A 43,671-nucleotide genomic window follows, 5' to 3' on the forward strand; every position below is an offset into this window, starting at 1 on the left:
CCCACATTGGAATGCATACCCCTGTGGGAGCGAGCCTGCTCGCGAAAGCGATCTAGAGAACGACGGTTCTGTTGGCGTTCAGGAACACCCTTCTTTCGATGTGATACCCGACCGCCCGCGCCAAGGTCAGGCCTTCGATATCCCGGCCCTTGGCAATCAGGTCCTCGGGATAATGACTGTGATCCACCGCCTCAACGCCCTGGGCGATGATCGGCCCTTCATCGAGATCGTTGTTGATGTAATGCGCCGTCGCGCCCACCAGTTTCACGCCCTTGTTGTAGGCCTGGTGATACGGCTTGGCGCCCTTGAAGCCCGGCAGCAGGGAGTGATGAATGTTGATCGCCTTGCCGTCGAGCTTGCGGCACAGCTCCGGCGACAGCACCTGCATGTAGCGGGCGAGGATCACCAGTTCGGCACCGGCCTCTTCGATCACCTGCCAGACCTGACGCTCCTGCGCCGGTTTGTCATTGGGGTCGAGAGGGAAATGGTAGTAGGGAATCTGGTGCCAGTCGGCCAACGGCTTGAGATCCGGATGGTTGGACACCACCGCGGCCACGTCCATCGACAACTGGCCGATGCGCTGGCGGTAGAGCAAGTCGTTGAGGCAGTGATCGGCCTTGGAAACCATGATCACCACTTTCGGCCGGTAGTTGGGCGCGGTCAGCTCGAAGAGCATGCCGAACGCCTGTCCGCGCTCGGCCAAACCTGCGCGGAAAGATTGTTCGTCGAAACCATCAGGCTGACGGAATTCCACGCGAATGAAGAAGCGCCCCGAGAGGCGGTCATCGAACGAGTGGTGCTCGGTGACATAACAGCCCTGCTCGAACAGAAAACGCGTGACCGCGTCCACCGTGCCGAGGACGCTGGGGCAGTCGGCGGTCAGAATCCATGTGTCTGGGGCGCGGCTCATATTTTTTCCTCTGATCGTTCCTACGCTCTGCGTGGGAATGCCGCCATGGACGCTCTGCGTCCGCTCTTGGGACGCGGAGCGTCCCGGGATGCATTCCCACGCGGAGCGTGGGAACGATCATCTATCTGCTCCCTTTCCCCTCTCCCCCTTGGGGGAGAGGGCTGGGGTGAGGGGGTAGCTTTTGATCTTTCAGGCCTGAACGCTGAGGCCGTACTCGGCCGAAGCATCCTGCAACCACAACCACCAGTAATCCGAGAAGCTGCGACGGATCAGCAGTTCCCAGGTGTCTTCGGCGGTATGACGAATCATCAGCTGCGATTTGGCGAACACCGTGCCCACCGCTTTGCCGACCGGGAAGTTGTTCGGGTGCACGTCATAGCTGGTGGATTTCATTAGCACCTGGCGCACGTTCGGCCCGCTCAGTTCGAGGATCTGCTGGCCGCCGCTGACGTTGACGATGGCAATGTGCAGATCGCCCAGCGCTTCACGCAGTTTCTGCTCGGCGGCGAATTCTTCGCCGCTTGGCACGATCAGCAGCCACTCGTCCGGGCCCATCCATTGCAGGCTGGTTTCGCCTTTGACGATCACGCTCAGCGCGCCGGGCAATTCAATGCCAAGCGCCTTGTGCACACCGGCCGCGAAGGCTGCATCGTGGCCATCGCCACGAATGGTCAGGTGGCCGAGGAGTTTTTTCTCACGCACGATCACGCCGGCGTTCTTGCGGCCCTTGCCGACCAGGCTGGCGAGGTCGGCATGGTGCAGCGACGACTCGGCACGGGCGCCGGTGGTCGGGCGTTGCTGGTAAACATTGGCTGTGGTCATAAAGCACCTTCTTGTATTGATCGTTCCCACGCTCTGCGTGGGAATGCCGCCATGGACGCTCTGCGTCCGCTCTTGGGACGCGGAGCGTCCCGGGATGCATTCCCACGCGGAGCGTGGGAACGATCAGTGTCAGATGTTCTGCCGCTCACCCTTCGGATCGAAGAACACCGAAGAAACGATTTCCGCCTCGATCACGCTGCCATCGGCCAGCGGTGCGAACACCCGCTCGCCCATGCGCTTGAGACCGCCCTTGACCACGCCCATGGCAAACGAATAACCGAGGGAGTTGTGCGCGTAACTCGAGGTGACGTGGCCGACCATGGTCATCGGGATCGCCTGCTTGGTGTTGAACACCAGTTGCGCGCCTTCCGGCAGCCATTTGGTCGGATCGATCGGCTTGAGACCCACCAATTGTTTGCGCTGATCTTTCACGCAATCTTCACGGTTCATGCCGCGCTGGCCGATCCACGAGAACGGTTTGGTGCGACCGACACACCAGCCCATGTTCAGGTCGTCCGGGGTCATCGAGCCGTCGGTGTCCTGGCCGACGATGATGAAGCCCTTCTCGGCCCGCAGCACGTGCATGGTTTCGGTGCCGTACGGCGTCAGGTTGTACTGCTTGCCGGCCTCGACGATTTTCTCCAGTACGCCCATCGCATAATCGGCCTGCACGTTGACTTCGTACGACAGCTCACCGGTGAACGAGATACGGAACACCCGCGCCGGCACATCGCCGACCAGACCTTCTTTCCAGGTCATGAACGGGAAGGCTTCGTTGCTCAGATCGATGTCGGTCACGGCGCTGAGCAGCTTGCGGCTGTTCGGCCCGGAGAGGGTCATGGTCGCCCAGTGGTCGGTGACCGACGTGAAGTACACCTTCAGTTCCGGCCATTCGGTCTGGTGGTACAGCTCCAGCCACTGCAGTACGCGCGCGGCGCCGCCGGTGGTGGTGGTCATGACGAAATGGTTGTCGGCCAGACACGCGGTCACACCGTCGTCGAAGACCATGCCGTCTTCCTTGCACATCAGACCGTAGCGCGCCTTGCCCACGTCGAGCTTGGTCCAGGCGTTGGTGTACACGCGGTTGAGGAACTCGCGGGCATCCTGGCCTTGGATGTCGATCTTGCCGAGGGTCGAGGCATCGAGCAGGCCGACGCTGTCGCGCACGGCTTTGCATTCGCGCTTGACCGCCGCGTGCAGGTCTTCACCGTTTTTCGGGAAGTACCATGGACGCTTCCACTGACCGACGTCTTCAAACTCGGCGCCGTTCTTCACGTGCCAGGCATGCAGCGCGGTGTAGCGCACCGGTTCGAAGATGTGCCCGCAATGCCGACCGGCCACGGCGCCGAAGGTCACCGGCGTGTAGTTCGGACGGAACATGGTGGTGCCCATCTGCGGGATGGTCACGTTCAGCGACCGGGCGGCAATGGCCAGACCGTTGACGTTGCCGAGCTTGCCCTGATCGGTGCCGAAGCCTAGCGCGGTATAGCGTTTGACGTGCTCGACCGACTCGAAACCTTCGCGGGTCGCCAGTTCGATGCCACCGGCGGTGACGTCGTTCTGGAAGTCGACGAATTGCTTCGGTGCACGCGCCGAGTTTTTCTCGTGCGGCACCTGGAACAGCGCCAGGGTCGGCTCTTCGAGACGGCTCAGGGCTTTCGGCAACACGCCTTCGACGGTCTGGAAACCGGCTTCGGCAGCAGCGCGCACGCCACCTTCAAAACCGTCGGCCAGCGAATCGCCGAGCGCGTAGACGCCATTGATGCCACCGACGCACACGCGCTTCTGCGGTGCTTCGCCCGGTACGAAACCGAGAATGTCTTCACGCCAGACCGGTTTGCCACCGAGGTGCGAAGCCAGGTGAACCACCGGGCTGTAACCGCCGGAGCTGGCAACCAGATCGCAGTCGAGCCATTCGCCCGGACTGGTCACGGCGTGGGCCTTTACGTCAATCGCGGCGACGCGTGCAGCGGTCACGCGCTTGCTGCCACGCACTTCAATGACCGCGCTGCCGGTGAGGATGCGAATGCCTTTGGCGCGCGCTTCTTCGACCAATGCACCGCGCGGATTGCTGCGTGCATCAGCGATCGCTACCACTTGCAGACTGGCATCGAGCCAATCCAGAGCGACGCGATAGGCGTGATCGTTGTTGGTCGACAGCACCAGTTTCTTGCCTGGCGCTACGCCATAACGACGCACGTAAGTCGACACCGCACCGGCGAGCATGTTGCCCGGCACGTCGTTGTTGCCGTAGACCAGCGGACGCTCGTGGGCGCCGGTCGCCAGTACCACACGCTTGGCGCGGACACGGTGGATGCGCTGCCGCACCTGTCCGATCGGCGCGCGGTCACCGAGGTGATCGGTGAGGCGTTCGTGAATGGTCAGGAAGTTGTGGTCGTGGTAACCGTTGACCGTGGCGCGCGGCAACAGCAGCACGTCCGGGGTGTTCTTCAATTCAGCGATGACGCTGGCAACCCATTCCATCGCCGGTTTGCCGTCGAGGCTTTCGCGGGAATCAAGCAGGCTGCCGCCGAACTCTTCCTGCTCATCGGCCAGAATCACACGGGCACCGCTGCGCGCAGCGGCCAGGGCAGCGGCGAGACCGGCCGGGCCGGCACCGACGATCAGCACGTCGCAGTGCTGATTCATGTAGTCGTAGGTGTCCGGATCGTTCTCGGTCGGCGAACGGCCGAGGCCGGCAGCCTTACGGATGTACTTCTCGTAAGTCATCCAGAACGATTGCGGGTACATGAAGGTTTTGTAGTAGAAACCCGGCGGCATCAGCTTGCCGCCGACCTTGCCGAGAATCCCCATCATGTCGTTGTTGACGCTCGGCCAGCCATTGGTGCTGGTGGCGACCAGGCCCTGATACAACGCCTGTTGCGTGGCGCGCACGTTGGGAATCTGCGTGGCTTCGGTAGCACCGATCTGCAGCACCGCGTTCGGCTCTTCGGAACCAGCCGCGAAGATGCCGCGAGGGCGCGAATACTTGAAGCTGCGGCCGATGATGTCGACGCCGTTGGCGATCAGGGCAGCGGCCAGCGAGTCGCCTTCATAGCCTTTGTAGGTCTGGCCGTTGAAGGTGAAGCTCAGCACTTTGTTGCGGTCGATCCGTCCACCGTTGGACAGGCGATTGGTCTGGCTCATACCTTCTCTCCCAGCGCCGTCGTGGCTGTTTTCGCAGCGCCAGCCTTGTCGGTGAATTGCGGCTTCTCGCCGATCTTGTAGCTCTCGAGAATCTCGTAGGTGACGGTATCGCGAGTGACGTTGAAGTACTGGCGGCAACCGGCAACGTGGTCCCACAACTCATGGTGCAGACCGCGCGGGTTATCGCGAAAGAACATGTAGTCGCCCCACTCTTCATCGGTGCAGGCGTTCGGATCCAGCGGACGCGGGATGTGCGCCTGACCGGATGCGTGGAATTCCTCTTCGGAGCGCAGTTCGCCGCAGTGAGGACAGAAGATGTGCAACATAGGGATTTCTCCTGTTAGTGGGCGACGGCAGCAGCGCCGTGTTCGTCGATGAGCGCGCCGTTGTGGAAACGGTCAATGGAAAACGGTGCGGCCAGCGGGTGCATTTCACCCTTGGCCAGACTCGCGGCAAACACGTTGCCCGAGCCGGGTGTAGCCTTGAAGCCACCGGTGCCCCAACCGCAGTTGAAGAACATGTTTGGTACCGGCGTTTTCGAGATGATCGGGCACGCGTCCGGGGTGGTGTCGACGATGCCGCCCCACTGGCGGTTCATGCGTACGCGGGACAACACCGGGAACATCTCGACGATGGCCTGGATGGTGTGTTCGATTACCGGGTACGAACCACGCTGGCCGTAGCCGTTGTAGCCGTCGATACCGGCGCCGATCACCAGGTCGCCCTTGTCGGACTGGCTGATGTAACCGTGCACGGCGTTGGACATGATCACGCTGTCGATAATCGGTTTGATCGGCTCGGACACCAGCGCCTGCAGCGGGTGGGATTCGATCGGCAGGCGGAAACCGGCAAGCTTGGCCATGTGCCCGGAGTTACCGGCCGTCACCACGCCGACGCGTTTGGCGCCGATGAAACCCTTGTTGGTTTCAACGCCGATGCACACGCCGTTTTCCTTGCGGAAACCGATCACTTCGGTCTGCTGGATCAGGTCCACGCCCAAGGCATCGGCGGCACGGGCGAAGCCCCACGCCACGGCATCGTGACGGGCGACGCCGCCGCGACGCTGCACGGTCGCGCCCATGATCGGGTAGCGGGTGTTTTTCGAGCAGTCCAGGTACGGAATCTCGTCCGCAACCTGCTTGGCGTCGAGCAATTCGCCGTCGACGCCGTTGAGGCGGTTGGCACTGACCCGACGCTCGGAATCACGGATGTCCTGCAGGGTGTGGCACAGGTTGTAGACGCCACGCTGGGAGAACATCACGTTGTAGTTGAGATCCTGCGACAGGCCTTCCCACAATTTCATCGCGTGTTCGTAGAGGTGCGCCGACTCGTCCCACAGGTAGTTGGAACGCACGATGGTGGTGTTGCGCGCGGTGTTACCGCCGCCCAGCCAGCCTTTCTCGACCACGGCGACATTGGTGATGCCGTGCTCCTTGGCCAGATAGTAGGCCGTCGCCAGGCCGTGCCCGCCGCCGCCGACGATGACCACGTCGTAGACTTTTTTCGGGGTGGGCGTGCGCCACATGCGCTGCCAGTTCTCGTGGTGGCTGAGCGAGTGTTTGAACAGGCCGAAGCCGGAATAGCGTTGCATAGTCATTACTCCAAAACCGACTCAGCGATAAACCGGGAAGTCTGCGCACAGGGCCGAGACCTGCTGGGCGACATTGGCCTCGACATCGGCGTCGCCGAGGTTGTCGAGGATGTCGCAGATCCAGCCGGCGAGGGTTTCGCACTGGCTGACCTTGAAGCCGCGCGTGGTCACCGCCGGGGTGCCGATGCGCAGGCCCGAGGTCACGAACGGCGACTGCGGGTCGTTCGGCACGGCGTTCTTGTTCACCGTGATGTGCGCGCGGCCCAGCGCGGCGTCGGCGTCCTTGCCGGTCAGGCCCTGACGGATCAGGCTGACCAGGAACAGATGGTTGTCGGTGCCGCCGGAGACCACATCGTAGCCACGCTTGATGAACACGCTGGCCATCGCCTGGGCGTTGTCGATCACTTGTTGCTGATAAGCCTTGAAGCCAGGCTCCAGCGCTTCCTTGAAGCACACCGCTTTACCGGCGATGACGTGCATCAGCGGGCCGCCCTGGGCGCCGGGGAAAACGGCGGCGTTGAGCTTCTTCTCGATCTCTTCGTTGGACTTGGCCAGGATCAACCCACCACGCGGACCGCGCAGGGTCTTGTGCGTGGTGGTGGTGACCACGTCGGCGTACGGCAGCGGATTCGGATACAGGCCAGCAGCGACCAGACCGGCGACGTGCGCCATGTCGACAAACAGCAGCGCACCGACCTTGTCGGCGATCTGACGGAAGCGCGGGAAGTCCAGAGTCTTCGAGTAAGCGGAGAAACCGGCAACGACCATTTTCGGTTTGCACTCGACCGCCAGACGCTCGACTTCGTCGTAGTCGATCAGCCCGGTGTCGGTGTTGATGCCGTACTGCACGGCGTTGTAGAGCTTGCCCGAGGACGACACTTTCGCGCCGTGGGTCAGGTGACCGCCGTGGGCCAGGCTCATGCCGAGGATGGTGTCACCCGGCTGGATCAGCGCCAGGTACACGGCGCTGTTGGCCGAGGAGCCGGAGTGCGGCTGGACGTTGGCATAGTCGGCACCGAACAGTTGCTTGGCGCGTTCGATGGCCAGCGCTTCGACTTTATCCACATGCTCGCAGCCGCCGTAGTAGCGCTTGCCCGGATAGCCTTCGGCGTATTTGTTGGTCAGGCCGCTGCCTTGCGCCTGCATGACGCGCTTGCTGGTGTAGTTCTCCGACGCGATCAGCTCGATGTGATCTTCCTGACGTTGCTCCTCGGCATTCATCGCCGCCAGCAGTGCATCGTCGTAACCCTGGATCTGGTCTTGCTTGCTGAACATCGCGTCTCTCCCAGCGGCATCTGTGCGCCATTCGTCTCGGTAAGGCACTGGCAATGATGGCAGTGCCCTTTGATGCGATGGTATGACCGGCACAGACAGCTCAAATGCCTGCGGACGCCACGCAAAGGTGCGTTTACGACATGGCTGGAAATGACCTTGTGGGAGCTGGCTTGCCAGCGATGGCGGCGGCACATCTGGCATGGATGGTGGCTGAACCACCGCTATCGCTGGCAAGCCAGCTCCCACAGGGTTAAGCGGCGAGCTGGCGGATAAGTAGCAGCAGGAGGAAATGCGCGGGATACAGCGCATACGCCCAGCGCCGCATCGGTGGTGGCTGCAGATGTCGCCCATGTCGCAACAAGAACATTCCCAGCATCGGCGCAAACAGACATGTCGCCAGGCCGAGAATCGCCACGCTGTTGCCGAAACGCGCCGATTCGAGCAGCACCTGCCATTGGTTCGCCGCCAGACACACCAGCCCCGGCAACGGGCTGAAATACCAGGGTCGGCGGAACACCAGCAGCATCGCCAACGGCAACAATACGCCGAAGAAACCGAACATCAGTCGTTCTGAAAAAACCGCCGCAACCACCAGCGCGGCCAGTGCGAGCAATCGCGCCACCAATGCTGAATCCTGCCAGCCACGCGCCACCAGCAAGCCCAGCGCCAGCGTCGGCATCACGTTGAACGTGTCAGGGTTGGGGATATAAAAGCGATAAGGGACTTCGCTGATTGCACTGAACAGCAACAGCCAGCCCAGATAGCGCCATTCCATCTTGCGCGAACCCTCCCGAGCCAGATTCGCCGCCATCGCCAGGCAAAACCATGGAAACGCCAATCGCCCGGGCACATACAACCAATCGGCGGAGAAGCCGACATATCGCAGGTGATCGAGCAACATGCTCAGCAACGCCAGCCATTTGAGCAGATCCAGGGCGCCGTCGCGTTGGCTCAGGTGCATAATCGGCCCATAAACTGGTAATTTTCCCCACCCGACATCGCATGTGCTCCCCGGAAGATCTTCGGTAAAGTGCGCATCCTCATTGACCACGAGCCTTCACAAGAGTCTCGATTACGGAAGCCGGCCATGACCGACAAGAGCCAACAATTCGCCAGCGACAACTATTCCGGTATCTGCCCGGAAGCCTGGGCTGCCATGGAACAGGCCAACCACGGCCACCAGCGCGCTTACGGCGACGATGAATGGACCGCCCGCGCGGCGGATCATTTCCGCAAACTGTTCGAAACCGACTGCGAAGTGTTCTTCGCCTTCAACGGCACCGCCGCCAACTCGCTGGCCCTGTCGTCGCTGTGCCAGAGTTACCACAGCGTGATCTGCTCGGAAACCGCCCACGTCGAAACCGACGAATGCGGCGCTCCGGAATTCTTCTCCAATGGCTCCAAGCTGCTGATCGCCGGCACTGAAAATGGCAAGATCACCCCGCAATCGATCCGCGAAGTCGCGCTCAAGCGTCAGGACATCCACTACCCGAAACCGCGCGTGGTGACCCTGACTCAAGCCACTGAAGTCGGCAGCGTCTATACCCCGGAAGAAGTCCGCGCCATCAGCGCAACCTGCAAGGAGCTGGGCCTGCATCTGCACATGGACGGCGCGCGGTTCTCCAACGCCTGCGCATTCCTCGGCTGCTCGCCCGCCGACCTGACCTGGAAAGCCGGCGTCGACGTGCTGTGCTTCGGCGGCACGAAAAACGGCATGGCGGTGGGTGAAGCGATCCTGTTCTTCAACCACAAACTGGCCGAAGACTTCGACTACCGCTGCAAGCAGGCCGGGCAACTGGCGTCGAAAATGCGCTTTTTGTCGGCACCGTGGGTCGGCATTCTGGAAAACGACGCTTGGCTCAAATACGCCCGCCACGCCAACCACTGCGCGCAACTGCTGGCAGAACTGGTCAGCGACATTCCCGGCGTCGAACTGATGTTCCCGGTGCAGGCCAACGGCGTGTTCCTGCAACTCTCGGAGCCGGCCATCGCTGCGTTGACTGCAAAGAACTGGCGCTTCTACACCTTCATCGGCAAGGGCGGCGCACGTTTCATGTGCTCCTGGGACACCGACGAAGAGCGCGTACGCGAACTGGCGCGCGATATTCGCGAGGTCATGTCGCCCTGATTCCCACCGCATTGATCGTCCCCACGCGCAGCAAAGGAATGCCTCCCGGGACGCTCCGCGTTCCAGCTTCACCCTTGGCGACAGGCTGAAAACCGCTATGACGCAGAGCGTCAGTGGCTGCATTCCCACGCAGAGCGTGGGAACGATCTTTATCTCCACATCTGCCCCACCCTGATCGTTCCCACGCTCCGCGTGGGAATGCCTCCAGGGACGCTCCGCGTTCCAGCTTCACCCTTGGCGACAAGCTGAAAACCGCTATGACGCAGAGCGTCAGTGGCTGCATTCCCACGCAGAGCGTGGGAACGATCTTCGGTCGGGAATGACTTTTCCCACTGTAGTTGCAGACGTCTCTTCTAGCACGTTCCCTACTCCGGCCTCACCCTGATCGTTCCCACGCTCTGCGTGGTAACGCATCCCGGGACGCTCCGCGTTCCATCTCATTCGCACCGCAAGATTCAAGGAAGAATCCCATGGGCCGCAGCCGCTACACGATTACCGAAACCGACAAACCGCATTTCCTGACCTGCACCGTAATGGAGTGGTTGCCGTTATTCATTCGCCCGTACATCGTTGAGCACCTGCTCAACTGCTGGCGATATCAACAGGCTCATCATGACTTGAAGCTATACGGCTACGTGATTCTGGAAAACCACCTGCACTTCGTCGCCCAAGCACCCGATCTGAGCAAATGCCTCAGCCAGTTCAAGTCCTTCACCGCGCGACAAATCATCAATGACTTGCAAACAAAAGGCGCCGACAAAGCCTTGCAGCGCCTGCGCTTCAGCAAACGCGCGCATAAGCAGGACCGGGTGTATCAACTGTGGCAAGAAGGCACGCACGCGGAAATGGTCTACAGCGAATCTGTGATGCGCCAGAAACTTGAATACATCCACAACAACCCGGTGAAACGCGGATATGTGGATTTACCGGAGCATTGGCGTTATTCGAGTGCCAGGGACTACGCGGGAATCGAGGGTATGATCGAGGTTCAGCGCTGGTATTGAAATGGGACGCGGAGCGTCCCGGGCGGCATTCCCACGCGGAGCGTGGGAACGATCATAAAAGCCTCAGAACTCAATCCGCACATCCCCCTTCGGCACGCTGCAGCACGACAAGATAAACCCTTCCGCCTCATCGTCCTCGGTAATCCCGCCGTTGTGCTCCATCTCCACTTCGCCGCCCAGTTTCATCACCTTGCATGTCCCGCAAATGCCCATGCCGCAGGCCTTAGGGATCATCAGGCCGAGTTTGGCGGCTGCCGCGTGGACGGTTTCGCCCGGGCCGACGCGGATGCTCTTGCCGGACGCGGTGAATTCGACCTGGTGCAGATCCGCGGCGTCGATTTCCGGCGCATCGGCGGCTTGTTCGGCCTGTTCCACCGCGTCGGCGCGGGCCTCGGGTGGCGTGGCGCCGAAGGATTCTTCGTGGTAGCGCGACATGTCGTAGCCGGCCGCTTCCAGCAGGCGTTTGACCGCAGTCATGTATGGCGTCGGGCCGCAGCAGAACACTTCGCGTTCGAGGAAGTCCGGAACCATAAGTTCGAGCATCTTGTGGTTCAGGTAACCGCGATAACCGGCCCATGGCTCACCGAGGCCGTGTTTTTCGCAGATCAGGTGCAGGCTGAAGTTGTCGATCCGCGACGCCATGTGCTCGAGTTCGCGGTGGTAAATGATGTCTTTCGGCGACCGCGCGCTGTGCACGAAAGTCATGTCGACGTTGGCGTTGGTGTCGTAGAACCAGCGCGCCATCGACATGCACGGGGTGATGCCGACGCCACCGCTCAGATACAGGACCTTCGGGCTCGGGAAGTCGATCGCGTTGAACAGCCCGACCGGGCCGTGCACCGCCAGCTCCTGACCTTCATGCAAAGTGTCGTGCAACCAGTTCGAGACCTTGCCGCCCGGCACGCGTTTGATCGTCACCGAAAAGCTGTACGGCACCGACGGCGAGCTGGAAATCGTGTACGAGCGCATGATCGGCTGGCCTTCGATTTCCAGCTCCAGGGTGACGAACTGCCCCGGCTTGAAGAAGAACAGGATCGGCTGGTCGGCCATAAAGCAGAAGGTGCGCACATCCCAGGTTTCCTGGATGACTTTGACGCAACGGACAATGTGTCGGCCATTGGCCCAGGTCTGGGTGGTGACCGGATTCAGGAAGCTGTTGGACATGCTGTTCTCCACGGCCGACTGTCGGCCTCTTGTCGGCGATTCTGCGTATAGCGCAGACCGCGCGTTTACCTATCCGCGACATTGACATACTTATCGCGACCAGCCCTTGAACACCGGGGCTTGCGCGTCGGGAACAGATTGCGCCATGTCGCGCATGGATAAGGTTCCCCCCAGCGCCGGCCCCACACTCGCCCAACACAAGACGACTTCTTTACACCTTGCGTAGCAACCGTTTTGCAGCACACCTGATCAGCCACTTTCGCCGGCCACGCAGAGGGCCATGAGGATTACATCGATGGACGTCACCGCAAAAATCAGCCTGGGCGATCCGCTGGAACCCGCACGCAAGGCCACCGCACAAATGCTTCAGGAGCGCGAGCGCACTTTTTCGCTGCCACAGCCGTTCTACAGCGATGAACGTCTGTTCGATATCGATATGCAGGAGATCTTCCAGAAGGAATGGTTGATCGCCGGCATGACCTGCGAGATCCCGGCCAAGGGCAACTATCTGACCCTGCAGGTCGGCAAGAACCCGATCATCGTCATTCGCGGCGCCGAGGGCGTGGTGCACGCGTTCCACAACGTCTGCCGTCACCGTGGCTCGCGCCTGTGCACCAGTGATAAAGGCAAAGTCGCCAAACTGGTCTGCCATTACCACCAGTGGACTTACGAACTGGACGGTCGCCTGCTGTTCGCCGGCACCGAGATGGGCGCCGACTTCGACATGAAGCAATACGGCCTGAAACCGGTGAACGTGAAAACCGCTGGCGGCTACATCTTCATCAGCCTGGCGGAGAACCCGCCGGCCATCGATGACTTCCTGTCGACGCTCAACCATTACATGGAACCGTACGACATGGAGAACACCAAGGTGGCGATTACCACCACCTTGATGGAGAAAGCCAACTGGAAACTGGTGCTGGAAAACAACCGCGAGTGCTACCACTGCAACGCGTCGCACCCGGAACTGTTGAAAACCCTGCTGGAGTGGGACGACGTCACCGACCCGCGCGCCGATCAGGCGTTCAAGGATCACGTCGCCGCCTCCGCCGCTGCCTGGGAAGCGGAAAAGATCCCTTACGCCCACGCCAGTTTCGGCTTGCGCAACCGTATCGTGCGCATGCCGCTGCTCAAGGGCACCGTGTCGATGACGCTCGACGGCAAACAGGGCTGCGCCAAACTGATGGGCCGCATCAAGAACCCCGATCTGGGCTCGATGCGCATCCTGCACCTGCCGCACTCGTGGAACCACTGCATGGGCGACCACATCATAGTCTTCACCGTGTGGCCAATCAGTGCCCAGGAAACCATGGTCACCACCAAGTGGCTGGTGCACAAGGATGCGGTGGAAGGTGTCGATTACGACGTCGAGCGCATGCGCCAGGTGTGGGACGCGACCAACGATCAGGACCGCCGTCTGGCTGAGGAAAACCAGCGCGGGATCAACTCCACCGCTTACCAGCCTGGGCCTTACTCCAAAACCTATGAATTCGGCGTGGTCAACTTCGTCGATTGGTACAGCGAGCGCATGTTGAACAACCTCGGGGCCGAGCCTGCGCCTTACCTCAAAGGCGTTCCGGTTCAGGGCTGATCAAGAGCAAAAGATCGCAGCCTGCGGCAGCTCCTACAGGTGGAATGCATTCCCCTGTGGGAGCGAGCTTGCTCGCGAAGGCGTCCTGACCCACGCTACATCTTTCAGTTGATCAATTTCCGACCAATCACCCCCGCCCCCATACCCATCAAGCCCTCCAGCCTTCCGCAAACAAGTTATCCACATACCCGCCCACAGCAAATGGGGGTAACTGCGGATGAGTCAAAAAATATCTTGCTGATTTGCAAAGAAAAACCGTGACTTATTCTGAATCACAGTTTCTGAAAACGATCGGTCGTTTTTTGATCAACGCCATGCAGACCACGTTTTCCAAGGCCTCCAGCGGGTAGCGAACACGTTATCCACAGAAGCGCCAACAGAGATCGGGGACAACTTTCAATCTTCTGTGGAAAACACCTACGGCTGGGGAAAACACCTTCGTCTTAACAGCTCTCGGCGCCCGGGAAGCACATTTGATCAATAATTAATCAAACCCATGTAAGCCCTGCTCCATATGGCCTACAGCTGAGAGCGAACATCTTATCCACAGAAGCGCCAACAGAGATTGGGGGCAACTTGTCGATTTATACGGAGGGAAAAGCCCGAGAAATCCGTGAGTTACGCTGATCGTTTTTTGATCTTATGGCTGGAAGGCTTGAATGGCGTGGGGTACGAGCAAGGGCGAACACGTTATCCACAGCTTGGCCAACAGGGATTGTGGGTAAGCTGTTTGCCCTCTCCCCAGCCCTCTCCCAGAGGGAGAGGGGGTCGACCGCGTCGACTGAAGAGTTTGCATCGACCTGAAACATTGTATTGATCTCAGGCTTGGCCAGACCAAGGCCACCGCCATGTCGCAGGTCGGTGTACTTGGCCAATTCGCCGCGGTAGGTCCCCTCTCCCTCAGGGAGAGGGCTAGGGTGAGGGGCTTTTCAGCGGACAACGCCCTCTTCAATCAGCAGCTTCAGAATCGCCTCCGCCCCAGCCTGTGCGGTGACGCCTTTAAGCACCTGCCCCCCGCCGCCACTGGCCTTGGCCGTCGCGGCCTTCATCCGGTCGGCGCCGCTCTTGGCCTTGATCACCTTCAAGCGCTTGGGCCGTGGCTTGGCCGGCTGCAGTGTGGCGACGGCCAACAATTGGTCCTCCACCACTTCAACGTCATCGGCGGCCAATTCGCCCCGTCGTGCCGGGCCATACGCGCTCTGCCGAGGCTTCGGCGCGGCGTTATCCACAGTGGCCAGAAACGGCAGTTTGACCTTCAAGCGCCGTCGCTGGCCGCGCGGCAACGCTTGCAGGACCAGCGCTGAACCATCATTGATCGATTCGACCTGCGCCAGGCCCACCACCAGCGGCCAGCCCAGACCTTCGGCCAGCAGGAACGGCAACATTCCTGAACCTTCGCCGGTTTCCGCCTGGCTACCGGTCAGCACCACTTGCGCTCCGGCATCGCGCAGGTATGCGGTCAGCGCCGGCAAGGCGTCGGCGCCAGCGGGTTGTTCCAGCACATGCAGCTGTTCCAGGCCCATGCCCAAATAGGCGCGCAGGGCCGGTTCGGCTACATCACCGGCGTGCAGCACTTGCAGGTTATCCCCAGCCAGTTGCAGGCCCAGTTCCACCGCGCGCGCATCCTGATCGGCGCGCCGTGGCCGACCCGAGGTCGGGTGAGCGCCGATTGAAACCAGACTGATAACGTTCGTGTTCATAGGGTTTCCTTAAGCCGCATCGCGCTTGGCTTCGTTGCGGTACGCAGCGACCGCTTCGATCAACGCTTGCAGAATCTCTGCGCTTTCGCCGATCACCGAAAGGTCGGCACGCTTGATCATGTCGCAACCCGGATCGAGGTTGATCGCCACCACTTTGTCGCAGGCGCCAATGCCTTGCAGGTGCTGAATCGCGCCAGAGATACCCACAGCCACATAGACCCGCGCAGTGACCCAGGTGCCGGACGCGCCCACCTGGCGATCCCGGGCCATGAAGCCGTCGTCCACCGCAACCCGCGAAGCGCCTTCGGTGGCGCCGAGGGCTGCGGCGGTTTCGTGGAACAACTGCCAGTCCTTGACGCCGTTACCGCCGGAGAAGATGAACTCGGCTTCGGCCATCGGAATCGCCGCCGGATCTACCGCCACTGCGCCGAGATCTTCGATGCGCGACAAGCTGCGCGCGACGCTTGTGGATAACTCCACTGGCAACGCTTCGTGACGGGTTTCGCTGACCGGCTCCGCGCATTCGGCAGCGGCGAGAATCAACCGCGCCACTGGACGCGCCAAGTCTTGCAATCCGGCCCCGGCGCGGCCGATGCATTCCTGATCCTTGACCTGCCAGACCCGCGTGGCCGGGCGCTCGCCCAAGGCTGCAGCAAAGCGCCGGCCGAGTTCGCCGCCACCGCTGCGGCTGTCCGGCAGCAACCAGTGATGCGGATTGAATTGGTTATCCACAGCGCGCAAACCCTGCACCCGTTGTTCCGGTGCATAACCGCTGAATTCCTCGCCTTCAAGCACCAGCAAGCGATCAACGCCCGCGGTTTCGAAAGCGCTTTCCTTGTGTTCGCCGAACACCACAGCAAGCACCGCACCATCGCTGCCGGCCAGTTGGTGAGCGAGGCCGAGCAGATCGCGGTCGTGGCTGCTCAGGCGACCGCCGACCATATCCGGCACCACGCTGATGTAGAACGCCGGAGCCGATACCTGATGCAGCGGCAACTGCACTTCAACAGCAGCCGAGCGTTTGACCGCCCCACCCTGCTGCGCGCCGCTGCGGTCAATGCGTTTGATGCCGTTGGGGCCGATAAAACCCATGCCGTGCAGATTCTTGCGGATGACGCCATTGGGCCCCATCCAGCTGTGCTGCGCCGGTTGCATCGCCGCGTGCAGCGGATGCAGGCGGTTGCGCGCAATCCATTCGGCGCGCGGGTCGCGGCGGATAATGTCGCTCATCAGTGCACCTCCGCAGGTTCACGTTTGGCCGGGGTGGCAGGCTTGCTTGGCGCGGCGTCCTCAAGCAACGCGTCGGCCACCAGTTCGGCGATGTCCTTGATCAGCGGACGCGGTTCGACCACGCCTTCGAGCATCGCCGTGCACTGTGGACAACCCACCGCCACCAGCTCGGCGCCGGTTTCGCGAATGTCTTCCATGCGCATGTCGGGGATGCGCTGCTTGCCCGGAATGTCAGTGATCGGCGCGCCGCCACCGCCGCCGCAGCAGCGTGAGCGGAAGCCGGACCGTTGCATCTCTTTGACTTCGATGCCGAGGGCACGCAGCACTTCGCGCGGCGCTTCGTACTCGCCGTTGTAGCGGCCCAGGTAGCACGGATCGTGATAGGTCACGCTGTTGCCTTTGTGCTGACCGAGGTTGAGCGCGCCGGCCTGAATGATCTCGGCCATGTAGGTGCTGTGGTGCTGCACTAGATAGTTGCCGTCGAAGGCGCCGTACTCGTTTTTCAGCACATGGAAACTGTGCGGATCGCAGGTGACGATGCGGTTGAAGCTGTATTTGGCCAACGTCTGGATGTTGCGCTTGGCCAGCAACTGGAACGTCGCTTCGTCGCCGAGACGCCGCGCCACATCGCCGCTGTCGCGCTCTTCGAGGCCGAGCACGGCGAAGTCGATGTTGGCCGCTTTCAGCACTTTGACGAACGCGCGCAGGGTGCGCTGGTTGCGCATGTCGAAGGCGCCGTCGCCGACCCAGAACAGCACGTCGGTGGATTTCTTCTCACTGAGCAGATTGAGGTTCAGATCCGCCGCCCAGTTCATCCGCCCGCCCGGGGCGAAACCGCCAGGGTTGTCGGTTGCAATAAGGTTCTCGAGAACTTCGGCACCCTTGTTCGGCGTCGCGCCTTTTTCCAGGGTCAGGTGCCGGCGCAGGTCGACGATCGCGTCGACGTGCTCGATCATCATCGGGCATTCCTCGACGCAGGCGCGGCAGGTGGTGCACGACCACAGGGTTTCGGCATCGACCAGACCGTTGACGATCGGTTGGTGCGGATTGCCGCCATGCTCGCCGATTGGTTTGCCTGGATACGGGCTGCCGGCGAACTTCGCGTCAGTGCCGCCGGCGAGGCCGACGACCATGTCCTGAATCAGTTTTTTCGGGTTCAGCGGCTGGCCGGCGGCGAAGGCCGGGCACGCTGCTTCGCACTTGCCGCACTGCACGCAGGCGTCGAAACCGAGCAACTGGTTCCAGGTGAAATCCTTGGGTTTTTCCACGCCCAGCGGCGCATCGGGATTGTTCAGATCCAGTGGCTTCAAACCGGTCGAGCGCCCGCCGCCGAAACGTTCCGGGCGACGGTGCCAGGCCAGGTGCAGCGCACCGGCAAAGGCGTGCTTCATCGGCCCGCCCCAGGTCATGCCGAAGAACAGTTCCGACACGCCCCACAGCACGCCAACACCGAGGATGGCGGCGAGCACCCAGCCGCCGAAGTTTTCCGGCAGGATCCCCGCCACCGGCAGGGTCACCAGGAAAAACGACGCGGAGAAGGCCAGCAGGCTTTTCGGCAGGCGCATCCACGGGCCTTTCGACAGACGCGCAGGCGGATTGACCCGGCGCAGATACATGAAGATCGCGCCGACAAACATCACCGCCGACATCAGCAGCAAGGCGTAGCCAAGGATGCGGTTATGCAGGCCGAAACCGTGCACCAGAATGGCCAGCACAATCGACGCCACCGCACCGCCCGCCGTGGCGACGTGGGTGTTGGCAATGTATTTGTCCCGCGCGACGACGTGGTGCAGATCGACCATGTAGCGCTTGGGCATGGCCAGCAGACCGCCGAGCAGATCGACCTTCGCCGCCCGCCCCCGGCGCCACATGTTCATCCGCCGCAACGCGCCGAGGACCGCAAGGCCCAGGGAGGCGAACAACAGGATTGGAAGAAGGGTGTTCAACATGGTGAAGCTCCCACCAGACAGCCTGGAGAAACACGGCGTTCGATGATCGTTCCCACGCTCTGCGTGGGAATGAATCCCGTGACGCTCTGCGTCACAAAGGACGCAGAGCGTCCCTGGTTGCATTCCCACGCGGAGCGTGGGAACGATCAGTTAACGTGTCTTAGAAATCCTTGCAGAGTCGCAGGGCGTCATAGATCGCGGCGTGGGTATTACGCTGCGCCACACAGTCGCCGATGCGGAACAGCAAGTAGCCGTCGCCCGCTTCGCTCAGCGAAGGTTGCGGCTGGATCGCGAACAGCGCTTCGACGTCGATCTGGCCCTTGTTGCGCGAGCCGTCCTTGAGGGCGTAGTAGATTTCCTCGTCCGGGCGCACGCCGTTTTCGACGACCACCTGATCGACCACCCGTTCCTCTTTCGCGCCGGTGTATTCGTTCTCCAGCACCGCGATCAGCTTGTCGCCTTCGCGGTAGACCTTCTCCAGCATCATGTCGCCGGTCATGATCACTTCTTTCGGATACATGCTGCGGTAGTAGGTCGGGAACGATGTGCCGCCGATGGCCACCCCCGGTTTGATGTCGTCGGTGACGATCTCGACCTGGCTGCCCTTGTCGGCGAGGAAGTCGGCGACCGACATGCCGGTGAACTCGCAAATGGTGTCGTAGACCAGCACGTTCTTGCCCGGCGCAACCTTGCCGTCGAGCACGTCCCAGCTGCTGACCACCAGCCCTTCGGCCGCGCCCCAGTGCTCGTTCTGCTCAAGGTACGGATGACCGCCGACCGCCAGCACCACCACGTCCGGACGCAGGTCCATGATGGTGTCGGCATCCGCCGCCGTGCCCAGGCGCAGATCGACTTTCAGCCGCGCCAGTTCCAGCTGGAACCAGCGGGTGATGCCGGCGATCTGGTCACGCTGCGGTGCTTTCGATGCGGTGGTGATCTGCCCGCCGATGAAGTCTTTTTTCTCGAACAGCGTGACGTCGTGGCCACGCTCGGCAGCCACGCGTGCGGCTTCCATCCCGGCCGGGCCGGCACCAACGATCACCACCTTGCGTTTCGGCCCGGTGGATTTCTCGATGATGTGCGGCACGCCCATGTATTCACGGGAGGTCGCGGCGTTCTGAATGCACAGCACGTCCAGACCCTGATACTGACGGTCGATGCAATAGTTGGCGCCGACGCACTGCTTGATCTGGTCGATCTGGCCCATCTTGATCTTGGCGATCAGGTGCGGGTCAGCGATGTGCGCGCGGGTCATGCCGACCATGTCGACGTAACCGCCTTCAAGGATGCGCGTGGCCTGGTTCGGGTCCTTGATGTTCTGCGCGTGCAACACCGGCACCTTGACCACTTCCTTGATGCCGGCGGCCAGGTGCAGGAACGGCTCCGGTGGATAACTCATGTTCGGAATAACGTTGGCCAAGGTGTTGTGGGTATCGCAACCCGAGCCGACCACGCCGATGAAATCGAGCATGCCGGTGTCGTCGTAATACTTGGCGATCTGCTTCATGTCCTCGTGGGACAAGCCGTCCGGGTGGAACTCGTCACCGCACAGGCGCATGCCCACGCAGAAGTCGTCACCGACCTCGGCGCGCACGGCTTTCAGGACTTCCAGGCCGAACTTCATCCGCCCTTCGAAGGTGCCGCCCCATTCATCGGTACGCTTGTTGACGCGCGGGCTCCAGAACTGGTCGATCATGTGCTGGTGCACTGCCGACAGTTCGACGCCATCGAGGCCACCAGCCTTGGCCCGGCGCGCAGCCTGGGCGTAGTTGCCGATCACCCGCCAGATTTCTTCCGGCTCGATGGTTTTGCAAGTGGCGCGGTGCACCGGTTCACGGATGCCCGAGGGCGACATCAAGGTCGGCCAGTTGAAACCGTCCCAGCGCGAGCGCCGGCCCATGTGGGTAATCTGGATCATGATCTTGGCGCCATGCTTGTGCATGGCGTCGGCCAGATTCTGGAAGTGCGGAATGATCCGGTCGGTGGACAGATTGACCGAGCTCCACCATTCCTGCGGGCTGTCGATCGCCACCACGGACGAACCGCCACAGATCGCCAAGCCGATGCCGCCCTTGGCTTTCTCTTCGTAGTATTTGACGTAGCGGTCGGTGGTCATGCCACCGTCAGTCGCGTAGACCTCGGCGTGCGCGGTGCTGAGCACGCGGTTGCGGATGGTCAGTTTGCCGATCTGGATCGGCTGGAACATTGCTTCGAAAGCCATGGCACGGTCCTCGGCTTACAACGGCTTGACGATGAACAAGCCGTCATCGTGGCCCTCTTCGGAGCCTCCGTAGACTTGTTCGGCGACAGTACGGATCTTGCTGCCACGGGCTTCGAGAATCTGGTCCATGGCGCCGGCGAACCAGCCGGTGAACATGTAATCGACCTTGCGCCCGACCTTGCCGTAGACATAGACGAATGCCGAGTGCTCGAGCTTGACGCTGGCGGTGCCCTTGTCGAGGTCGATGTCCTGGATCTTGAACAGGCCCCAGCCGCGCTGCGACAGGCGCTTCATGTAGTGTTCGAACACCGCGACGCCCTCCAGGCCGTGGCATTCGGCTTCCTTTTCACACCAGTGCCAGGCGGATTTGTAGCCGGCCTTGTAGAGGATCTCGGCATAGGCTTCAGCGCCGAGCACTTCCTCGATGCCCATGTGGTTGTTGACGAAAAAGTGACGCGGCACATACAGCATTGGCAGGGCGTCGGAGGTCCAGACACCGGTCTCGCTGTCGACTTCGATAGGCAATTGCGGGGCGATCTTGGCCATGGAAACTTAACTCCAGAAAAATGATGGTTCAGTGTTGGCCGCGGCCCTCACCCCAACCCTCTCCCGCAGGAGAGGGGGCAGATCGGCGGCGGTCTTGAGAAAGCGTTATTCGCCCCAGACGTTCTTAAGAACGCTTACCCAGTTCTCGCCCATGATCTTGCGCACCACGCGCTCGGAATGGCCGCGCTTGAGCAGGGTTTCGGTGAGGTTGGGGAATTCGCCGACGGTGCGGATGCCCAGGGGGTTGATGATCTTGCCGAAGCTGGTCAGGCGGCGGGCGTAACCCTTGTCGTGGGTCAGGTATTCGAAGAAGTCCTGGCCGTGACCCTGAGTGAAATCGGTGCCGATACCGATGGCGTCTTCGCCAACGATGTTCATGGTGTATTCGATCGCTTCGGCGTAATCGTCGATGGTCGAATCGATGCCCTTGGCGAGGAACGGCGCGAACATGGTCACGCCGACAAACCCGCCGTGGTCGGCAATGAACTTCAGCTCGGCATCGGACTTGTTGCGCGGGTGCTCTTTGAGACCCGACGGCAGGCAGTGCGAGTAGCAGACCGGTTTTTTCGATTCGAGAATGACTTCTTCAGATGTCTTGGAACCGACGTGGGACAGGTCGCACATGACGCCGACGCGGTTCATCTCGGCAACGATCTCGCGACCGAAACCTGACAGGCCGCCATCACGCTCGTAGCACCCGGTGCCGACCAGATTCTGGGTGTTGTAGCACATCTGCACGATGCCAACGCCGAGCTGCTTGAACACCTCGACATAGCCGATCTGGTCTTCGAAAGCGTGGGCATTCTGGAAGCCGAAGAGAATGCCGGTCTTGCCCTGCTCCTTGGCCCGACGGATGTCGGCGGTGGTGCGCACCGGCATCACCAGATCGCTGTTCTCACGGATCAGTTTCTGGCTGGCAGCAATGTTGTTCACGGTCGCCTGAAAGCCTTCCCACACCGACACAGTGCAGTTGGCCGCCGTCAGACCGCCCTTGCGCATGTCTTCGAACAGCTCGCGGTTCCATTTGGCAATGATCAGACCGTCGATAACGATGCTGTCGGCGTGTAATTCGGCTGGGCTCATCAGGCGTCCCCTTATTGGCGATTCATGCGCCGAATCGTCTGCCGGCGCTTTGGGGCCAGCATATGCCTCGGTGCCGGGGCGACCGGGTGCAAAAACGACAGGGGAATTGCCGAAAGCGTCAATCCGCGACAAAGGGTCGTCAGCCGCCCTCCTCGGCTGGCTGTTCAAGCCCGCGCGCTTGCGCCAGAATCTGCCGCAGCCTGCACCTACCAACGGATTAGAGCGACCCCAATGAAATCGATCTTCCTCGCCCTGGCACTGATTGCGACCGGCGCCCACGCCGCCGAAGAATCCGAGAACAACCCGTGCGACGCGGTGGAAAACGACATCCAGACCCTGGAATGCTCCGCCTACAGCCGCAGCACCGCCGAAGACCTGCTCAAGGACAACTACGCCAGCCTCAACGAACGCATGCAGGCCGCCTACGGCAAGAACCCGACGCAACTGGCCGACATCACCGCCAAACTGAAAACCGCCCAGCAACAATGGTTGAAGACGCGGGATGCGGATTGCGCGGTGGAAGCGTTCCCGGCAACGGCGGGGAGCAAGGCTTTCACCATTGCGCAGAATGATTGTGTCGCGCGGATGAGTGATGAACGGTCGGAGTTTTTGGAGTCGATCGGGCAGGAGTGAGTGTTTGAGCTGTAAGCTGAACCTCTTAAGCCAGTCTAAGGATTCCCATGAACATCTGCGGCATTGAAATCAAAGGCAGCGAAGCGATCATCGCCGTGGCGGCGCTCGACGGTTCGACGTTGAGCCACGTCCCTCTCGCCACGAAGAAGATTGCTCTGGATGACGATGACGAGGCGGCGAACGTGCGGCGGTTTGCGGCGCAGGTGGCGTCGTTTGTGCGGGAAAACTCGGTGGACCGGATCGCGATCAAAAAGCGCAGCAAAAAGGGCGAGTTTGCCGGTGGGCCGACGACGTTCAAGATCGAGGGCGTGTTTCAGTTGCTTGATGGTTGTGAGGTGACACTGCTGTCGCCGCAGACGATCAATGCCCAGGCCAAGAAGCACAATTTCGAGCTGCCGGGGACGTTGAACAAATATCAGCATGAGGCTTACAAGGCGGCGTGTTCGGCGTTGGTGAAGAAATAACCCGAATCCCGAAATCACCTTGGAACCTGTGGGAGCGGGCTTGCCCGCGATGGCGGTGTGTCCGGCAATAACAATGTTGGATGTGCTGGCCTCATCGCGGGCAAGCCCGCTCCCACAGGGTTCTAGGGTGTCGCTGAAACCATTCACGCCTGCGCGGTACGCCGGTCTTCCCGGGGGCAGCGGGCGAAACGCGCGCGATAACTGCGGGTGAAATACGACGGTGATTCAAAACCACAGGCAATGCTGACTTCGAGCACGCTCATATCGGTCTGGCGCAGCAATTGCCGCGCCTTCTCAAGCCTTAACCGCAGATAGAAATTGCTCGGCGTATCGTTCAGGTGCAGCCGGAATAACCTCTCCAGTTGCCGCCGGGTCACCTTGATCGACTCCGCCAGTTGCAGCGTGGTCAGCGGCGGTTCGCTGTGCTGTTCCATCTCGCCGATCACCTGCACCAGTTTCTTGTTGTTGATCCCGTAACGCGTGGCGACTTCCATGCGCTGGTGATCCTTGCGCGGGCGGATGCGCCCGAGCACAAACTGCTCGCTGACCTGAATCGCCAGTTGCGCGCCGTGGGCCTGGGCGATCAGGTCGAGCATCAGATCAATCGAGGCCGTACCTCCCGCCGAGGTGATCCGCCGCCGGTCGATCTCAAACAGTTCCTGGGTCACGCTGAGCTGTGGATAAGACTCCTTGAACGCATCGATCGCCTCCCAGTGCAGGGTCAGGCGATGGCCATCGAGCAGGCCCGCTTCGGCGAGGACGAAGCTGCCGGTGTCGATGGCGCCGAGGGTTACGCCGTCCTTGTCCAGCCTGCGCAACCAGTGCTCCAGCGTCGGCGTGATGAACTTCAGCGGTTCGAAGCCGGCCACCACCAGCAAGGTCGCGCCTTTCTTCAGCGGCTCCAGTGCCGCATCGGCGTTGACCGACATGCCGTTGCTCGCCAGTACCGCGCCGCCATCGGCGCTGAGCACATGCCAGCGGTACAACTCGCCGCGAAAGCGGTTGGCCACGCGCAACGGTTCGATCGCGGAAATAAAGCCGATGGCGGAGAACCCCGGCATCAGCAAAAAGTAGTAATCCTGGGACATGGGCGCACTCGGTTGGCGGGTCGCGTGGCTCGTTGATACGCCGATTATCGGCGGCGTTCAAGCGTGCAGGTCGCTACAGTGCAAATGCCAGTCGCCGCAGTGCGCTTTCACGGGTGCATAGCTGCGTAACTTGGCCTCACCGGCGCGCAGATGCCGGGAACCACAATAATCGAACTGCCGAGGAACCCGACATGAAACGACTGATCAGCAGCTGCGTTCTTGCACTCAGCGGTACCGCTTTCTTCAGCACCGGCGTGATGGCGGCCGAACCGGCCTCCTGCAAGAACGTACGCATGGGCGTGGTCAACTGGACTGACGTGATCGCCACCAGTGCCATGACCCAGGTCCTGCTCGACGGCCTCGGCTACAGCACCAAACAGACCAGCGCCTCGCAGCAAATCATCTTCGCCGGGATCCGCGATCAGCGCCTGGACCTGTTCCTCGGCTACTGGAACCCGCTGATGACCCAGACCATCACGCCATTCGTCGAGGCCAATCAGGTCAAAGTGCTCGAAGCACCGAGCCTGAAAGACGCCCGCGCCACCCTCGCCGTGCCGACCTATCTGGCTGACAAGGGCCTGAAAACCTTCGCTGACATCGCCAAATTCGAGAAGGAATTGGGCGGCAAGATCTACGGCATCGAACCAGGCTCGGGCGCCAACACGCAGATCAAAGCGATGATCGCCAAGAACCAGTTTGGTCTGGGCAAATTCCAGCTGGTCGAATCGAGCGAGGCCGGCATGCTCGCCGCCGTCGACCGCGCCGTGCGGCGCAAGGAAGCCGTGGTGTTCTTCGGCTGGGCGCCGCACCCGATGAACGTCAACATTCAGATGACCTACCTGACCGGCAGCGAAGACGCCCTCGGCCCGAACGAAGGCATGGCCACGGTGTGGACGGTCACGTCACCGAAGTACGCCGAGCAATGTCCGAACATCGGCCGCCTGCTGACCAACCTGACGTTCACCGCCGAATCCGAGAGCCGGATGATGCAGCCGCTGCTCGATCACAAGGATGCCTTCGAGTCGGCGAAGCAGTGGCTCAAGGATCACCCCGAAGACAAGCAGCGCTGGCTTGAAGGTGTGACGACTTTCGATGGCAAACCGGCTGCTGAAAACCTCCAGCTGACCAGCAAATAACCTTTATTGACCCCCCCTCTCCCAGATGGGAGAGGCCACTGAACCACGCTTCGCAGCCCGGTAGCGGGCTGCGGACAGACCCATCACGCCTGAAGGAAACGCACCATGAACCACGACGTCATCATCACCTGCGCACTCACCGGTGCTGGCGACACGACCGCCAAAAGTCCACACGTGCCGGTCACCCCGAAACAGATTGCTGCTGCCGCGGTGGAAGCGGCCAAGGCTGGCGCCACTGTGGTGCACTGCCATGTGCGCGATCCGCAGACCGGCAAGTTCAGCCGTGACGTGGCGCTGTACCGCGAAGTGATGGAGCGCATCCGCGAGGCGGACGTCGACATCATCGTCAACCTCACCGCCGGGATGGGCGGCGACCTGGAAATCGGCGCTGGCGAGAAGCCGATGGAGTTCGGCCCGAACACCGATCTGGTCGGTCCGCTGACCCGTCTCGCCCATGTTGAAGAACTGCTACCGGAAATCTGCACCCTCGATTGCGGCACGCTGAACTTCGGCGACGGCGACACCATTTACGTCTCTACCCCGGCGCAACTGCGCGCCGGCGCCAAGCGCATCACCGAACTGGGGGTGAAGGCCGAACTGGAGATTTTCGACACCGGGCATCTGTGGTTCGCCAAGCAGATGATCAAGGAAGGCTTGCTCGACAACCCGCTGTTCCAGCTCTGCCTGGGCATCCCGTGGGGCGCGCCGGCCGACACCACCACGATGAAAGCCATGGTCGACAACCTGCCCGCCGACGCGGTCTGGGCCGGCTTCGGCATCGGCCGCATGCAGATGCCGATGGCGGCGCAAGCGGTGCTGCTGGGCGGCAACGTGCGGGTCGGCCTCGAAGACAACCTGTGGCTGGACAAAGGCGTGCTGGCGACCAATGGCCAACTGGTCGAACGCGCCACGGAAATCCTCAGCCGCCTCGGTGCCCGGGTGCTCACACCGGCAGAAGGTCGCAAAAAAATGGGCCTGATTCAGCGCGGCTGAACCTCACCCTTTCTCCCTGTGAACATAAATTTTGTGGTGAGGGGATTTATCCCCGATGGGTGGCGAAGCCGCCCCAAAACCTGACAACCCGGGGCATCAGATAGACCGAGAGCACTGGTTTTACGACTGCTTCGCAGCCGATCGGGGATAAATCCCCTCGCCACGAGAACAGAGTTTCCACAGGAATCACCGAACTCTTCAGGACATCACCATGCGCTTTATCACCGAAATCAAAACCTTCGCCGCTCTGGGCAGCGGTGTCATCGGCAGTGGCTGGGTCGCCCGCGCCCTCGCCCACGGCCTCGACGTGGTGGCTTGGGACCCGGCGCCCGGCGCCGAAGCGGCATTGCGCAAACGCGTGGCCAATGCGTGGGGCGCGCTGGAGAAGAACGGCCTGGCGCCCGGCGCTTCGCAGGACCGTCTGCGTTTTGTCGCAACCATCGAGGAATGTGTGCGTGACGCCGATTTCATCCAGGAAAGCGCCCCGGAACGGCTGGAACTGAAGCTCGATCTGCACAGCAAGATCAGCGCCGCCGCCAAACCCAACGCACTGATCGGTTCGAGTACCTCGGGCCTGTTGCCGAGCGAGTTTTACGAGAGTTCGACACACCCTGAACGCTGCGTGGTCGGGCACCCGTTCAACCCGGTTTATCTGTTGCCGCTGGTCGAAGTCGTCGGCGGCAGAAACACCGCGCCAGAGGCGGTGCAAGCGGCGATGCAAGTCTACGAATTCCTCGGCATGCGCCCGTTGCATGTGCGCAAGGAAGTGCCGGGCTTCATTGCCGATCGCTTGCTTGAAGCGCTGTGGCGCGAGGCGTTGCACCTGGTCAACGACGGTGTGGCGACGACCGGCGAGATCGACGATGCAATCCGTTTTGGCGCTGGTCTGCGCTGGTCGTTCATGGGCACGTTCCTGACCTACACCCTGGCCGGCGGCGATGCCGGCATGCGCCACTTCATGTCGCAATTCGGTCCGGCGTTGCAGTTGCCGTGGACATATCTGCCAGCACCGGAGCTGACCGACAAGCTGATCAATGATGTGGTCGATGGCACCACTGATCAGCTCGGTCGGCACAGCATTTCGGCGCTGGAGCGCTATCGTGATGATTGTTTGCTGGCGGTGCTCGAGGCAGTGAAGACCACCAAGGAAAAGCATGGAATGAGTTTCAGCGAGTAATCGGCCACCTGATCGTTCCCACGCTCTGCGTGGGAATGCAGCCCGGGAACGCTCCGCGTCCCAGAAGCGTGACGCAGAGCGTCACAAGAGGCGTTACCACGCAGAGCGTGGGAACGATCGCCGCCAGGAGAAACCATGCCCCACCTCACCACCTACCAAACCACCATCATCCCCGACTGGGTCGACTACAACGGCCACCTGCGCGACGCCTTTTACTTGCTGATCTTCAGCTACGCCACCGATGCCCTGATGGACCGCCTCGGCATGGACAGCAGCAACCGCGAGGCCAGCGGCCACACGCTGTTCACCCTCGAACTGCACCTCAATTATCTGCACGAAGTGAAACTCGACACCGAGGTGGAAGTGCGCACGCAAATCATCGGCTATGACAGCAAGCGCCTGCACCTCTACCACAGCCTGCACAAGGTCGGCGATGAGCAAGCGCTGGCCGGCAATGAACAGATGCTTTTGCACGTCGACCTCGCCGGCCCGCGCTCGGCGCCGTTCAGCCCTGATACGTTGCATCGGTTGCAAGCCATCGTCGCCGATCAGACCGACCTGCCCGCTCCCGCTTACATCGGCCGCGTGATCGCGCTGCCACCCGCTCGGTAAATCCCCCACTGCCAAGGAGCCGCCATGAACACCGCCGTCGCTGTTGCCGATTTTCGTACTTATCCGTTGATCAGCGCGCTCGGTGGCGTGCAGGGTCTGGCGGATCGCGTTGTCATCGAATGGGCTGACGGTCGTGTCAGCCCGTTTCACCACCTATGGCTGCGCGACAATTGCCCGTGTGATCAATGTGTCTACAGCGTCACTCGCGAGCAGGTTTTCGAGAGCGTCGATGCCGCAGAGGATTTGCGACCGCTGGCCACGCGCATCGACAGCGATGGTTGCCTGCGCATCGACTGGCAGGATGGTCACCTGAGCCGCTTCGATCCGGGCTGGTTGCGCGCACATGCCTATGACGATGAATCCCGCGCCGAACGCCTGGCCGGCAAACCGCAGCCGCGTTTGTGGCACAGCGATCTGCAGTTGCCGGTGTTCGACTATATCGCGCTGATGAACGACAACGCCGCGCTGCTGCAATGGTTGCTCGCCGTGCGCGACATCGGCCTGACCCAAGTGCGCGGCGTGCCCACCGAGCCGGGCTCGCTGAAGCTCATCGCGCAACGGATTTCCTTCATCCGCGAAAGCAATTTCGGCGTGCTGTTCAATGTGCAATCCAAAGCCGACGCCGACAGCAACGCCTACACCGCCTTCAACCTGCCATTGCACACGGATCTGCCGACTCGCGAGCTGCAACCGGGGCTGCAATTTCTGCATTGCCTGGTCAATGATGCCGAGGGTGGCGAGAGCATTTTCGTCGATGGTTTTGCTATCGCCGACGCCCTGCGTCAGGAGGAGCCGCAGCTGTTTGAGGCTCTGTGCGAAATCCCTGTGGAATTTCGCAACAAGGACCGGCACAGCGACTATCGCTGCCTGGCGCCGATCATCGCTGTGGATGCGCTGGGCCGGGTGGCGGAGATTCGCATGGCCAACTTTCTGCGCGGGGCGTTCGATACGTCGGTGGCGCAGATGCCGTTGCTGTATCGAGCCTATCGGCGCTTTATTGCGATGACCCGCGAGCCGCGGTTTCGGCTGATGCAGCGGCTCAAGCCGGGCGAGTTGTGGTGCTTTGACAACCGCCGCACGCTGCATGCGCGCAATGCCTTTGACCCAGCGACCGGGGCGCGGCATTTTCAGGGCTGCTATGTCGACCGGGATGAGTTGTTGTCGCGGATTCTGGTGTTGCAGCGTTGAACCTGTGGGAGCTGGCTTGCCAGCGATGGCGTCAGCTCGATCAACATCCCAGCCCCTGATTCACCGACCAAAAAAAACTCCGATCAAGCCGTGACAGGATCGGAGCTGAGGAGGGTACTGTTGAGGAGCTGCCAGGCGAGGGTGACCAAACCTTCGTGAAGCGAGCTGGAGCCAGTGTGCCTAGTCGCCCATCCAGTCGGTTAGCCGAAAACGACCTGTTCATAGTCGTCCCGGCCACCGCGACAAAACGCCCTTGCCGCGTCCGGTCGGGGCCACCAGAATCGAGCCAAGACCTCCGTTGCCACAGAAGGATTTGCGTAATGATGTACGCCGATTTGATTGACCAGGAAGATCTGTTGGGCCAGCTCAAGGCCTTGGGTATTCAGGTGCCGAGCGGTACCACCGCCGAGCAGGCCTGCGAGTGTGCGGTGCGTGGCCTGGACAATGTTCGCGCATTCGAACTGCGCAAGATGGTCAAGGACATGTACACCAGCGGCGCCAGCATTCAGCCGGCGGTGCGTCAGGCGATCGACAAGCAATTGTTGCCGGCCCTCTCGGATTACCAGCAGTCCCATAGCGCCTGAGAAACCCCTTCGCGAGCAGGCTCGCTCCCACCTGATCGTTCCCACGCTCTGCGTGGGAATGCCTCAACGGACGCTCCGCGTTCGGCCTTTTGGGACGCAGAGCGTCCCGGGCTGCATTCCCACGCAGAGCGTGGGAACGATCAGACTCGGTCTACAGCCTTACGCTGGCAAAAGTCGACTCATTGCGCGCCTGACTCAGCGCTGACATCGGCCCCGAGAGCGGCGACATCACGATGGCCTGCGGCAGCGGCAGCATCGCTACCTGCTGGGTGGTGTTGGAGCCGACGCGCTCGTCACGCGGCGGGATGCCGAAGTATTCGCGGTAGCACTTGGAGAAGTGCGGCGTGGAGACGAAACCACACACCGACGCCACTTCGATGATCGACATCGGCGTCTGTTTGAGCAGTTGCCGGGCGCGGATCAGGCGCAGCTTCAGGTAATAGCGTGACGGCGAGCAGTGCAGGTATTTCTGGAACAACCGCTCCAGCTGTCGACGCGACACCGCGACATACACCGCCAGTTCATCCAGATCGATCGGCTCTTCCAGATTGGCCTCCATCAACGCGACGATTTCCTGCAGCTTCGGCTGATTGGTGCCGAGCATGTGCTTGAGCGGCACGCGCTGATGATCCTGTTCGTTGCGGATGCGCTCGTAGACGAACATTTCCGAGATCGCTGCCGACAGTTCACGACCGTGATCGCGACTGATCAGGTGCAGCATCATGTCCAGCGGCGCGGTGCCGCCGGAGCTGGTGAAGCGGTTACGGTCGAGGGTGAACAGACGTGTGCTCATGGCCACGCGCGGGAAAGCTTCCTGCATCGCCGCCAGACATTCCCAGTGCACGCTGCAATCGAAGCCGTCGAGCAGACCGGCGCAGGCCAGTGCCCAACTGCCGGTGCACACCGCGCCCAGGCGCTTGGACTGGCGCGCCTGGCTTTGCAGCCACGAGACGTGTTCACGGGTTACGGTACGTTGAATGCCGATGCCGCCACAGACGATCACCGTGTCCAGGGGCGGGGCTTTGTGCATGGAGGCATCGGGAGTGATCTGCAGACCGTCACTGGCCCAGACCTGGCCGCCATCGACGGTGAGGGTGCTCCAGCGATACAGCTCGCGACCGGACAACTGGTTGGCCATGCGCAGCGGCTCAACGGCGGACGCCAGGGAAATCAGCGTGAAATTGTCCAGCAGCAGAAAGCCGATGGATTGAGGCGCACGGTTCTGGGGTTGGGCCCCGGAGTTGAACGACGTCATCGCGGTATCTCCTCACACAAAGCGGGTGGCGGCCTCAGGCGGAGGCTCTTGTTATTGCCCGCGTCTCACGGAGAAAGCAGGCTTTGTTATGACAGAGCAATTGCCGTGCCTGAAATTGGACGGCCATTCAATAACTCCTGAAAACGACCTCGCGACGCGTCTATCCGAGACCTCGGAACATGCCATTTCGAAGTGCCATCAAGCGCCGCCAGAGCCCTGCCGCGCAGCCTGTGAGCAGATCGGTAGCACTTGTGGGAACTGGCCTGCAGCGGATTTGCACAGAGTGTCACCGCAAGCACGGACGACGGATGGTCAGGTAACGACTGACGAGTCACGACTGACAGTGAGGCTTGTCTGATTACGACGCGCCAAAAGGTGGCGTGGCTGGATCGGGGTGTTCTTTTGTCGAGCAGTTTTGACTGGTCTGGCACTCCACTCTGCTAGATCAACCTGTGGCGAGGGGATTTATCCCCGATCGGCTGCGCAGCAGTCGTAAATCCATTCACCAGAGTGTGTCAGGCAAAACTCGATTGCAGGATTTGGGACTGCTTCGCAGCCCAGCGGGGATAAATCCCCTCGCCACGGGTTCACGGTCAGCACTCAACCGCACTGACCGCCAAGCCACCGCGCGAAGTTTCTTTATATTTGTCATGCATATCGGCGCCGGTATCGCGCATGGTGCGGATCACCCGGTCCAGCGAGATAAAGTGCTGCCCGTCGCCGCGCAGGGCCATTTGCGCCGCGTTGATGGCTTTCACTGCCGCGATTGCATTGCGCTCAATGCACGGCACTTGCACCAGCCCGCCGACCGGGTCGCAGGTCAGACCAAGGTTGTGCTCCAGGCCGATTTCCGCCGCATTGCACAGTTGTTCAGGGGTGGCGCCAAGAATCTCCGACAGCCCCGCCGCTGCCATGGCGCAGGCCGAACCGACCTCGCCCTGACAACCGACCTCGGCCCCAGAGATCGAAGCATTCTTCTTGCACAAAATGCCGACTGCCGCCGCGCCGAGGAAATAGTCGACGACGTTGGCGTCGGTGACTGCCTCGCTGAATTTCATGAAGTAGTGCAGCACCGCCGGGATGATCCCCGCCGCGCCGTTGGTCGGTGCAGTGACCATGCGCCCGCCGGCGGCGTTCTCTTCATTGACGGCCAGGGCGAACAGATTGACCCACTCCATCGCGCTCAGGGTCGAGCCGATGACATTGGGCTTATTCAGCTCTTGCAGGCTGCGGTGCAACTTCGCCGCACGCCGCCGCACGTTCAGGCCGCCGGGCAGAATGCCTTCGTGCTTGAGGCCTTGCTCGACGCAATCCTGCATCGCCCGCCACAGTTTCATCAGCCCGGCACGGATCTCTTCTTCGCTGCGCCAGACCTTTTCGTTGGCCATCATCAGTTCGGCAACGCGCAGGTTGTGTTTCTTGCACAACTCCAGCAGCTCGACCGCACTGGAGAAGTCGTAAGGCAATTCGGTGCGATCCAGATCGACCACACCGCTGGCCGCTTGCGCCTCATCAACGACAAAGCCGCCGCCGACCGAATAGTAGGTGTCACGGTGCAGCTCAGCGAACTCGCCTTCGGCCACCAGCGTCATGGCGTTGGGATGGAATGGCAGGTTTTCGTCGATCAGGCGCATGTCCCGTGCCCAGATAAACGGCACCGACAGGCGACCATCCAATAAAAGCGTATGGGTTTCGCGCAGCGCCTGAATGCGCGGGCCGATCTGCGCCGGGTCGATTGCGTCCGGCCACTCGCCCATCAGGCCCATGATCACCGCGTTGTCGCTGCCGTGACCGATGCCGGTGGCGGAAAGCGATCCGAACAACTGCACCTCGATGCGCCGCACCTGTTCCAGCTGATGCTTGCCGCGCAGCGACTCGACGAACAATGCGGCGGCGCGCATCGGCCCGACGGTGTGGGAACTGGAAGGGCCGATGCCGATTTTGAACAGGTCGAAAACGCTGATAGCCATTGCTGCGAAGCTCCTGAGAATACCGGTCCGGGCGGCAAAAGCGCCCGCTGGCGGAGCTGCTACGCTCAAGCTGCGATCCGCCGAATGCCGGCATCATCGGGCTTTTGTCGGCGCGCTCGGCGTCTGACACCGACGCAGTCATGTCCAGCAGCGTCGTTACGTTTTCGCCCCGCAAATACGCCGTTTTTATGCAGTCGAGCAGGTCATCGGGGGCGGAAAAAAGCTGTAAGCGACGTCACCGACACTGGAAGCGACCATCCCTGTACTGGATACGACCCTCCCTGTAGGCGTCAGATTTTCACTGGTACATGATCGGGATGACTCGATTGCAAGGCGCTGCGGTAGAGCTGTCGTCAGAACGCCACCAACCGCAACCCATAAGTGCGGTGGTCCACAGTCGGAACACTGCCAAAAAAAACACCAAGGAGTCCATCCATGAAAGGTTCCCCGTCGTTGTTGTTGGCCACCCTGCTGAGTCTGCCGTTACTGGCGCAAGCCGCAGAACCGGCACAGTGCAGCCTCGTTAACTTCTCCGATGTCGGCTGGACCGACATCACCGCCACCACCGCTACCACTTCCGTTGTTCTCAACGCCCTCGGCTACAAGACCAAAACCACCATGATCTCCGTGCCCGTGACCTACAAGTCGCTGGCCGACGGCAAGAACATGGACGTGTTTCTCGGTAACTGGATGCCGACCATGGAGAACGACATCAAGCCGTATCGCGATGCCGGCACCGTCGACACCGTGCGCACCAACCTCAAGGGTGCCAAATACACCCTCGCCGTGCCGCAAGCCCTGTACGACAAAGGCCTGCATGACTTCGCCGACATCGCCAAATTCAAGAAAGAGCTCGACGGCAAGATCTACGGCATCGAGCCGGGCAACGACGGCAACCGGCTGATCCAGAGCATGATCGACAAGGACGCCTTCGGCCTGAAGACCGCAGGCTTCAAAATCGTCGAATCCTCCGAGGCCGGCATGCTCTCGCAAGTCGACCGGGCGCAGAAGCGCGACACCGCCGTGGTCTTCCTCGGCTGGGCACCGCACCCGATGAACAAGCGCTTCAAGATTCAATACCTGACCGGCGGCGACGACTTTTTCGGCCCCGATTTCGGCGCAGCCACCGTGGCGACCAACACCCGCAAGGGTTACGCCGAAGAATGCAGCAACGTCGGTCAGCTGTTGAAAAACCTGGAGTTCACCGTCGACATGGAAAGTGAACTGATGGGCAACATCCTCGACGACAAGATGAAGCCTGACGCGGCCGCCAAGGCCTGGCTGAAAAAGAATCCACAGGTGCTCGATACCTGGCTCGCTGGCGTGACCACCATTGACGGTAAACCAGGCCTGGAGGCCGTGAAAGCCAAGCTCGCGCCTTGATTTGAGGGGCACCGCTTATGCCGGGCAGGCGTGCCTGCCCGGGCTGTTAATTTCCTTGCATGCGGACGTTCACTACCATGCTGATTGATCAGAAAATACCTTTAGGCCAGTACATCGCGGGCTTCGTCGAATGGTTGACGCAACACGGCGCCAACACCTTCGACGCAATCGCCGTGACACTGGAAACGATGATCCACGGCGTGACGTTTGCGCTGACCTGGTTCAACCCGTTGGTGCTGATTGGCCTGATTGCCATCATTGCCCATCTGATTCAACGCAAGTGGGGCCTGACCGCGTTCGTGGTCGCCTCGTTCCTGCTGATCCTCAACCTGGGTTACTGGCAGGAAACCATGGAAACCCTCGCCCAGGTGCTGTTCGCCACCCTGGTCTGCGTGTTGATCGGCGTGCCGCTGGGCATCGTCGCCGCGCACAAACCGATGTTCTACACCATGATGCGGCCGGTGCTCGATCTGATGCAGACCGTACCGACCTTCGTTTACCTCATTCCTACCCTGACCCTCTTCGGGCTGGGTGTGGTACCGGGCCTGATCTCCACGGTGGTGTTCGCCATCGCGGCGCCGATCCGCCTGACCTACCTGGGCATCCGCGATGTCCCGCAAGAACTGATGGACGCCGGCAAGGCCTTCGGCTGCTCGCGTCGCCAATTGCTCTCAAGGATCGAACTGCCGCACGCCATGCCAAGCATCGCGGCCGGCATCACCCAGTGCATCATGCTGTCGCTGTCGATGGTGGTGATCGCGGCACTGGTCGGCGCCGACGGACTCGGCAAACCGGTGGTCAACGCACTGAACACTGCTGATATTGCGCTGGGCTTCGAAGCAGGCCTGGCAATCGTACTGCTGGCGATCATGCTCGACCGTATCTGCAAACAACCCGACGCCAAAGTAGGGGGTGACGCATGAGCATAATTCGCTTCGAAGACGTCGACGTAATCTTCTCCAAAGACCCGCGCGAGGCACTCAAGCTGCTCGATCAGGGCATGACCCGCAACGAGATCCTGAAGAAGACCGGTCAGATCGTCGGCGTGGAGAAAGCCACGCTGGACATCAACAAGGGCGAGATCTGCGTGCTGATGGGCCTCTCCGGCTCGGGCAAGTCGAGCCTGCTGCGCTGCATCAACGGCCTCAACACCGTGAGCCGTGGCAAGCTGTTCGTCGAGCATGAAAACCGTCAGATCGACATCGCGTCCTGCACGCCCGCCGAGCTGAAGATGATGCGCACCAAGCGCATTGCCATGGTTTTCCAGAAGTTCGCCTTGATGCCTTGGCTGACAGTGCGCGAGAACATCAGTTTCGGTCTGGAAATGCAGGGTCGACCGGAGAAGGAACGCAAGAAACTGGTCGATGAGAAACTCGAACTGGTCGGCCTGACCCAGTGGCGCAACAAGAAGCCGGACGAACTCTCCGGCGGCATGCAGCAACGCGTCGGCCTCGCCCGCGCGCTGGCCATGGACGCCGATATTCTGCTGATGGACGAACCGTTCTCGGCTCTCGACCCGCTGATCCGCCAGGGTCTGCAGGATGAATTGCTGGAGCTGCAACGCAAGCTGAGCAAGACCATCGTGTTTGTCAGCCACGACCTTGATGAAGCACTCAAACTCGGCAGCCGCATCGCGATCATGAAGGACGGCCGGATCATCCAGTACAGCGTGCCGGAAGAAATCGTCCTCAACCCGGCGGACGACTATGTGCGCACCTTCGTCGCCCACACCAATCCGCTCAACGTGCTCTGCGGCCGCAGCCTGATGCGCACGCTGGACAAGTGCAAACGCATCAACGGCTCGGTGTGCCTGGATCCTGGCGGCGACTCGTGGCTGGACCTGGCCGAAGGCAACACCATCAAAGGCGCACGCCAGAACGGCTCGGTGCTGAACCTGCAGAACTGGGCACCGGGGCAAGCAGTGGAAGGCCTGGAGCGCAAACCGACGCTGGTGGACTCGAACATCGGCATGCGTGACGCGCTGCAGATCCGTTATCAGACCGGCAACAAGCTGGTGCTGCACGATAACAATCATGTGGTGGGGATTCTCGGCGACAGCGAGTTGTATCACGCGTTGTTGGGCAAGAATCTGGGGTAAACCCCGCAGACACAAAAACGCCGCGAGATTATCGCGGCATGATCGTTCCCACGCTCCGCGTGGGAATGCAGCCCGGGACGCTCCGCGTCCCACAACAGCGGACGCAGAGCGTCCATTGATGCATTCCCACGCGGAGCGTGGGAACGATCATGCAAAAGGGGCTCAATCGAGCCCCTTTTGTTTTAGCTGTTTAGCTGTACACCCGGCCAAGAAGCTGCCGATGGCTTTCAAACTGATCCAGCACATCCCGCGTAATCTGCTCAGGAGTGAAGCCCATCAAGTCGTAGTCCTGGCTGCCATTGTGCAGATACACCTCAGCGCGGTAATAACGCTGACGCGCTTCATCCGACTGCGCCGATTCGGTCGGGGTCGCCAGATAACCATCCAGGCTCACTTCGTAAACGAAAGGGTTGCCCTCTTCCATCTCGACCCGCACCCCCATGCAGCGCTTGGCCTTGCCCAACAGCGTCTGCACTTCAATGCCCTGATTGCGCAATTGCGCCGCCGCATCCTCCAGCGCCGGGGTGACGTGCTTGTCCATGAAGCGCTGCACCACCGATTGGCTCGGCTGCAGATCCAGTTGCGTCAGGCGCTCGCTGAAACCACGGCGCCCGCGCTCGGCCAGTTGCGCTTGCTCCTGTTCGATCTGCACGTCCTGGCGCATCGCCTTGTGCAGGCCGAACATGAAGCAGATCAGCACCACCGAAAACGGCAGGCCGGCCAGCACGACCATGGTCTGCATGGCTTCGAAGTTGCCGGCGAACAGCAGGCCGATGGTCACCAGCGTGATCACCACCGACCAGAAGATCCGCAGCCAGTGCGGCGCGTCTTCATCGACGTTGCCGCCCTTGCAGGAAAGATTCGCCATCATCACCGCACCGGAGTCGGCCGGGGTCAGGAACAGCACGAAGCCGACAAAGATCGACACCCCGATGACGACTTTCGACGCCGGGTAATGCTCAAGCAACTGATAGATCGCCATCGACGGCTGTTCCAGCGCCGTCTTGCCCAGCTCCACCGCGCCCTGGTTCATCACCAGATCCAGCGCCGAGTTACCGAAGATCGACAGCCACGCCAAGGTGAAGCCCAGCGGAATCAGCAGCACGCCAGCGACCAGTTCACGCACGCTGCGACCACGGGAAATCCGCGCAATGAACATGCCTACGAATGGCGCCCAGGAAATCCACCACGCCCAGTAGAACAGCGTCCACAGGCCCAACCAGCGGTCGGACTTGGCGCTGTCGCCTTCATAGACGTACAGGTCGAAAGTCTTCAGCACCACGCCGTTGAGATAGTCACCGATGTTCTGCACAAAGCCGTTGAGCAGGTGCAAAGTCGGGCCGAACAGCAGGACAAAAATCAGCAGGCCGCTGAACAGCACGATGTTCAGGTTGGACAGACGACGAATGCCGTTTTCCACACCCGACACGGCAGCGATGGTCGCCACGGTGCTCATGACGATGATGACGATCAGCAGGTTGGTGTTGCTGTGCTCCATGCCGAACAGGTTTTCCAGCCCGGACGACACTTGCAGCGAGCCAATCCCCAGGTTGGTCACCAGCCCCAGCAGGGTCACGAACATGCCAAAGCCGTCCACTGCGTGCCCGGCGGCGCCTTTGACCCAACGCTCGCCGACCAATGGATACAGCGCCGAACGCAACGCCAGCGGCTGGTTATGCCGATAGGCAAAATACGCCACGGCCAGGCCGACCAGTGCATAGATCGCCCAGCCGTGCAGGCCCCAGTGCAGGAAAGTCAGTTGCACCGCCTGACGCGCGGCCATGTTGGTGGCCGAGGTGCCTTCCGGCGGATTGAAGTAGTGATCCAGTGGCTCGGACGCGCCGAAGTACAGCAGCGAAATGCCGATGCCCGACGAGAACAGCATCCCCGCCCAGGCGCCGTAACTGAAATCCGGGGTGTCGTCCTTACTGCCCAGTTTGAGTTTGCCGTACGAGGAAAACGCCAGACCGACCACGAACACCAGGTAGGCGGCGATCACCACCATGTAGTACCAGCCGAAGCTGCGCGACAACCAGGCCTGGGCCATGCCCAACATTCTGCCGGCCTCTTGCGGGGCGATGATCAGAATGGCGGTCAACAACAGAATCAGCGCGGTCGAGGTGTAGAACACCCAACCGTTGACCGTCACCTTCTCGGGCGGGGTCTTTATTAGCGAGGCAGAACTCATGGCACAAATGCTCCAGGCAGTGCGAGAGAAGAACACAAGGCATCACGGAACCCGACCAATCGGTTAGTTGGCAGCCGACCGGCGGGTGATATAAAGACACTCCGAAAAAAGCCCGAACCTGCCGAAATGGCGTTGCTATTCGCTTTCGTGGCCAGAGGCGACGGACGTTCATCCGAAACCTGGCCCCGAGCGTCTTGCCCTTTCAACACGTCCATCGAATCGCGAACCGCGCCATGCCCCACGCAGGTTTCGAGCCGTTTCAGGTGTCGGTTTTTATCGTCATTACGCGTAGGAATTTTCTGTAGGCAGCGACGAATTGTCGCAGATCTTATTCTTTGTTGATTGAACGTTCAATCAAAACAAAATAGACTGGCCCTCAATCCGATCGGCGTCATTCGCCCCTCGGAAGGCCTAAGGAGATGTGCAAGATGCCCAAGGTCGGTATGCAACCCATCCGCCGCCAACAACTGATCGAAGCCACTTTGCAAGCGGTCGATCAGGTCGGAATGGGGGACGCCAGCATTGCGCTGATCGCCCGTTTGGCCGGTGTCTCGAATGGCATCATCAGTCATTACTTTCAGGACAAGAACGGCCTGATCGCCGCCACGATGCGGTACCTGATGACCGCCCTCAGCGAGAGCGTCACCGCGCGCCGTCAGGCGCTGGCAGATGACAGCCCACGGGCGCATCTGCAGGTGATCATCGAAGGCAACTTCGACGCCAGCCAGGTCAATGGCCCGGCAATGAAAACCTGGCTGGCCTTCTGGGCCACCAGCATGCACCAGCCGTCTTTGCACAGGTTGCAGCGGATCAACGATCACCGTCTGTATTCCAACCTGTGCTGCCAGTTCCGCCGTGTGTTGCCGCTCGAAGATGCGCGCAATGCCGCCCGAGGCCTGGCAGCTTTGATCGACGGTTTGTGGTTGCGCGGCGCGCTGTCGGGGGACGCTTTCGACACGGCGCAGGCGCAACAGATCGCTTACGAATACATGGATTTCCAATTGGCCAAGAAGGTGAGCTAGAGCACACAGAAAATGCTCGGCCCCTGAACTCCACCGCAGCGTCATCGCGGTGGTCAACGCCAACCACCAATGCACTTGCGAGGACACTATGGCCCGTTTCGAACTGCAAAAACTCTACATCGATGGCGCGTACACCGACGCCGGCAGCGACGCCACCTTCGAAGCCATCAACCCGGCGAACGGTGAAGTCCTCGCACTGGTGCAACGTGCGACCAAAGACGACGTCGAGCGCGCTGTGGTCAGCGCCGAAAAGGGCCAGAAAATCTGGGCCGCGATGACCGCCATGGAGCGTTCGCGCATCCTGCGCCGCGCCGTTGACATCCTGCGCGAGCGCAACGATGAGCTGGCTGCGCTGGAAACCCTGGACACCGGCAAATCCTTCTCCGAAACCAAGTACGTCGACATCGTCACCGGCGCCGACGTGCTGGAATACTACGCAGGCCTGGTGCCCGCCATCGAAGGCGAGCAGATTCCGCTGCGTGACACCTCTTTCGTTTACACCCGTCGCGAGCCGCTGGGCGTGGTCGCCGGTATCGGCGCGTGGAACTACCCGATCCAGATCGCGCTGTGGAAATCCGCTCCAGCCCTGGCCGCCGGTAACGCGATGATCTTCAAGCCAAGTGAAGTCACCTCGCTGACTACTCTGAAACTGGCCGAGATCTACACCGAAGCCGGCGTGCCGAACGGCGTGTTCAACGTCCTGACCGGCAGCGGCCGCGAAGTCGGCACCTGGCTGACCGAGCACCCGCGCATCGAGAAAATCTCCTTCACCGGTGGCACCGACACTGGCAAGAAAGTCATGGCCAGCGCTTCGGCTTCGTCGCTCAAGGACGTGACCATGGAACTGGGCGGCAAGTCGCCGCTGATCATCTGCGACGACGCCGACCTGGATCGCGCTGCCGACACGGCGATGATGGCCAACTTCTACAGCTCCGGTCAGGTCTGCACCAACGGCACTCGCGTGTTCGTACCCGCGCACCTGAAAGCCGCTTTTGAAGCCAAGATCGTTGAGCGCGTTGCGCGCATCCGCGTCGGCAACCCGGAAGACGAAAACACCAACTTCGGCCCGCTGGTCAGCTTCCCGCACATGGAAAGCGTGTTGGCTTACATCGCCAAGGGTAAAGAAGAAGGTGCACGCGTACTGTGTGGTGGCGGTCGACTGACCGACGGCGAATTCGCCAAAGGCGCGTTCGTGGCGCCAACCGTGTTCACCGACTGCACCGACGACATGACCATCGTCCGCGAAGAAATCTTCGGCCCGGTGATGGCGATCCTCTCCTACGAAACCGAAGAAGAAGTGATCCGCCGCGCCAACGACACCGACTTCGGCCTGGCCGCCGGTATCGTCACCAAAGACCTGAACCGCGCCCACCGCGTGATCCATCAACTGGAAGCCGGTATCTGCTGGATCAACGCCTGGGGCGAGTCCGACGCAAAAATGCCGGTCGGCGGCTACAAGCAGTCGGGTGTTGGCCGTGAGAACGGGATCAGCTCGCTGAACAACTTCACCCGCATCAAATCGGTACAGGTCGAGCTGGGCGATTACGTCTCGGTGTTCTGATCTGACTCAGAGTCCGGGTGGGGCCATTGTGGCGAGGGGATTCATCCCCGTCGGGCTGCGAAGCGCCCCCCCTCCAGACACTGCAATTCTCCAGACAGAACCAGTCGCTGACTCTGCGACTGCTGCGCAGCCGAACGGGGATGAATCCCCTCGCCACAGGTGCGCGGTCACAGTTGACCTGACCAACTTCAAAGAGGGTGCATTCAATGTCCCAAGAATTCGATTACATCATCATCGGTGCCGGCTCGGCCGGTAACACTCTGGCGACCCGTCTGACTGAAGACGAAGGCGTCACCGTTCTGCTGCTCGAAGCCGGGGGGCCGGACTACCGCCTCGACTTCCGCACGCAGATGCCCGCCGCGCTGGCGTTCCCGCTGCAGGGTCGTCGCTACAACTGGGCCTACGAAACCGATCCAGAGCCGCACATGGACGGTCGCCGGATGGAATGCGGTCGCGGCAAGGGCCTTGGCGGCTCTTCGCTGATCAACGGCATGTGCTACATCCGTGGCAACGCCATGGACTATGACGGCTGGGCGAAACTGCCGGGCCTGGAAGACTGGTCGTACCTCGATTGCCTGCCGTACTTCCGCAAAGCTGAAACCCGTGACATCGGCCCGAACGATTACCACGGTGGCGACGGCCCGGTCAGCGTGACCACGCCGAAAGCCGGCAACAACCCGCTGTTCCACGCCATGGTTGAAGCCGGCGTGCAGGCCGGTTACCCGCGCACCGAAGACCTCAACGGTTACCAGCAGGAAGGCTTCGGCCCGATGGACCGCACCGTGACGCCGAACGGCCGCCGTGCTTCCACCGCGCGTGGCTACCTCGACATCGCCAAGAAGCGTTCGACCCTGACCATCGTCACCCACGCCCTGACCGACAAGATTCTGTTCGAAGGCAAGCGCGCGGTCGGCGTGCGTTACCTGATCGGCGACGCTGAAGAACGTGTTGAAGCCAAGGCGCGCAAGGAAGTTCTGCTGTGCTCCGGCGCCATCGCTTCGCCGCAGATTCTGCAGCGCTCCGGTGTCGGCCCGGCGAAACTGCTGGAAAGTCTCGACATCCCGGTGGTCCACGATCTGCCGGGCGTCGGTGAAAATCTGCAGGATCACCTTGAGCTGTACCTGCAATACGCCTGCACCCAACCGGTTTCGCTGTATCCATCGCTGCTCTGGTACAACCAGCCGGCGATCGGTGCCGAGTGGCTGTTCAACGGCACCGGCATCGGCGCCAGCAACCAGTTCGAGGCCGGCGGTTTCATTCGTTCGCGTCCGGAATTCGAATGGCCCAACATCCAGTACCACTTCCTGCCGGTGGCGATTAACTACAACGGCAGCAACGGCGTGAAAGAACATGGTTTCCAGGCGCACATGGGCTCCATGCGCTCGCCGAGCCGTGGTCGCATCCAGGTCAAGTCCAAGGATCCGCGCCAGCACCCGAGCATCCTGTTCAACTACATGGCCACCGAGCAGGACTGGCAGGAATTCCGCGACGGCATCCGCCTGACCCGCGAGATCATGCAGCAGCCGGCCCTCGACGCCTTCCGTGGCCGCGAAATCAGCCCGGGCATCGACGTGCAAACCGATGAGCAGCTCGACAAGTTCATCCGCGAGCACGCCGAAACCGCGTTCCACCCGTCCTGCTCGTGCAAGATGGGCACCGACGAGATGGCCGTGGTCGATGGCGAAGGTCGTGTGCACGGCATGCAGAGCCTGCGCGTGGTCGATGCCTCGATCATGCCGATCATCACCACCGGCAACCTCAACGCGCCGACGATCATGATGGCCGAGAAAATCGCCGACAAGATCCGTGGCCGCAAGCCGCTGCCGCGCAGCAACGCTGCTTATTACGTGGCGAACGGCGCGCCGGTGAAGGGCAAGCCGATGCGGGATATCACCCCGGTTACGCAATAAGTCGTAGTACCTCCCCTGATCGTTCCCACGCTCTGCGTGGGAATGCAT

Annotated in this window: 35 protein-coding genes; 17 read left to right on the top strand and 18 right to left on the bottom strand. The window is 61.3% G+C overall.

Annotated elements, in window-relative coordinates:
* Positions 1–52: 52 nt before the first annotated feature.
* From purU to OK411_RS25825, 7 genes are all read right to left on the bottom strand, one after another.
* A complete protein-coding gene (gene purU / locus OK411_RS25795; RefSeq protein WP_039757644.1) occupies positions 53–910 on the bottom strand; it encodes a formyltetrahydrofolate deformylase in 858 nt (285 codons plus the stop codon).
* Between the two features lie 189 nt (positions 911–1,099).
* A complete protein-coding gene (locus OK411_RS25800) occupies positions 1,100–1,732 on the bottom strand; it encodes a sarcosine oxidase subunit gamma (RefSeq protein WP_016772832.1) in 633 nt (210 codons plus the stop codon).
* 129 nt (positions 1,733–1,861) lie between these two features.
* Positions 1,862–4,879 carry a sarcosine oxidase subunit alpha gene (locus tag OK411_RS25805; protein ID WP_264365872.1) on the bottom strand — a complete coding sequence of 1,006 codons (3,018 nt, stop codon included), beginning with the start codon at positions 4,877–4,879 and terminating at the stop codon, positions 1,862–1,864.
* Positions 4,876–5,205, bottom strand: coding sequence for a sarcosine oxidase subunit delta (locus OK411_RS25810; RefSeq protein ID WP_041476749.1), 330 nt, complete (start codon positions 5,203–5,205; stop codon positions 4,876–4,878). Before OK411_RS25810 ends, OK411_RS25805 begins: the two co-directional genes overlap by 4 nt.
* Positions 5,206–5,219: 14 nt before the next feature.
* Positions 5,220–6,470, bottom strand: coding sequence for a sarcosine oxidase subunit beta (locus OK411_RS25815; protein WP_016772829.1), 1,251 nt, complete (start codon positions 6,468–6,470; stop codon positions 5,220–5,222).
* 21 nt (positions 6,471–6,491) lie between these two features.
* Positions 6,492–7,745 (bottom strand): serine hydroxymethyltransferase, encoded by a 1,254-nt coding sequence (gene glyA, locus OK411_RS25820; RefSeq protein WP_130928936.1) that lies wholly within the window; start codon positions 7,743–7,745, stop codon positions 6,492–6,494.
* 250 nt (positions 7,746–7,995) lie between these two features.
* On the bottom strand, positions 7,996–8,706 hold the full coding sequence (locus tag OK411_RS25825; RefSeq protein ID WP_264365873.1) for a conjugal transfer protein TraX: 711 nt from the start codon (positions 8,704–8,706) through the stop codon (positions 7,996–7,998).
* A 126-nt stretch (positions 8,707–8,832) separates the two neighbouring features.
* Between OK411_RS25825 and OK411_RS25830 the strand changes: the two genes are divergently transcribed.
* Together OK411_RS25830 and OK411_RS25835 are read left to right on the top strand one after the other, a co-directional pair.
* On the top strand, positions 8,833–9,873 hold the full coding sequence (locus OK411_RS25830) for a low specificity L-threonine aldolase (RefSeq protein ID WP_264365874.1): 1,041 nt from the start codon (positions 8,833–8,835) through the stop codon (positions 9,871–9,873).
* A gap of 470 nt (positions 9,874–10,343) precedes the next feature.
* Entirely contained in the window at positions 10,344–10,877 is a 534-nt protein-coding gene (locus OK411_RS25835) for an REP-associated tyrosine transposase (RefSeq protein WP_136493082.1), read from the top strand.
* A 63-nt stretch (positions 10,878–10,940) separates the two neighbouring features.
* Here the strand turns inward: OK411_RS25835 and gbcB are convergent, their stop codons facing one another.
* Positions 10,941–12,041 (bottom strand): glycine-betaine demethylase subunit GbcB, encoded by a 1,101-nt coding sequence (gene gbcB / locus OK411_RS25840; RefSeq protein WP_016772824.1) that lies wholly within the window; start codon positions 12,039–12,041, stop codon positions 10,941–10,943.
* Positions 12,042–12,336: 295 nt separating this feature from the next.
* Between gbcB and gbcA the strand changes: the two genes are divergently transcribed.
* Entirely contained in the window at positions 12,337–13,632 is a 1,296-nt protein-coding gene (gbcA, locus tag OK411_RS25845) for a glycine-betaine demethylase subunit GbcA (RefSeq protein ID WP_122748161.1), read from the top strand.
* A gap of 929 nt (positions 13,633–14,561) precedes the next feature.
* Here gbcA and OK411_RS25850 read toward each other — a convergent pair.
* The 6 genes from OK411_RS25850 to OK411_RS25875 all read right to left on the bottom strand — a co-directional run bounded on the left by OK411_RS25850 (position 14,562) and on the right by OK411_RS25875 (position 22,361).
* Positions 14,562–15,332 (bottom strand): electron transfer flavoprotein subunit beta, encoded by a 771-nt coding sequence (locus OK411_RS25850; RefSeq protein ID WP_024014592.1) that lies wholly within the window; start codon positions 15,330–15,332, stop codon positions 14,562–14,564.
* 9 nt (positions 15,333–15,341) lie between these two features.
* Positions 15,342–16,562: an electron transfer flavoprotein subunit alpha/FixB family protein gene (locus OK411_RS25855; RefSeq protein WP_264365875.1), complete on the bottom strand. Its 1,221-nt coding sequence runs from the start codon at positions 16,560–16,562 to the stop codon at positions 15,342–15,344.
* Positions 16,562–18,511, bottom strand: a complete 1,950-nt coding sequence (dgcB, locus tag OK411_RS25860) for a dimethylglycine demethylation protein DgcB (protein WP_264365876.1) — start codon at positions 18,509–18,511, stop codon at positions 16,562–16,564. Before dgcB ends, OK411_RS25855 begins: the two co-directional genes overlap by 1 nt.
* A gap of 160 nt (positions 18,512–18,671) precedes the next feature.
* The gene (gene dgcA / locus OK411_RS25865) at positions 18,672–20,732 is read right to left on the bottom strand and encodes a dimethylglycine demethylation protein DgcA (protein ID WP_024014595.1); all 2,061 of its coding nucleotides are present in this window, start codon (positions 20,730–20,732) and stop codon (positions 18,672–18,674) included.
* A 15-nt stretch (positions 20,733–20,747) separates the two neighbouring features.
* Positions 20,748–21,278: a 4-vinyl reductase gene (locus OK411_RS25870; RefSeq protein WP_039757633.1), complete on the bottom strand. Its 531-nt coding sequence runs from the start codon at positions 21,276–21,278 to the stop codon at positions 20,748–20,750.
* A gap of 105 nt (positions 21,279–21,383) precedes the next feature.
* Positions 21,384–22,361 carry a dipeptidase gene (locus OK411_RS25875; RefSeq protein WP_024014597.1) on the bottom strand — a complete coding sequence of 326 codons (978 nt, stop codon included), beginning with the start codon at positions 22,359–22,361 and terminating at the stop codon, positions 21,384–21,386.
* A 231-nt stretch (positions 22,362–22,592) separates the two neighbouring features.
* On the opposite strand from OK411_RS25875, the gene OK411_RS25880 reads away from it, so the two are divergent.
* Together OK411_RS25880 and OK411_RS25885 are read left to right on the top strand one after the other, a co-directional pair.
* Positions 22,593–22,994 carry a lysozyme inhibitor LprI family protein gene (locus OK411_RS25880; protein WP_024014598.1) on the top strand — a complete coding sequence of 134 codons (402 nt, stop codon included), beginning with the start codon at positions 22,593–22,595 and terminating at the stop codon, positions 22,992–22,994.
* Between the two features lie 47 nt (positions 22,995–23,041).
* Positions 23,042–23,458, top strand: a complete 417-nt coding sequence (locus OK411_RS25885; protein WP_016772815.1) for a DUF3010 family protein — start codon at positions 23,042–23,044, stop codon at positions 23,456–23,458.
* Between the two features lie 143 nt (positions 23,459–23,601).
* Here the strand turns inward: OK411_RS25885 and OK411_RS25890 are convergent, their stop codons facing one another.
* The gene (locus tag OK411_RS25890; protein WP_264365877.1) at positions 23,602–24,546 is read right to left on the bottom strand and encodes a GlxA family transcriptional regulator; all 945 of its coding nucleotides are present in this window, start codon (positions 24,544–24,546) and stop codon (positions 23,602–23,604) included.
* Between the two features lie 191 nt (positions 24,547–24,737).
* On the opposite strand from OK411_RS25890, the gene OK411_RS25895 reads away from it, so the two are divergent.
* The 6 genes from OK411_RS25895 to OK411_RS25920 all read left to right on the top strand — a co-directional run bounded on the left by OK411_RS25895 (position 24,738) and on the right by OK411_RS25920 (position 30,236).
* Positions 24,738–25,682, top strand: coding sequence for a choline ABC transporter substrate-binding protein (locus tag OK411_RS25895; protein WP_016772813.1), 945 nt, complete (start codon positions 24,738–24,740; stop codon positions 25,680–25,682).
* A 105-nt stretch (positions 25,683–25,787) separates the two neighbouring features.
* On the top strand, positions 25,788–26,675 hold the full coding sequence (locus OK411_RS25900; RefSeq protein ID WP_122602944.1) for a 3-keto-5-aminohexanoate cleavage protein: 888 nt from the start codon (positions 25,788–25,790) through the stop codon (positions 26,673–26,675).
* 211 nt (positions 26,676–26,886) lie between these two features.
* Positions 26,887–27,852 carry an L-carnitine dehydrogenase gene (locus tag OK411_RS25905; RefSeq protein WP_264365878.1) on the top strand — a complete coding sequence of 322 codons (966 nt, stop codon included), beginning with the start codon at positions 26,887–26,889 and terminating at the stop codon, positions 27,850–27,852.
* Positions 27,853–27,987: 135 nt separating this feature from the next.
* Positions 27,988–28,464 (top strand): thioesterase family protein, encoded by a 477-nt coding sequence (locus OK411_RS25910; protein WP_136493087.1) that lies wholly within the window; start codon positions 27,988–27,990, stop codon positions 28,462–28,464.
* Positions 28,465–28,488: 24 nt separating this feature from the next.
* On the top strand, positions 28,489–29,652 hold the full coding sequence (locus tag OK411_RS25915) for a gamma-butyrobetaine dioxygenase (RefSeq protein WP_264365879.1): 1,164 nt from the start codon (positions 28,489–28,491) through the stop codon (positions 29,650–29,652).
* A 320-nt stretch (positions 29,653–29,972) separates the two neighbouring features.
* A complete protein-coding gene (locus OK411_RS25920) occupies positions 29,973–30,236 on the top strand; it encodes a hypothetical protein (RefSeq protein ID WP_016772808.1) in 264 nt (87 codons plus the stop codon).
* A gap of 151 nt (positions 30,237–30,387) precedes the next feature.
* Here the strand turns inward: OK411_RS25920 and OK411_RS25925 are convergent, their stop codons facing one another.
* Positions 30,388–31,491 (bottom strand): GlxA family transcriptional regulator, encoded by a 1,104-nt coding sequence (locus OK411_RS25925; protein WP_007949927.1) that lies wholly within the window; start codon positions 31,489–31,491, stop codon positions 30,388–30,390.
* Positions 31,492–32,084: 593 nt separating this feature from the next.
* Positions 32,085–33,461, bottom strand: coding sequence for an L-serine ammonia-lyase (locus tag OK411_RS25930; protein ID WP_264365880.1), 1,377 nt, complete (start codon positions 33,459–33,461; stop codon positions 32,085–32,087).
* A 435-nt stretch (positions 33,462–33,896) separates the two neighbouring features.
* Here OK411_RS25930 and OK411_RS25935 point away from each other — a divergent pair, with 435 nt between their 5' ends.
* The 3 genes from OK411_RS25935 to choV all read left to right on the top strand — a co-directional run bounded on the left by OK411_RS25935 (position 33,897) and on the right by choV (position 36,942).
* Positions 33,897–34,844, top strand: a complete 948-nt coding sequence (locus OK411_RS25935; protein ID WP_264365881.1) for a choline ABC transporter substrate-binding protein — start codon at positions 33,897–33,899, stop codon at positions 34,842–34,844.
* 77 nt (positions 34,845–34,921) lie between these two features.
* Positions 34,922–35,767, top strand: coding sequence for a choline ABC transporter permease subunit (choW, locus tag OK411_RS25940; protein WP_016772805.1), 846 nt, complete (start codon positions 34,922–34,924; stop codon positions 35,765–35,767).
* On the top strand, positions 35,764–36,942 hold the full coding sequence (choV, locus tag OK411_RS25945; RefSeq protein ID WP_016772804.1) for a choline ABC transporter ATP-binding protein: 1,179 nt from the start codon (positions 35,764–35,766) through the stop codon (positions 36,940–36,942). Before choW ends, choV begins: the two co-directional genes overlap by 4 nt.
* A gap of 190 nt (positions 36,943–37,132) precedes the next feature.
* Here the strand turns inward: choV and OK411_RS25950 are convergent, their stop codons facing one another.
* Positions 37,133–39,073 carry a BCCT family transporter gene (locus OK411_RS25950; protein ID WP_223630511.1) on the bottom strand — a complete coding sequence of 647 codons (1,941 nt, stop codon included), beginning with the start codon at positions 39,071–39,073 and terminating at the stop codon, positions 37,133–37,135.
* 485 nt (positions 39,074–39,558) lie between these two features.
* Between OK411_RS25950 and betI the strand changes: the two genes are divergently transcribed.
* The 3 genes from betI to betA all read left to right on the top strand — a co-directional run bounded on the left by betI (position 39,559) and on the right by betA (position 43,623).
* Positions 39,559–40,152 carry a transcriptional regulator BetI gene (gene betI / locus OK411_RS25955; protein ID WP_024014607.1) on the top strand — a complete coding sequence of 198 codons (594 nt, stop codon included), beginning with the start codon at positions 39,559–39,561 and terminating at the stop codon, positions 40,150–40,152.
* A gap of 88 nt (positions 40,153–40,240) precedes the next feature.
* Entirely contained in the window at positions 40,241–41,713 is a 1,473-nt protein-coding gene (betB, locus tag OK411_RS25960; protein WP_024014608.1) for a betaine-aldehyde dehydrogenase, read from the top strand.
* Positions 41,714–41,919: 206 nt separating this feature from the next.
* Positions 41,920–43,623, top strand: a complete 1,704-nt coding sequence (betA, locus tag OK411_RS25965; RefSeq protein WP_016772801.1) for a choline dehydrogenase — start codon at positions 41,920–41,922, stop codon at positions 43,621–43,623.
* Positions 43,624–43,671: the final 48 nt, after the last annotated feature.

Origin of the sequence: Pseudomonas sp. RG1 (assembly GCF_025910115.1) — a bacterium.
Taxonomy (GTDB): Bacteria; Pseudomonadota; Gammaproteobacteria; order Pseudomonadales; family Pseudomonadaceae; genus Aquipseudomonas; species Aquipseudomonas atacamensis.

What these genes read in the sequence shown, in the direction of transcription:
- purU (WP_039757644.1), bottom strand. Translation starts at nt 910, where the DNA reads ATGAGCCGCGCCCCAGACACATGGATTCTGACCGCCGACTGCCCCAGC.
- OK411_RS25800 (WP_016772832.1), bottom strand. Translation starts at nt 1,732, where the DNA reads ATGACCACAGCCAATGTTTACCAGCAACGCCCGACCACCGGCGCCCGT.
- OK411_RS25805 (WP_264365872.1), bottom strand. Translation starts at nt 4,879, where the DNA reads ATGAGCCAGACCAATCGCCTGTCCAACGGTGGACGGATCGACCGCAAC.
- OK411_RS25810 (WP_041476749.1), bottom strand. Translation starts at nt 5,205, where the DNA reads ATGTTGCACATCTTCTGTCCTCACTGCGGCGAACTGCGCTCCGAAGAG.
- OK411_RS25815 (WP_016772829.1), bottom strand. Translation starts at nt 6,470, where the DNA reads ATGCAACGCTATTCCGGCTTCGGCCTGTTCAAACACTCGCTCAGCCAC.
- glyA (WP_130928936.1), bottom strand. Translation starts at nt 7,745, where the DNA reads ATGTTCAGCAAGCAAGACCAGATCCAGGGTTACGACGATGCACTGCTG.
- OK411_RS25825 (WP_264365873.1), bottom strand. Translation starts at nt 8,706, where the DNA reads ATGCACCTGAGCCAACGCGACGGCGCCCTGGATCTGCTCAAATGGCTG.
- OK411_RS25830 (WP_264365874.1), top strand. Translation starts at nt 8,833, where the DNA reads ATGACCGACAAGAGCCAACAATTCGCCAGCGACAACTATTCCGGTATC.
- OK411_RS25835 (WP_136493082.1), top strand. Translation starts at nt 10,344, where the DNA reads ATGGGCCGCAGCCGCTACACGATTACCGAAACCGACAAACCGCATTTC.
- gbcB (WP_016772824.1), bottom strand. Translation starts at nt 12,041, where the DNA reads ATGTCCAACAGCTTCCTGAATCCGGTCACCACCCAGACCTGGGCCAAT.
- gbcA (WP_122748161.1), top strand. Translation starts at nt 12,337, where the DNA reads ATGGACGTCACCGCAAAAATCAGCCTGGGCGATCCGCTGGAACCCGCA.
- OK411_RS25850 (WP_024014592.1), bottom strand. Translation starts at nt 15,332, where the DNA reads ATGAACACGAACGTTATCAGTCTGGTTTCAATCGGCGCTCACCCGACC.
- OK411_RS25855 (WP_264365875.1), bottom strand. Translation starts at nt 16,562, where the DNA reads ATGAGCGACATTATCCGCCGCGACCCGCGCGCCGAATGGATTGCGCGC.
- dgcB (WP_264365876.1), bottom strand. Translation starts at nt 18,511, where the DNA reads ATGTTGAACACCCTTCTTCCAATCCTGTTGTTCGCCTCCCTGGGCCTT.
- dgcA (WP_024014595.1), bottom strand. Translation starts at nt 20,732, where the DNA reads ATGGCTTTCGAAGCAATGTTCCAGCCGATCCAGATCGGCAAACTGACC.
- OK411_RS25870 (WP_039757633.1), bottom strand. Translation starts at nt 21,278, where the DNA reads ATGGCCAAGATCGCCCCGCAATTGCCTATCGAAGTCGACAGCGAGACC.
- OK411_RS25875 (WP_024014597.1), bottom strand. Translation starts at nt 22,361, where the DNA reads ATGAGCCCAGCCGAATTACACGCCGACAGCATCGTTATCGACGGTCTG.
- OK411_RS25880 (WP_024014598.1), top strand. Translation starts at nt 22,593, where the DNA reads ATGAAATCGATCTTCCTCGCCCTGGCACTGATTGCGACCGGCGCCCAC.
- OK411_RS25885 (WP_016772815.1), top strand. Translation starts at nt 23,042, where the DNA reads ATGAACATCTGCGGCATTGAAATCAAAGGCAGCGAAGCGATCATCGCC.
- OK411_RS25890 (WP_264365877.1), bottom strand. Translation starts at nt 24,546, where the DNA reads ATGTCCCAGGATTACTACTTTTTGCTGATGCCGGGGTTCTCCGCCATC.
- OK411_RS25895 (WP_016772813.1), top strand. Translation starts at nt 24,738, where the DNA reads ATGAAACGACTGATCAGCAGCTGCGTTCTTGCACTCAGCGGTACCGCT.
- OK411_RS25900 (WP_122602944.1), top strand. Translation starts at nt 25,788, where the DNA reads ATGAACCACGACGTCATCATCACCTGCGCACTCACCGGTGCTGGCGAC.
- OK411_RS25905 (WP_264365878.1), top strand. Translation starts at nt 26,887, where the DNA reads ATGCGCTTTATCACCGAAATCAAAACCTTCGCCGCTCTGGGCAGCGGT.
- OK411_RS25910 (WP_136493087.1), top strand. Translation starts at nt 27,988, where the DNA reads ATGCCCCACCTCACCACCTACCAAACCACCATCATCCCCGACTGGGTC.
- OK411_RS25915 (WP_264365879.1), top strand. Translation starts at nt 28,489, where the DNA reads ATGAACACCGCCGTCGCTGTTGCCGATTTTCGTACTTATCCGTTGATC.
- OK411_RS25920 (WP_016772808.1), top strand. Translation starts at nt 29,973, where the DNA reads ATGATGTACGCCGATTTGATTGACCAGGAAGATCTGTTGGGCCAGCTC.
- OK411_RS25925 (WP_007949927.1), bottom strand. Translation starts at nt 31,491, where the DNA reads ATGACGTCGTTCAACTCCGGGGCCCAACCCCAGAACCGTGCGCCTCAA.
- OK411_RS25930 (WP_264365880.1), bottom strand. Translation starts at nt 33,461, where the DNA reads ATGGCTATCAGCGTTTTCGACCTGTTCAAAATCGGCATCGGCCCTTCC.
- OK411_RS25935 (WP_264365881.1), top strand. Translation starts at nt 33,897, where the DNA reads ATGAAAGGTTCCCCGTCGTTGTTGTTGGCCACCCTGCTGAGTCTGCCG.
- choW (WP_016772805.1), top strand. Translation starts at nt 34,922, where the DNA reads ATGCTGATTGATCAGAAAATACCTTTAGGCCAGTACATCGCGGGCTTC.
- choV (WP_016772804.1), top strand. Translation starts at nt 35,764, where the DNA reads ATGAGCATAATTCGCTTCGAAGACGTCGACGTAATCTTCTCCAAAGAC.
- betI (WP_024014607.1), top strand. Translation starts at nt 39,559, where the DNA reads ATGCCCAAGGTCGGTATGCAACCCATCCGCCGCCAACAACTGATCGAA.
- betB (WP_024014608.1), top strand. Translation starts at nt 40,241, where the DNA reads ATGGCCCGTTTCGAACTGCAAAAACTCTACATCGATGGCGCGTACACC.
- betA (WP_016772801.1), top strand. Translation starts at nt 41,920, where the DNA reads ATGTCCCAAGAATTCGATTACATCATCATCGGTGCCGGCTCGGCCGGT.